The organism is Klebsiella sp. HC6, assembly GCF_022605325.1.
GTDB classification, from domain to species: domain Bacteria; phylum Pseudomonadota; class Gammaproteobacteria; order Enterobacterales; family Enterobacteriaceae; genus Klebsiella; species Klebsiella terrigena.
Window position 1 is genome coordinate 4,319,533 of record NZ_CP093276.1, and the last position, 56,488, is coordinate 4,376,020.

The 56,488-nt window shown below is 58.0% G+C and carries 54 protein-coding genes and 7 tRNA genes (2 of these 61 running past the window's edge); 48 read left to right on the forward strand and 13 right to left on the reverse strand.

The genetic code is table 11. The features are described from left to right. The 10 genes from nagC to MMW58_RS21015 form a co-directional block, all read left to right on the forward strand. Nucleotides 1–221, forward strand: the end of a protein-coding gene (gene nagC, locus MMW58_RS20970; protein ID WP_241722027.1) for a DNA-binding transcriptional regulator NagC. Its footprint begins 1,000 nt before the window's first position; the window shows 221 of its 1,221 coding nt (coding positions 1,001–1,221); its start codon lies beyond the left edge, outside the window; it ends in the stop codon at nt 219–221. A gap of 51 nt (nt 222–272) precedes the next feature. After that, the gene (locus MMW58_RS20975; protein WP_015584887.1) at nt 273–1,025 is read left to right on the forward strand and encodes an HAD-IIA family hydrolase; all 753 of its coding nucleotides are present in this window, start codon (nt 273–275) and stop codon (nt 1,023–1,025) included. Between the two features lie 278 nt (nt 1,026–1,303). Beyond that, a complete protein-coding gene (gene asnB, locus MMW58_RS20980) occupies nt 1,304–2,968 on the forward strand; it encodes an asparagine synthase B (RefSeq protein ID WP_133596828.1) in 1,665 nt (554 codons plus the stop codon). Nucleotides 2,969–3,195: 227 nt separating this feature from the next. Next, nucleotides 3,196–3,272: transfer RNA gene (locus MMW58_RS20985), tRNA-Met, on the forward strand. 9 nt (nt 3,273–3,281) lie between these two features. Beyond that, a tRNA-Leu gene (locus MMW58_RS20990) sits at nt 3,282–3,366 on the forward strand. 22 nt (nt 3,367–3,388) lie between these two features. Further along, nucleotides 3,389–3,463 (forward strand) — tRNA-Gln (locus tag MMW58_RS20995). A 37-nt stretch (nt 3,464–3,500) separates the two neighbouring features. After that, nucleotides 3,501–3,575 (forward strand) — tRNA-Gln (locus MMW58_RS21000). Between the two features lie 21 nt (nt 3,576–3,596). Then, a tRNA-Met gene (locus tag MMW58_RS21005) sits at nt 3,597–3,673 on the forward strand. Nucleotides 3,674–3,717: 44 nt separating this feature from the next. Beyond that, nucleotides 3,718–3,792: transfer RNA gene (locus MMW58_RS21010), tRNA-Gln, on the forward strand. 35 nt (nt 3,793–3,827) lie between these two features. Beyond that, nucleotides 3,828–3,902 (forward strand) — tRNA-Gln (locus tag MMW58_RS21015). 122 nt (nt 3,903–4,024) lie between these two features. Here MMW58_RS21015 and ubiF read toward each other — a convergent pair. Next, complete coding sequence (gene ubiF / locus MMW58_RS21020; RefSeq protein ID WP_241722028.1) at nt 4,025–5,200, reverse strand: 3-demethoxyubiquinol 3-hydroxylase; 1,176 nt, start codon at nt 5,198–5,200, stop codon at nt 4,025–4,027. A 290-nt stretch (nt 5,201–5,490) separates the two neighbouring features. On the opposite strand from ubiF, the gene miaB reads away from it, so the two are divergent. The 9 genes from miaB (at nt 5,491) to MMW58_RS21065 (ending at nt 14,737) form a co-directional block, all read left to right on the forward strand. Beyond that, nucleotides 5,491–6,915 (forward strand): tRNA (N6-isopentenyl adenosine(37)-C2)-methylthiotransferase MiaB, encoded by a 1,425-nt coding sequence (miaB, locus tag MMW58_RS21025; protein ID WP_159236055.1) that lies wholly within the window; start codon nt 5,491–5,493, stop codon nt 6,913–6,915. 180 nt (nt 6,916–7,095) lie between these two features. Then, on the forward strand, nt 7,096–8,142 hold the full coding sequence (locus tag MMW58_RS21030; RefSeq protein WP_095095051.1) for a PhoH family protein: 1,047 nt from the start codon (nt 7,096–7,098) through the stop codon (nt 8,140–8,142). After that, nucleotides 8,139–8,606: an rRNA maturation RNase YbeY gene (gene ybeY / locus MMW58_RS21035; protein ID WP_041144593.1), complete on the forward strand. Its 468-nt coding sequence runs from the start codon at nt 8,139–8,141 to the stop codon at nt 8,604–8,606. The genes MMW58_RS21030 and ybeY overlap by 4 nt, the downstream gene beginning before the upstream one ends. Before the next feature lie 98 nt (nt 8,607–8,704). Next, entirely contained in the window at nt 8,705–9,583 is an 879-nt protein-coding gene (gene corC / locus MMW58_RS21040) for a CNNM family magnesium/cobalt transport protein CorC (RefSeq protein WP_041144592.1), read from the forward strand. Between the two features lie 22 nt (nt 9,584–9,605). Further along, the gene (lnt, locus tag MMW58_RS21045; protein ID WP_241722029.1) at nt 9,606–11,144 is read left to right on the forward strand and encodes an apolipoprotein N-acyltransferase; all 1,539 of its coding nucleotides are present in this window, start codon (nt 9,606–9,608) and stop codon (nt 11,142–11,144) included. A gap of 375 nt (nt 11,145–11,519) precedes the next feature. Continuing rightward, a complete protein-coding gene (locus tag MMW58_RS21050) occupies nt 11,520–12,431 on the forward strand; it encodes an amino acid ABC transporter substrate-binding protein (RefSeq protein ID WP_041144590.1) in 912 nt (303 codons plus the stop codon). A gap of 163 nt (nt 12,432–12,594) precedes the next feature. Continuing rightward, nucleotides 12,595–13,335, forward strand: coding sequence for an amino acid ABC transporter permease (locus MMW58_RS21055; protein WP_133596818.1), 741 nt, complete (start codon nt 12,595–12,597; stop codon nt 13,333–13,335). Nucleotides 13,336–13,337: 2 nt separating this feature from the next. Further along, nucleotides 13,338–14,012, forward strand: a complete 675-nt coding sequence (gene gltK, locus MMW58_RS21060; RefSeq protein ID WP_041144588.1) for a glutamate/aspartate ABC transporter permease GltK — start codon at nt 13,338–13,340, stop codon at nt 14,010–14,012. Further along, complete coding sequence (locus tag MMW58_RS21065; protein WP_045854468.1) at nt 14,012–14,737, forward strand: amino acid ABC transporter ATP-binding protein; 726 nt, start codon at nt 14,012–14,014, stop codon at nt 14,735–14,737. The genes gltK and MMW58_RS21065 overlap by 1 nt, the downstream gene beginning before the upstream one ends. Before the next feature lie 59 nt (nt 14,738–14,796). Here MMW58_RS21065 and MMW58_RS21070 read toward each other — a convergent pair whose 3' ends face one another. Beyond that, on the reverse strand, nt 14,797–15,279 hold the full coding sequence (locus MMW58_RS21070; protein WP_041147547.1) for a zinc ribbon-containing protein: 483 nt from the start codon (nt 15,277–15,279) through the stop codon (nt 14,797–14,799). 225 nt (nt 15,280–15,504) lie between these two features. Here MMW58_RS21070 and leuS point away from each other — a divergent pair, with 225 nt between their 5' ends. The 15 genes from leuS (at nt 15,505) to lipA (ending at nt 30,914) form a co-directional block, all read left to right on the forward strand. Then, nucleotides 15,505–18,087 carry a leucine--tRNA ligase gene (leuS, locus tag MMW58_RS21075; protein ID WP_133596814.1) on the forward strand — a complete coding sequence of 861 codons (2,583 nt, stop codon included), beginning with the start codon at nt 15,505–15,507 and terminating at the stop codon, nt 18,085–18,087. Nucleotides 18,088–18,101: 14 nt separating this feature from the next. Continuing rightward, the gene (lptE, locus tag MMW58_RS21080; RefSeq protein ID WP_237372845.1) at nt 18,102–18,692 is read left to right on the forward strand and encodes an LPS assembly lipoprotein LptE; all 591 of its coding nucleotides are present in this window, start codon (nt 18,102–18,104) and stop codon (nt 18,690–18,692) included. Continuing rightward, nucleotides 18,692–19,723, forward strand: coding sequence for a DNA polymerase III subunit delta (gene holA / locus MMW58_RS21085; RefSeq protein ID WP_133596812.1), 1,032 nt, complete (start codon nt 18,692–18,694; stop codon nt 19,721–19,723). The genes lptE and holA overlap by 1 nt, the downstream gene beginning before the upstream one ends. Continuing rightward, on the forward strand, nt 19,716–20,366 hold the full coding sequence (gene nadD, locus MMW58_RS21090; RefSeq protein ID WP_241722030.1) for a nicotinate-nucleotide adenylyltransferase: 651 nt from the start codon (nt 19,716–19,718) through the stop codon (nt 20,364–20,366). The genes holA and nadD overlap by 8 nt, the downstream gene beginning before the upstream one ends. Before the next feature lie 56 nt (nt 20,367–20,422). Beyond that, nucleotides 20,423–21,052, forward strand: a complete 630-nt coding sequence (locus MMW58_RS21095; protein ID WP_241722031.1) for an adenosylcobalamin/alpha-ribazole phosphatase — start codon at nt 20,423–20,425, stop codon at nt 21,050–21,052. Nucleotides 21,053–21,261: 209 nt separating this feature from the next. Continuing rightward, nucleotides 21,262–21,579, forward strand: a complete 318-nt coding sequence (rsfS, locus tag MMW58_RS21100; protein ID WP_004859547.1) for a ribosome silencing factor — start codon at nt 21,262–21,264, stop codon at nt 21,577–21,579. A 3-nt stretch (nt 21,580–21,582) separates the two neighbouring features. Then, a complete protein-coding gene (gene rlmH / locus MMW58_RS21105; RefSeq protein WP_041144581.1) occupies nt 21,583–22,050 on the forward strand; it encodes a 23S rRNA (pseudouridine(1915)-N(3))-methyltransferase RlmH in 468 nt (155 codons plus the stop codon). A 27-nt stretch (nt 22,051–22,077) separates the two neighbouring features. After that, nucleotides 22,078–23,979, forward strand: a complete 1,902-nt coding sequence (gene mrdA / locus MMW58_RS21110; RefSeq protein WP_241722032.1) for a peptidoglycan DD-transpeptidase MrdA — start codon at nt 22,078–22,080, stop codon at nt 23,977–23,979. Then, nucleotides 23,979–25,091 carry a peptidoglycan glycosyltransferase MrdB gene (mrdB, locus tag MMW58_RS21115; RefSeq protein WP_128878784.1) on the forward strand — a complete coding sequence of 371 codons (1,113 nt, stop codon included), beginning with the start codon at nt 23,979–23,981 and terminating at the stop codon, nt 25,089–25,091. The genes mrdA and mrdB overlap by 1 nt, the downstream gene beginning before the upstream one ends. A 10-nt stretch (nt 25,092–25,101) precedes the next feature. Continuing rightward, nucleotides 25,102–26,223: an endolytic peptidoglycan transglycosylase RlpA gene (gene rlpA / locus MMW58_RS21120; protein WP_241722033.1), complete on the forward strand. Its 1,122-nt coding sequence runs from the start codon at nt 25,102–25,104 to the stop codon at nt 26,221–26,223. A gap of 142 nt (nt 26,224–26,365) precedes the next feature. Beyond that, nucleotides 26,366–27,565, forward strand: a complete 1,200-nt coding sequence (dacA, locus tag MMW58_RS21125) for a D-alanyl-D-alanine carboxypeptidase DacA (RefSeq protein ID WP_045854459.1) — start codon at nt 26,366–26,368, stop codon at nt 27,563–27,565. A gap of 114 nt (nt 27,566–27,679) precedes the next feature. Further along, nucleotides 27,680–27,943 (forward strand): DUF493 family protein YbeD, encoded by a 264-nt coding sequence (gene ybeD, locus MMW58_RS21130; RefSeq protein ID WP_041144576.1) that lies wholly within the window; start codon nt 27,680–27,682, stop codon nt 27,941–27,943. A gap of 94 nt (nt 27,944–28,037) precedes the next feature. Continuing rightward, complete coding sequence (lipB, locus tag MMW58_RS21135) at nt 28,038–28,682, forward strand: lipoyl(octanoyl) transferase LipB (protein WP_133596806.1); 645 nt, start codon at nt 28,038–28,040, stop codon at nt 28,680–28,682. A gap of 136 nt (nt 28,683–28,818) precedes the next feature. Then, nucleotides 28,819–29,763, forward strand: coding sequence for a YbeF family transcriptional regulator (locus MMW58_RS21140; RefSeq protein WP_133596804.1), 945 nt, complete (start codon nt 28,819–28,821; stop codon nt 29,761–29,763). A gap of 185 nt (nt 29,764–29,948) precedes the next feature. Beyond that, complete coding sequence (gene lipA / locus MMW58_RS21145) at nt 29,949–30,914, forward strand: lipoyl synthase (protein WP_045854456.1); 966 nt, start codon at nt 29,949–29,951, stop codon at nt 30,912–30,914. A gap of 239 nt (nt 30,915–31,153) precedes the next feature. Here lipA and tatE read toward each other — a convergent pair whose 3' ends face one another. Both tatE and MMW58_RS21155 read right to left on the reverse strand, forming a co-directional pair. Then, entirely contained in the window at nt 31,154–31,360 is a 207-nt protein-coding gene (gene tatE, locus MMW58_RS21150) for a twin-arginine translocase subunit TatE (protein ID WP_041144572.1), read from the reverse strand. A 127-nt stretch (nt 31,361–31,487) separates the two neighbouring features. Next, complete coding sequence (locus MMW58_RS21155) at nt 31,488–32,276, reverse strand: deaminated glutathione amidase (protein ID WP_045854455.1); 789 nt, start codon at nt 32,274–32,276, stop codon at nt 31,488–31,490. 89 nt (nt 32,277–32,365) lie between these two features. On the opposite strand from MMW58_RS21155, the gene crcB reads away from it, so the two are divergent. Next, a complete protein-coding gene (crcB, locus tag MMW58_RS21160) occupies nt 32,366–32,749 on the forward strand; it encodes a fluoride efflux transporter CrcB (RefSeq protein ID WP_123706997.1) in 384 nt (127 codons plus the stop codon). Between the two features lie 57 nt (nt 32,750–32,806). Here crcB and cspE read toward each other — a convergent pair whose 3' ends face one another. Then, nucleotides 32,807–33,016: a transcription antiterminator/RNA stability regulator CspE gene (gene cspE, locus MMW58_RS21165; RefSeq protein WP_004859511.1), complete on the reverse strand. Its 210-nt coding sequence runs from the start codon at nt 33,014–33,016 to the stop codon at nt 32,807–32,809. A 193-nt stretch (nt 33,017–33,209) separates the two neighbouring features. Further along, complete coding sequence (gene pagP, locus MMW58_RS21170) at nt 33,210–33,785, reverse strand: lipid IV(A) palmitoyltransferase PagP (protein ID WP_133596800.1); 576 nt, start codon at nt 33,783–33,785, stop codon at nt 33,210–33,212. Between the two features lie 293 nt (nt 33,786–34,078). Between pagP and dcuC the strand changes: the two genes are divergently transcribed. Together dcuC and rna are read left to right on the forward strand one after the other, a co-directional pair. Next, nucleotides 34,079–35,452 (forward strand): anaerobic C4-dicarboxylate transporter DcuC, encoded by a 1,374-nt coding sequence (dcuC, locus tag MMW58_RS21175; RefSeq protein ID WP_045854452.1) that lies wholly within the window; start codon nt 34,079–34,081, stop codon nt 35,450–35,452. Between the two features lie 81 nt (nt 35,453–35,533). Next, complete coding sequence (rna, locus tag MMW58_RS21180) at nt 35,534–36,331, forward strand: ribonuclease I (protein WP_133596798.1); 798 nt, start codon at nt 35,534–35,536, stop codon at nt 36,329–36,331. A gap of 31 nt (nt 36,332–36,362) precedes the next feature. Here rna and MMW58_RS21185 read toward each other — a convergent pair whose 3' ends face one another. Further along, a complete protein-coding gene (locus tag MMW58_RS21185) occupies nt 36,363–37,193 on the reverse strand; it encodes an alpha/beta fold hydrolase (RefSeq protein WP_133596796.1) in 831 nt (276 codons plus the stop codon). Between the two features lie 245 nt (nt 37,194–37,438). Between MMW58_RS21185 and rnk the strand changes: the two genes are divergently transcribed. Together rnk and uspG are read left to right on the forward strand one after the other, a co-directional pair. Beyond that, nucleotides 37,439–37,849 carry a nucleoside diphosphate kinase regulator gene (rnk, locus tag MMW58_RS21190; protein ID WP_133596794.1) on the forward strand — a complete coding sequence of 137 codons (411 nt, stop codon included), beginning with the start codon at nt 37,439–37,441 and terminating at the stop codon, nt 37,847–37,849. Nucleotides 37,850–38,034: 185 nt separating this feature from the next. Continuing rightward, nucleotides 38,035–38,463, forward strand: a complete 429-nt coding sequence (gene uspG, locus MMW58_RS21195; protein ID WP_041144564.1) for a universal stress protein UspG — start codon at nt 38,035–38,037, stop codon at nt 38,461–38,463. A 105-nt stretch (nt 38,464–38,568) separates the two neighbouring features. Here the strand turns inward: uspG and ahpF are convergent, their stop codons facing one another. Both ahpF and ahpC read right to left on the reverse strand, forming a co-directional pair. Further along, nucleotides 38,569–40,134, reverse strand: coding sequence for an alkyl hydroperoxide reductase subunit F (gene ahpF / locus MMW58_RS21200; protein ID WP_241722034.1), 1,566 nt, complete (start codon nt 40,132–40,134; stop codon nt 38,569–38,571). 245 nt (nt 40,135–40,379) lie between these two features. Beyond that, nucleotides 40,380–40,943 (reverse strand): alkyl hydroperoxide reductase subunit C, encoded by a 564-nt coding sequence (gene ahpC, locus MMW58_RS21205; protein ID WP_045854446.1) that lies wholly within the window; start codon nt 40,941–40,943, stop codon nt 40,380–40,382. Nucleotides 40,944–41,346: 403 nt separating this feature from the next. Between ahpC and dsbG the strand changes: the two genes are divergently transcribed. Continuing rightward, nucleotides 41,347–42,093: a thiol:disulfide interchange protein DsbG gene (gene dsbG, locus MMW58_RS21210; protein WP_133596790.1), complete on the forward strand. Its 747-nt coding sequence runs from the start codon at nt 41,347–41,349 to the stop codon at nt 42,091–42,093. A 205-nt stretch (nt 42,094–42,298) separates the two neighbouring features. Further along, the gene (gene citR / locus MMW58_RS21215) at nt 42,299–43,198 is read left to right on the forward strand and encodes a DNA-binding transcriptional repressor CitR (protein WP_241722035.1); all 900 of its coding nucleotides are present in this window, start codon (nt 42,299–42,301) and stop codon (nt 43,196–43,198) included. A 148-nt stretch (nt 43,199–43,346) separates the two neighbouring features. Here citR and MMW58_RS21220 read toward each other — a convergent pair whose 3' ends face one another. Beyond that, nucleotides 43,347–44,492 carry a pyridoxal phosphate-dependent aminotransferase gene (locus tag MMW58_RS21220; protein ID WP_241723764.1) on the reverse strand — a complete coding sequence of 382 codons (1,146 nt, stop codon included), beginning with the start codon at nt 44,490–44,492 and terminating at the stop codon, nt 43,347–43,349. A gap of 223 nt (nt 44,493–44,715) precedes the next feature. On the opposite strand from MMW58_RS21220, the gene mtnC reads away from it, so the two are divergent. Together mtnC and MMW58_RS21230 are read left to right on the forward strand one after the other, a co-directional pair. Beyond that, entirely contained in the window at nt 44,716–45,405 is a 690-nt protein-coding gene (gene mtnC / locus MMW58_RS21225; protein ID WP_045854442.1) for an acireductone synthase, read from the forward strand. Continuing rightward, nucleotides 45,402–45,944, forward strand: coding sequence for a 1,2-dihydroxy-3-keto-5-methylthiopentene dioxygenase (locus MMW58_RS21230; protein WP_133596784.1), 543 nt, complete (start codon nt 45,402–45,404; stop codon nt 45,942–45,944). Before mtnC ends, MMW58_RS21230 begins: the two co-directional genes overlap by 4 nt. A 44-nt stretch (nt 45,945–45,988) precedes the next feature. On the opposite strand, the gene MMW58_RS21235 is transcribed toward MMW58_RS21230, so the two are convergent. Beyond that, entirely contained in the window at nt 45,989–48,310 is a 2,322-nt protein-coding gene (locus MMW58_RS21235; RefSeq protein ID WP_241722036.1) for a molybdopterin-dependent oxidoreductase, read from the reverse strand. A gap of 415 nt (nt 48,311–48,725) precedes the next feature. Between MMW58_RS21235 and MMW58_RS21240 the strand changes: the two genes are divergently transcribed. From MMW58_RS21240 to MMW58_RS21260, 5 genes are read left to right on the forward strand one after another with little or no spacing between them, the layout of a single operon-like run. Continuing rightward, nucleotides 48,726–49,706: a sugar ABC transporter substrate-binding protein gene (locus MMW58_RS21240; RefSeq protein ID WP_241722037.1), complete on the forward strand. Its 981-nt coding sequence runs from the start codon at nt 48,726–48,728 to the stop codon at nt 49,704–49,706. 44 nt (nt 49,707–49,750) lie between these two features. After that, nucleotides 49,751–51,256 (forward strand): sugar ABC transporter ATP-binding protein, encoded by a 1,506-nt coding sequence (locus tag MMW58_RS21245; protein ID WP_241723765.1) that lies wholly within the window; start codon nt 49,751–49,753, stop codon nt 51,254–51,256. After that, nucleotides 51,253–52,242, forward strand: coding sequence for an ABC transporter permease (locus MMW58_RS21250; RefSeq protein ID WP_241722038.1), 990 nt, complete (start codon nt 51,253–51,255; stop codon nt 52,240–52,242). The genes MMW58_RS21245 and MMW58_RS21250 overlap by 4 nt, the downstream gene beginning before the upstream one ends. Further along, a complete protein-coding gene (locus MMW58_RS21255) occupies nt 52,239–53,240 on the forward strand; it encodes an ABC transporter permease (protein WP_241722039.1) in 1,002 nt (333 codons plus the stop codon). Before MMW58_RS21250 ends, MMW58_RS21255 begins: the two co-directional genes overlap by 4 nt. 10 nt (nt 53,241–53,250) lie before the next feature. Then, complete coding sequence (locus tag MMW58_RS21260) at nt 53,251–54,195, forward strand: carbohydrate kinase family protein (RefSeq protein WP_241722040.1); 945 nt, start codon at nt 53,251–53,253, stop codon at nt 54,193–54,195. 15 nt (nt 54,196–54,210) lie between these two features. Here MMW58_RS21260 and MMW58_RS21265 read toward each other — a convergent pair whose 3' ends face one another. Beyond that, on the reverse strand, nt 54,211–55,239 hold the full coding sequence (locus MMW58_RS21265; protein WP_241722041.1) for a 2-hydroxyacid dehydrogenase: 1,029 nt from the start codon (nt 55,237–55,239) through the stop codon (nt 54,211–54,213). Further along, nucleotides 55,236–56,488, reverse strand: the 3' portion of a protein-coding gene (locus tag MMW58_RS21270) for an FGGY-family carbohydrate kinase (RefSeq protein WP_241722042.1). Its footprint extends 244 nt past the window's final position; 1,253 of the gene's 1,497 nt are visible here — the last part of the coding sequence; its start codon lies beyond the right edge, outside the window; the stop codon is at nt 55,236–55,238. Before MMW58_RS21270 ends, MMW58_RS21265 begins: the two co-directional genes overlap by 4 nt.

A 56,488-nucleotide genomic window follows, 5' to 3' on the forward strand; every position in this document is an offset into this window, starting at 1 on the left:
ACCCGCAGAAAGTGGTGATCGCCGGTGAAATCATCGAAGCCGAAAAGGTTTTGCTCCCGGCCATCGAAGGCTGTATTAACGCTCAGGCGCTAAAAGCGTTTCGTAAAAATCTGCCGGTGGTGCGTTCCACGCTCGATCATCGTTCGGCGATCGGCGCCTTTGCGCTGGTGAAACGCGCGATGCTCAACGGGATCCTGCTCCAGCGCCTGCTGGAAAGTTAGCGTATTCTGGTTCACGAATTTCTGCTTTTCTTCAACGATGTCGGACTGTCCATGACCATTCAAAACGTAATTTGTGATATTGACGGCGTGCTGATGCACGACAATGTGGCCGTACCGGGCGCTGCTGAATTTATCAAACGCATTCTCGAAAAAGATATGCCGCTGGTGATGTTGACCAACTATCCGTCCCAGACCGGCCAGGATCTGGCAAACCGCTTCGCCACGGCGGGCATTGACGTCCCGGATAGCGCCTTTTATACCTCAGCTATGGCGACCGCCGACTTTCTGCGCCGTCAGGAAGGCAAAAAAGCCTACGTTGTGGGTGAAGGCGCGCTGATCCACGAGCTTTATAAGGCTGGCTTCACCATCACCGACGTCAACCCGGATTTTGTCATCGTCGGCGAGACCCGCTCCTTCAACTGGGAGATGATGCACAAAGCGGCCTTCTTCGTGGCAAACGGCGCGCGCTTTATTGCCACCAATCCGGACACCCACGGCCGCGGCTTCTACCCGGCATGCGGCGCGCTGTGCGCGGGGATTGAGAAGATCTCCGGCCGCAAGCCGTTTTACGTCGGCAAGCCGAGCCCGTGGATTATCCGCTCCGCGCTGAACAAGATGCAGGCGCACTCCGAGCAAACCGTGATTGTCGGCGATAACCTGCGTACCGATATTCTGGCGGGCTTCCAGGCCGGGCTGGAAACGATCCTCGTGCTGTCCGGCGTCTCGACGCTCGACGATATCGACAGCCTGCCGTTCCGACCGTCGTGGATCTATCCGTCGGTCGCCGAAATCGATATTTTCTAAGCCAAACCACGTCCCAGGACGTGGTTTTTCATTTTTCACCCACAATGAAAAGCCTTCATCTAATGAAAGCGGCTTATTTTTGAATATCCGTCAATAAAGTCGCTCAAAACATATTCTTTTTTTAATATTCAACAATCGCCATTGCGTTTTTTCCTGTTGCCCCCGTAAAAGCCTTGCACCGCCCTCTCCTTTGCGGCATTTTCTTAAACACTCACTAAGACCTCGCAACAAGACGACGTCTGCACAACATCAAATACGATAGGGTAACGGAGAAGGCTATGTGTTCAATTTTCGGCGTACTGGATATTAAAACTGACGCGGTAGAACTGCGTAAAAAGGCACTGGAGCTTTCCCGCCTGATGCGCCACCGCGGGCCGGACTGGTCCGGCGTCTACGCCAGCGATAAAGCTATTCTGGTCCATGAACGTCTCTCTATCGTTGACGTTAACGCCGGCGCCCAGCCGCTGTATAACCAACAAAAAACCCACGCCCTGGCGGTGAACGGTGAAATTTATAACCACCAGGCGCTGCGCGCAGAATACGGCGACCGCTATACCTTCCAGACCGGTTCGGACTGCGAAGTCATCCTCGCGCTGTATCAGGAAAAAGGCCCGGCCTTCCTCGACGATCTGCAGGGAATGTTTGCCTTCGCGCTGTACGACAGCGAGAAGGATGCTTATCTGATCGGCCGCGACCATATCGGTATTATTCCGCTGTATATGGGTCACGACGAACACGGTAACTTCTACGTCGCATCAGAAATGAAGGCGCTGGTTCCGGTGTGCCGCACCATTAAAGAGTTCCCGGCGGGCAGCTACCTGTGGAGCAAAGATGGCGAAATCCGTGAATACTACCAGCGCGACTGGTTTGATTACGACGCGGTAAAAGACAACGTGACCGATAAAAACGAGCTGCGTCAGGCGCTGGAAGAGTCGGTGAAAAGCCACCTGATGTCCGACGTTCCTTACGGCGTGCTGCTTTCCGGCGGCCTGGACTCTTCGGTCATCTCCGCAATCACCAAAAAATTTGCCGCCCGTCGCGTTGAAGATCAGGAGCGTAGCGAAGCCTGGTGGCCGCAGCTGCACTCCTTTGCCGTCGGCCTGGTCGGATCGCCGGATCTGAAAGCCGCGCAGGAAGTGGCAAACCATCTGGGCACCGTGCACCACGAGATCCACTTCACCGTGCAGGAAGGCCTCGACGCCATTCGCGACGTGATTTATCACATCGAAACTTACGACGTGACCACCATCCGCGCGTCGACGCCGATGTACCTGATGTCACGTAAAATCAAAGCGATGGGCATCAAAATGGTGCTGTCAGGCGAAGGTTCTGATGAGGTCTTTGGCGGCTATCTCTATTTCCACAAAGCGCCAAACGCCAAAGAGCTGCATGAAGAAACCGTGCGCAAGCTGCAGGCGCTGCATATGTTTGACTGCGCCCGTGCGAACAAAGCGATGTCCGCGTGGGGCGTGGAAGCCCGCGTGCCGTTCCTCGACAAGCAGTTCCTCGACGTCGCCATGCGCATCAACCCGCAGGATAAAATGTGCGGCAACGGCAAAATGGAAAAGCATATCCTGCGCGAATGCTTTGAATCCTACCTGCCGGCAAGCGTGGCGTGGCGCCAGAAGGAGCAGTTCTCAGACGGCGTCGGCTACAGCTGGATTGATACGCTGAAAGAAGTGGCGGCCGGGCAGGTTTCCGACCAGCAGCTGGAAACCGCCGCCTTCCGCTTCCCGTACAACACGCCGTCGTCGAAAGAGGCGTATCTGTACCGTGAAATCTTCGAAGAGCTGTTCCCGCTGCCGAGCGCCGCGGAGTGCGTCCCCGGTGGCCCGTCGGTCGCCTGCTCTTCGGCTAAAGCGATCGAATGGGATGAAACCTTCAAAACCATGAACGATCCGTCAGGACGCGCGGTAGGCGTGCACCAGTCGGCCTATAAATAATCACGCCAGACGACAAACGGACCCCGCGGGGTCCGTTTTTTTATGCCTTTATTTACGGCTTAAAAGCGATAAATAACCAATAATTGCCGATTATTACACCACGCTGCTCGCAACCTAACCAAACAGTCACATTCCAGCGATTTTCCTTGAAAAAGAGGTTGACGCTCGCAGGCCCAATACGCATAATGCGCCCCGCAACGCCGATAAGGTAACGCGAAAAAAAAGATGGCTACGTAGCTCAGCTGGTTAGAGCACATCACTCATAATGATGGGGTCACAGGTTCGAATCCCGTCGTAGCCACCATCTTTTTTTGCGGGAGTGGCGAAATTGGTAGACGCACCAGATTTAGGTTCTGGCGCCGCAAGGTGTGCGAGTTCAAGTCTCGCCTCCCGCACCATTCACCGAAAGCGTTGCACGGATGGGGTATCGCCAAGCGGTAAGGCACCGGTTTTTGATACCGGCATTCCCTGGTTCGAATCCAGGTACCCCAGCCATATTTCTTCGAGGTTAGCGGTTCACCGCGACGGTTATTGGGGTATCGCCAAGCGGTAAGGCACCGGTTTTTGATACCGGCATTCCCTGGTTCGAATCCAGGTACCCCAGCCATAGAAGAATGTGATAAGATTTGGCTACGTAGCTCAGCTGGTTAGAGCACATCACTCATAATGATGGGGTCACAGGTTCGAATCCCGTCGTAGCCACCAGATAGGGAATTATTGATTCAGTTCGATAAATCCAAAAAAATTGTTGGGGTATCGCCAAGCGGTAAGGCTCTGGTTTCTGATACCAGCATTCCGAGGTTCGAATCCTCGTACCCCAGCCAATTTAAAAAAGTCGTTCACTTGTGAGCGCACCCGTTGGGGTATCGCCAAGCGGTAAGGCTCTGGTTTCTGATACCAGCATTCCGAGGTTCGAATCCTCGTACCCCAGCCACTTAGTAACAAAAAAGCTCGCTTCGGCGAGCTTTTTTGTTTTTGTCGTCCGCCGCGTTCAGCGCACGATGATAGCAACGCGGCTCCCCGGCTTTGCATCGCGCAGGCCGGGGAGCCTCTTCGCTACAGCCCCAGCGCGTACTTCAGCGCCTGACGCTTTAAAATACCCGCCCGCGCCGCCGCCATCAGGCCGATATTGCGCAGCGCGCGCACCGGCGCCAGATCGTTGCTGAAGCCAACGTAAAACAGATCCATCCCCGACTGCATAATGAAATTATCGGTTCTGCGCCGCGTCTGATAGCGTTTGAGCACCGGCAGGCTGTCCCACTCCTCACCGCGATCCCGCGCGCGCGTTAAGACATCCAGCATCGCATCGACGTCGCGATAGCCGAGATTCACTCCCTGCCCCGCCAGCGGATGAATGGTGTGCGCCGCGTCGCCCACCAGCGCCAGCCCCGGCTGCACGTACTGCAGCGCGTGGCGGCGGGTCAGCGGAAACGCGCCGGCGCTTAGCGGCGTGACATCGCCACAGCGCGACGGAAAGTGGCGCCCGATCTCCTGCTGGAGCTGCGCCATGCTCATCCCCTGCAGCTGACGAATTCGCGCGGGGGTGTCGTACCAGACCAGCGAGGCCCAGCGATCGAACAGCGGCAGAAACGCGCGCGGCCCGGAGGGCGTAAACTGCTGCCAGGTGCTGTCGCCGGGATCGCCGGCGCACTGGACGCTAATCAACATGCAGGATTGCTGGTACTGCCACGCCTGTACGCCAATCCCGGCCAGCCGACGCACCTCGGAGTTTGCGCCGTCGGCGCCGATAACCAGCCGGGCCGCGCACTCGCTGCCGTCGCTCAGGCGCAACAGCGTATGCGCAGATTCACGCTGCAGCGCCTGCAGCGAAACGCCAACCCGCAGCGTAACCTGATCATGCGCCTCCAGCGCCTGCCACAGAGCCAGCTGCAGCACGTTATTCTCCACCATATAGCCCAGCTCAGAGAGCGCCAGCTCCGCGGCGTCGAAGGAGACGTGAGCCGCTTCCCACTCCCAGGTCTCCAGCCGACGATACGGATGCACGCGCATCGCGCGTATCGTCTCCCAGACGCCGAGGCTTTTTAATAGCCCGACGGAAGAAGAGCCGATCGCCGAAATGCGCACGTCCGGCGGCTGCGTCGGGTCAAAAGCCGCCGGCGCGGCCTTCTCGATGACCGTTACCGTAAAACCGTGCTGTGCCAGCCCTAGCGCCAGGGCGCCGCCGACCATTCCACCGCCAATAATGGCGACATCCGTTGCGTGAGTTGTCATGGCAATTATCCTTAAAACCTCAATCCATTCAGTTTACCGGATTTTCAGGCGCCTGCGGTGATTACGCTCGCGCTGGTCAGGGCCCCCCCAAAGCATTACAATGTGCCCCCTGCAATCCTGGCTATACTCGTCGTTTTTCAAATTGCAGGTGCCCTGGCTGCACCCGCTCGCCCCAGTCGCATAGCGACCTATGATACTGGGACCTCCCGGGCCTGCCGCCTGCAATTCGAAATTCATAGAGCGTCTGTACCCGTCATTTTGGATATCTATAATTGAGCATGAGCATGTCGATGACAAAAAAACTCCATATTAAAACCTGGGGCTGTCAGATGAACGAATACGATTCATCAAAGATGGCCGATCTGCTGGATGCCACGCACGGGTATCAGCTCACTGAAATCGCGGAAGAAGCGGACGTTCTGCTGCTCAATACCTGCTCAATTCGCGAGAAGGCCCAGGAAAAAGTCTTCCACCAGCTGGGCCGCTGGAAATTACTGAAAGAAAAAAATCCCAACCTGATTATCGGCGTCGGCGGCTGCGTCGCCTCGCAGGAGGGCAAGCTCATCCGTCAGCGCGCCCACTATGTCGATATTATTTTTGGTCCGCAGACGCTCCATCGTCTGCCGGAAATGATTAACTCGGTGCGCGGCAACCGCCGGCCGGTGGTTGACGTCAGCTTCCCGGAGATCGAAAAGTTTGACCGCCTGCCGGAACCCCGCGCCGACGGGCCAACCGCGTTCGTCTCGATTATGGAAGGCTGCAACAAATACTGTACCTACTGCGTGGTGCCCTATACCCGCGGTGAAGAGGTCAGCCGTCCTTCGGACGATATCCTGTTCGAGATTGCCCAGCTGGCGGCTCAGGGCGTCCGCGAGGTCAACCTGCTGGGGCAGAACGTTAACGCCTGGCGCGGCGAAAACTACGACGGCACCACCGGCAGCTTTGCCGATCTGCTGCGTCTGGTGGCGGCGATCGACGGGATCGACCGCATTCGCTTCACCACCAGCCACCCGATTGAATTTACCGATGACATTATCGACGTCTATCGCGACACTCCGGAGCTGGTAAGCTTCCTGCATCTGCCGGTACAGAGCGGCTCTGACCGCGTACTGAACCTGATGGGGCGCACCCACACGGCGCTGGAATATAAAGGCATCGTGCGCAAGCTGTACGAAGCGCGGCCGAATATCCAGATCAGCTCCGACTTTATCGTCGGCTTCCCCGGTGAAACCAACGACGATTTCGAGAAGACCATGAAGCTGATTGCCGACGTGAATCTCGACGTCAGCTACAGCTTTGTCTTCTCCGCGCGCCCGGGCACGCCGGCGGCGGATATGGTCGACGATGTCCCGGAAAAAGATAAAAAACAGCGCCTCTATATTCTGCAGGAGCGCATCAACCAGCAGGCGATGGCCTGGAGCCGCCGGATGCTCGGCACCACCCAGCGTATTCTGGTCGAAGGCACCTCCCGCAAGAGCATTATGGAGCTCACCGGGCGCACCGAAAATAACCGGGTCGTCAACTTCGAAGGGACGCCGGATATGGTCGGCAAGTTTGTCGACGTTGAGATCGTCGACGTCTATACCAACTCGCTGCGCGGAAAAATCGTGCGTACCGAAGAGGAGATGGGCCTGCGCATTGTGGAATCACCGCAATCCGTTATCGCGCGGACCCGCAAAGAAAACGATTCGGGCGTCACGCTTTATCAGCCTTAATCCGTTCAGGCCTGCCGGCTCCGGCAGGCCTTGTATTTCCTCTCCCGGACCCAATATTCATAGCAATGCTTGCGCCATATTCCCGTGACGTGAATAATTTCCTTACCCGCCGGGGTATCGCCTGCAAGATGGCGGCTATACCCGTTTATCGCCCGGCAAAACGCAGATAAGAGGAACAGCTTGAACACAGAAACTCGCGAAATCACCCTGGAACCAGCGGACAACGCACGCCTGCTTGGGCTGTGCGGCCCGTTTGACGACAACATCAAACAGCTTGAGCGCCGGTTGGGCATCGAAATCAGCCGCCGTGACAACCACTTTAAGCTGACCGGACGCCCAATATGCGTCAACGCGGCGGCGGATATTCTGCGCAGCCTGTACGTCGATACCGCCCCCATGCGCGGGCAGATTAACGATATCGAGCCGGAGCAGATTCACCTTGCCATCAAAGAGGCCCGCGTGCTCGAGCAGAGCGCCGAGAGCGTCCCGGAGTACGGCAAGGCCATTAATATCAAGACCAAGCGCGGCGTGATTAAGCCCCGCACGCCAAACCAGGCGCAGTACGTCGCCAACATCCTCGACCACGATATCACCTTCGGGGTCGGTCCTGCCGGCACCGGGAAAACCTATCTGGCGGTTGCCGCCGCGGTCGATGCTCTTGAACGTCAGGACGTGCGTCGTATTCTGCTGACCCGCCCCGCCGTTGAGGCCGGTGAGAAGCTGGGCTTCCTGCCGGGGGATCTGAGCCAGAAGGTCGATCCCTACCTGCGCCCGCTGTACGACGCGCTGTTCGAAATGATGGGCTTTGAGAAAGTTGAGAAGCTGATCGAGCGCAACGTGATTGAAGTCGCGCCGCTGGCCTATATGCGCGGCCGTACGCTGAACGACGCCTTTATCATTCTCGATGAGAGCCAGAACACCACCATCGAGCAGATGAAGATGTTCCTGACCCGTATCGGTTTTAACTCTAAAGCGGTGATTACCGGCGACGTCACCCAGATTGACCTGCCGCGCAGCACCAAATCCGGCCTGCGTCACGCTATCGAAGTGCTGGCGGAAGTCGATGAAATCAGCTTCAACTTCTTCAATAGCGAAGACGTCGTGCGCCACCCGGTGGTGGCCCGCATCGTTAACGCCTATGAGGCGTGGGAAGAAGCGGATCAAAAACGTAAAGCAGAACTGGCCGCCGAGCGCAAACGCGAAGCCCAGGAACAGGAGCAAAAATGAGTCAGGTTATTCTCGATTTACAGCTGGCTTGCGAAGAGAACGGCGGGCTGCCGGATGAAGCGCAGTTTCAGCGCTGGCTGGATGCCGTGATCCCTCAGTTCCAGGAAGAGTCGGAGGTGACCGTTCGCCTGGTAGACGAAGCCGAGAGCCACGAGCTAAATCTGACCTATCGCGGCAAGGATAAGCCGACTAACGTGCTGTCATTCCCCTTCGAAGCGCCACCGGGCATCGAACTGCCGCTGCTCGGCGATTTGATCATCTGCCGCCAGGTGGTTGAGCAGGAAGCGAAAGAGCAGGAAAAACCGCTGGAAGCGCACTGGGCGCATATGGTGATTCACGGCAGTCTGCACCTGCTGGGCTATGACCATATCGTTGATGAAGAAGCGGAAGAGATGGAAAGCCTCGAAACAGAGATAATGCTTGCTCTGGGCTATGAGGATCCGTACATTGCCGAGAAGGAATAACCTGCCGCCGGCTTTGCCGGCGACTGGCCGCTATGCCGGGCGCTGAGTATACGCGCGACGGGCGACGATTTAACTAACATGAGAACCCACACGACGCCATGAGCGACGACAACTCACACAGTAGTGACACAGTAAACAGCAAAAAGGGATTCTTCTCCCTGTTACTCAGCCAGCTCTTTCACGGAGAACCCAAAAACCGTGATGAACTGCTGGCGCTGATCCGTGATTCCGGGCAAAACGACCTTATCGACGAAGATACGCGCGATATGCTCGAAGGGGTAATGGATATCGCCGACCAGCGCGTCCGCGATATTATGATCCCCCGCTCGCAGATGATTACCCTGAAACGCAACCAGACCCTGGACGAGTGCCTCGATGTCATCATCGAATCCGCCCACTCGCGTTTCCCGGTGATCAGCGAAGACAAAGATCACATCGAAGGGATTCTGATGGCCAAAGATCTGCTGCCGTTTATGCGCAGCAATTCCGAAGCCTTCAGCATGGAACAAGTGTTACGCCCGGCGGTTGTCGTGCCTGAAAGCAAGCGGGTTGACCGCATGCTGAAAGAGTTCCGCTCCCAGCGTTATCATATGGCTATCGTTATCGATGAGTTTGGCGGCGTCTCCGGTCTGGTGACCATTGAAGACATCCTTGAGCTTATCGTCGGTGAAATCGAAGACGAATACGATGAAGAAGAAGATATCGATTTTCGTCAGCTGAGCCGCCACACCTGGACGGTCCGCGCGCTGGCCTCGATTGAAGACTTCAACGAAGCCTACGGCACCCACTTCAGCGATGAAGAGGTTGATACCATTGGCGGGCTGGTGATGCAGGCCTTTGGCCATCTGCCGGCTCGCGGCGAGTCTATCGACATTGATGGTTACCAATTCAAGGTCGCAATGGCCGATAGCCGACGTATTATCCAGGTACATGTCAAACTTCCTGACGACGCGCCGCAGCCGAAGCTGGAAGACTAATCACACGGGACGATTAACCTAAATGGTATTTGCCTCTCTTCTCGAACGCCAGCGCGTACGTCTGCTGCTGGCGCTGTTATTCGGAGCCAGCGGAACGCTGGCTTTTTCTCCTTATGACATCTGGCCCGCGGCGATTATTTCGCTCATCGGCCTGCAGGGCTTAACCCTTAACCGTCGTCCTTTACAGAGCGCCTGGATTGGTTTCTTCTGGGGCATGGGGCTGTTCGGCTCGGGGATCAACTGGGTCTACGTCAGCATCGCGCAGTTTGGCGGCATGCCTGGCCCGGTCAACGTATTCCTCGTGGTGCTGCTGGCGGCGTATATGTCGCTGTACACCGGGCTGTTCGCTGGCCTGCTCTCCCGCCTGTGGCCTAAAACCAGCTGGCTGCGCGTCGCCATCGCCGCGCCGGTAGTCTGGCAAATCACCGAGTTCCTGCGCGGCTGGGTGCTGACCGGCTTCCCGTGGCTGCAGTTTGGCTACAGCCAGATTGACGGCCCGCTGAAGGGCTTAGCCCCAATCGTGGGCGTCGAGGCGATTAACTTCCTGCTGATGGTGGTCAGCGGCCTGCTGGCGCTGGCCGCCGTCGAGCGTCGCTGGAAACCGCTGATTATCGCCGCGGTGCTCTTCGCCCTGCCCTTCCCGCTGCGCTACATTCAGTGGTATCAGCTGCTGCCCGAGCGCGCGACCGAAGTGTCGCTGGTGCAGGGAGATATTCCGCAGGCCCTGAAGTGGGATGAAAAGCAGCTGTTCAACACGCTGAAGACCTATCTGGATCTGACCCAGCCGCATATGGGCTCATCCCAGCTGATTATCTGGCCCGAATCCGCCATTCCGGATCTGGAGATCAATCAGCAGAATTTCCTCACCATGATGGATGACCTGCTGCGGTCGAAAAACAGTTCGCTGGTCACCGGCATCGTCGATGCCCGACTGAACAAGCAGAACCGATACGACACCTACAACACCATCATTACGCTGGGCAAGGATAACCCTTACAGCTATGACTCCACGGATCGCTATAACAAGAACCATCTGGTTCCGTTTGGTGAATTTGTGCCGCTGGAATCAATTCTGCGCCCGCTGGCGCCGTTCTTCGATCTGCCGATGTCCTCCTTTAGCCGCGGCCCGTACGTTCAGCCGCAGCTGGTGGCGCATAACCTGAAGCTAACGGCCGCAATCTGCTACGAGATAATCCTCGGCGAGCAGGTGCGCGATAATTTCCGCCCGGATACCGACTTCCTGCTGACCATCTCCAACGATGCCTGGTTTGGCAAGTCGATAGGCCCGTGGCAGCACTTCCAGATGGCGCGCATGCGCGCGCTGGAGCTGGCGCGTCCGCTGCTGCGCAGCACCAATAACGGCATTACCGCCGTCATTGGCCCACGGGGTGAAATTCAGGACATGATCCCGCAGTTCACCCGCGCCGTGCTCACCGCTAAGGTCACTCCGACGACGGGCCTGACGCCGTACGCCCGCACCGGCAACTGGCCGCTGTGGGCGCTGACCGCGCTGTTTGGCTTTGGCGCCCTGCTGATGAGCCTGCGTCAGCGCCGCCGCTAATCCCTGCTTAGCGGATACTCTCCGCCTGCCCCGGTGATGCTCGTCACCGGGGAATTCTCCCCTCCCGCCCAATCTGGCACGCTCATTGCTTAATATACTTACGTCGCGCCGCTATGGCTGCTGGTACAACCGGGTTGCACCACAGGCAGACCTGCCGCGCGCCATTTTGGTGCAATGAGCGATTTTTGCCTTTAAATGGTGCGGAGCACTTCGCAAAAATAAACAATATCACAGCAAAATCTTTACATTAAGCCAAACTAAATGCTAACAAACACATACAAACGCTGCACTTAAAGGCGGCAGCGATAATAAAGCTCACACACAATCACAATGGGCATCAATGGCGTCCCTGGCGCTGCGGATAAGGAGTTGGATATGCAATTACGTAAACTGGCCACAGCTATGCTGGTCATGGGTATGACCGCCGGCCTGGCGCACGCGGAAGATGCCGCACCGGCTACAGGCCAGAGCACTCTGGATAAAATTGCCAAAAACGGCGTGATCGTCGTTGGCCATCGCGAATCATCCGTACCGTTCTCCTACTACGATAACCAGCAGCAGGTCGTCGGCTACTCGCAGGATTACTCCAACGCCATCGTCGATGCTATCAAGAAGAAGCTGAACAAACCTGACCTGCAGGTAAAACTGATTCCGGTCACCTCGCAGAACCGTATTCCGCTGCTGCAAAACGGCACCTACGATTTCGAATGCGGCTCCACCACCAACAACCTGGAGCGGCAGAAACAGGCGGCTTTCTCTGACACCATTTTTGTCGTCGGCACTCGCCTGCTGGCGAAAAAGGGCGGCGCGATCAAAGACTTTGCTGACCTGAAAGATAAAGCCGTGGTGGTGACTTCCGGGACCACCTCAGAAATTCTGCTGCACAAGCTGAACGATGAGAAAAAAATGAATATGCGCATCATCAGCGCCAAGGATCACGGCGACTCCTTCCGTACTCTGGAAAGCGGCCGCGCGGTGGCCTTTATGATGGATGACGCGCTGCTGGCCGGCGAACGTGCCAAGGCCAAGAAGCCGGACAACTGGGAAATCATCGGCACGCCGCAGTCCAAAGAGGCCTACGGCTGTATGCTGCGTAAAGATGACCCGCAGTTCAAAACCCTGGTAGACGACACCGTTGCCAAGGCGCAGACCTCTGGCGAAGCGGCAAAATGGTTCGACAAGTGGTTCAAAAACCCAATCCCGCCGAAGAACCTGAATATGAACTTCGAACTCTCTGAAGATATGAAGGCGCTGTTCAAATCACCAAATGACAAGGCTCTTAACTAATTAAAACAACAAGGGGCGGGAAATCCTGCCCTCCCGATTGTTGTCACAGCACGGACAGACTATACGGCGGCTGGTCGTTCCCCAGCCGCCGCGAATACCGAAGTACGCTGGGCAAGGATCTTCGAGGGTAGCGCTGCTACCCTTTTTTTTCCAGGAGTCATTTATGTCAATAGACTGGAACTGGGGGATATTCCTGCAACAGGCCCCGTTCGGCAACACCACCTATCTGGGCTGGCTATGGAGCGGCTTTCAGGTCACCGTCGCCCTGTCGGTTACCGCCTGGATCATCGCTTTTTTCGTCGGCTCGCTATTCGGTATTTTACGTACCGCGCCTAATCGACTGTTATCCAGCATCGGCACCTGCTACGTCGAACTGTTCCGTAACGTTCCGCTGATCGTGCAGTTCTTTACCTGGTACCTGGTGGTGCCGGAGCTGCTGCCGGAAAATATCGGCATGTGGTTCAAGTCCGAGCTGGACCCAAATATTCAGTTCTTTATCTCCTCCATGCTCTGCCTCGGGCTGTTTACCGCCGCACGCGTGTGTGAGCAGGTGCGGGCGGCAATCCAGTCGCTGCCGCGCGGGCAGAAAAACGCCGGGCTGGCAATGGGCCTCACCCTGCCGCAAACCTACCGCTACGTGCTGCTGCCCAACGCCTATCGGGTTATCGTCCCGCCGATGACGTCGGAAATGATGAACCTGGTAAAAAACTCGGCCATCGCCTCCACCATCGGGCTGGCGGACATGGCGGCGCAGGCGGGCAAGCTGCTGGACTACTCCGCCCACGCCTGGGAGTCGTTTACCGCCATTACCCTCGCCTATGTGTTCATTAACGCGGTGATTATGCTGATTATGTATGTGGTTGAGCGCAAAGTTCGCCTGCCGGGCAATTTGGGGGGCAAATAGCTATGTATGATTTTGACTGGAGTTCTATCGTTCCATCCATGCCGTATCTGCTGGCGGGACTGGTTATCACCCTGAAAATCACCGTTATCGCCATCGTTATCGGTATCGTCTGGGGCACCCTGCTGGCGGTCATGCGTCTGTCGAGCTTTTTACCGCTGGCGTGGTTTGCCAAAACCTACGTCAACGTCTTCCGCTCCATTCCGCTGGTGATGGTGCTGCTGTGGTTTTATCTGATTGTTCCCGGCTTTTTACAGAACGTGCTTGGCCTGTCGCCGAAGACCGATATCCGGCTTATCTCAGCCATGATTGCGTTCTCCATGTTTGAAGCAGCGTACTATTCGGAAATTATCCGCGCCGGCATCCAGAGTATCTCCCGCGGCCAGTCCAGCGCCGCGCTGGCGCTGGGGATGACCCACTGGCAGTCGATGAAGCTGATTATCCTGCCGCAGGCCTTTCGCGCGATGGTGCCGCTGCTGTTAACCCAGGGGATCGTCCTGTTCCAGGATACCTCGCTGGTCTATGTTCTGAGCCTGGCAGATTTCTTCCGCACCGCGTCCACTATCGGCGAGCGTGACGGAACCCAGGTCGAAATGATCCTGTTCGCAGGTGCCGTTTATTTTGCAATTAGTCTCAGCGCATCGCTGTTGGTCAGCTGGTTGAAGAAAAGGACTGTGTAATGATTACCCTGAAAAACGTTTCAAAATGGTATGGTCACTTTCAGGTGCTGACCGACTGCTCCACGGAAGTGAAAAAAGGTGAAGTGGTGGTGGTTTGCGGGCCGTCCGGCTCGGGAAAATCAACGCTGATTAAAACCGTTAACGGCCTGGAGCCGATTCAACAGGGCGAGATAACCGTTGACGGCACTCAGGTGAACGATAAAAAGACCAACCTCGCGAAGCTGCGCTCCCGCGTCGGGATGGTATTCCAGCACTTTGAGCTGTTTCCGCATCTGTCGATTATCGACAACCTGACGCTGGCGCAGGTCAAAGTGCTCAACCGCGATAAGGCCGCTTCCCGCGCCAAAGGCCTGAAGCTGCTGGAGCGCGTGGGGCTTTCCGCCCATGCGGAAAAATATCCGGCGCAGCTTTCAGGCGGCCAGCAGCAGCGCGTCGCCATCGCCCGCGCGCTGTGCATGGACCCGATTGCCATGCTGTTTGACGAACCAACGTCGGCGCTGGATCCGGAGATGATCAACGAAGTGCTGGACGTCATGGTCGAACTGGCAAACGAAGGCATGACCATGATGGTCGTCACCCACGAAATGGGCTTCGCGCGCAAGGTGGCCAACCGGGTTATCTTTATGGATGAAGGGAAGATCGTCGAAGATGCTGACAAGGAAGCATTTTTCGCCAACCCGCAGTCCGAGCGCGCCAAGGACTTCCTCGCCAAAATCCTCCACTAACGGTCAGGCGCGCACGGGCTCTCGTGCGCGCTGTTTACGGCTATACTCAACGCGGAATATCAAGGTTCAAACGGCCGGCGCTGGAACTGATCGTGGCCGCACTTCGGGCAGCGCGGCAGCACGTCCGGGGTGTAAACCGCCAGATGGTGGTGGCACTTCTCGCACACCAGATTGCCCAGCCCAACCACCTCGCCGCTCTGGTACACGCCGTGGTGATTCAGGTCCTGAAACACCTCGCGCCACTCAAGCTGGGTTTTATCGGTAATATCGGCCAGCTCCTGCCACAGGCTCTCCTTTATAACCCGCATAAATACGCTGTCCGTTAGCTCATCATGGCTCTCTTCATAGCTGCGGGCGAACTCTTCCAGATCGCGCCTTACCGCCTTAGTCAGCGTCTCAACTTCGCGATGCGTTAACTCACCGGACTGGCTGATTCTCACCCGCGCCTGCTCCACCAGCGCGTCTATATCACGCTCTCCACTGCGTAACCGTTCGCTGAGCGTTGACACCAGCTCGCGGTAGAATTGAGCAACCTTGTTCATCATTTCGCCTCCTGTGTGGTTAACTTATTCTAATAATAGACGTTATCTGCCGGTTGCTTTGCCATTCAGGCCACAGAGTCGCTAAATATTCTGCGCCGCTTTTGCCGATGTTAATGTGCGAAAGGCTGTTTTGACGTGGGCGTTTGGGCTATGCTATGCCGATCTGAGATAACACATCCATTGGCTACATTTGTAGCTGTATTGAAAACAGGACCACTGGCTGCCATGCAAGAGCAATACCGCCCGGAAGAGATAGAATCGAAAGTCCAGCTTCACTGGGACGATAATCGTACATTTGAAGTCACTGAAGACGAGAGCAAAGAGAAGTACTACTGCCTGTCGATGCTACCTTATCCTTCTGGCCGACTACACATGGGCCACGTGCGTAACTACACCATCGGCGATGTGATTGCCCGCTACCAGCGTATGCTCGGTAAAAACGTCCTGCAGCCCATCGGCTGGGATGCGTTCGGCCTGCCTGCAGAAGGCGCGGCGGTGAAAAACAATACGGCGCCGGCGCCGTGGACCTATGACAACATCGCCTACATGAAAAACCAGCTGAAAAAGCTGGGCTTCGGCTACGACTGGAGCCGTGAAGTGGCGACCTGCACCCCGGAATACTACCGCTGGGAGCAGAAGTTCTTCACCGAACTGTATAAAAAAGGCCTGGTATATAAGAAAACCTCCGCGGTGAACTGGTGCCCTAACGACCAGACCGTGCTCGCCAACGAACAGGTTATCGACGGCTGCTGCTGGCGCTGCGATACCAAAGTTGAGCGTAAAGAGATCCCGCAGTGGTTTATCAAAATTACCGCCTACGCCGACGAGCTGCTGAGAGATCTGGATAATCTGGATCACTGGCCGGATACCGTCAAGACCATGCAGCGCAACTGGATCGGCCGTTCTGAAGGGGTCGAAATCTCCTTCAACGTTAACGACTACGCCGACAAGCTGACCGTCTACACCACGCGTCCTGATACCTTTATGGGCTGCTCCTACCTGGCCGTAGCCGCGGGCCACCCGCTGGCGCAGCAGGCGGCGGCCAATAATCCGGCGCTGGCTGCGTTTATCGACGAATGCCGCAACACCAAAGTCGCAGAAGCTGAAATGGCGACGATGGAGAAAAAAGGCGTCGATACCGGCTTTAAAGCCATTCACCCGCTGACCGGCGAAGCTATTCCGGTATGGGCGGCCAACTTCGTGCTGATGGAGTACGGTACCGGCGCGGTGATGGCGGTTCCAGGCCACGACCAGCGCGACTATGAGTTTGCCACAAAATATGGCCTCAACATCAAGCCGGTTATCCTCGCGGCAGACGGCTCTGAGCCAGATCTCTCCGAACAGGCGATGACGGAAAAAGGCGTGCTGTTCAACTCCGGCGAATTCAGCGGGCTGAGCTTTGAAGCGGGCTTCAACGCCATCGCCGACAAGCTGGCGCAGATGGGCGTCGGCGAGCGTAAGGTGAACTACCGTCTGCGCGACTGGGGCGTATCCCGTCAGCGCTACTGGGGCGCACCGATCCCGATGGTTACCCTGGAAGACGGCACCGTAATGCCGACCCCGGAAGATCAGCTGCCGGTTATTCTGCCGGAAGATGTGGTGATGGATGGCATCACCAGCCCGATTAAGGCCGACCCTGAGTGGGCTAAAACCACCGTCAACGGCCAGCCTGCGCTGCGTGAAACCGACACCTTTGATACCTTTATGGAATCCTCCTGGTACTACGCGCGCTACACCTGCCCGCAGTACGACCAGGGCATGCTGGACCCGGAAGCGGCGAACTACTGGCTGCCGGTTGATATCTATATCGGCGGTATTGAACATGCGATCATGCACCTGCTGTACTTCCGCTTCTTCCACAAGCTGATGCGCGACGCGGGCATGGTTAACTCTGACGAGCCGGCTAAGCAGCTGCTGTGTCAGGGGATGGTTCTGGCGGACGCGTTCTACTACGTCGGCGAAAACGGCGAGCGTAACTGGGTCTCCCCGGTTGATGCCACCGTCGAGCGCGACGAGAAAGGCCGTATCGTTAAGGCCTTCGATCCGCAGGGCCGCGAGCTGGTGTATACCGGCATGAGCAAAATGTCCAAGTCGAAGAACAACGGCATCGACCCGCAGGTGATGGTTGAGCGCTACGGCGCGGACACCGTGCGTCTGTTCATGATGTTCGCCTCTCCGGCAGATATGACTCTCGAATGGCAGGAGTCCGGCGTTGAAGGGGCAAACCGCTTCCTCAAGCGCGTCTGGAAGCTGGTCTACGAGCACACGACTCAGGGCCCGGCCATCGCCCTCGACGCTGCCAGCCTGAGCGAAGATCAGCAGGCGCTGCGCCGCGACGTGCACAAAACCATCGCGAAAGTGACCGATGATATCGGCCGCCGTCAGACCTTCAACACCGCGATCGCGGCGATCATGGAGCTGATGAACAAGCTGGCGAAAGCGCCGCAGGAAGGCGAGCAGGATCGCGCGCTGATGCGTGAAGCGCTGCTGGCGGTGGTGCGTATGCTCAACCCGTTCACCCCGCACGCGAGCTTCACCTTATGGCAGGAGCTGGGCGGTGAAGGCGATATCGACAGCGCACCGTGGCCGGTCGCCGACGAGCGCGCCATGGTTGAAAATACTACCCTGGTCGTCGTCCAGGTTAATGGTAAGGTTCGTGGTAAAATTACCGTACCGGTCGATGCCACCGAAGATCAGGTCCGCGCCCGCGCGGGTCAGGAACATCTGGTCGCGAAGTATCTCGACGGCGTCACCGTACGTAAAGTGATCTACGTTCCGGGCAAACTGCTCAATCTGGTCGTTGGCTAAGCGCAGGAGGAAGCGTGCGATATCTGGCAACATTGTTGTTATCTCTGGCGGTGTTAATCACCGCCGGATGCGGCTGGCACCTGCGCAGTACTACCCAGGTCCCAACCGCAATGAAAACCATGATCTTCCAGTCGGGCGATCCGAACGGGCCGCTGAGCCGTTCGGTGCGTAACCAGCTGCGCCTGAACGGGGTTGAACTGATCGATGGCAGCACGCTGCGTAAGGATGTTCCTTCTCTGCGTCTGGAATCATCGTCTATTCAGAAAGATACGGCCTCCATTTTCCAGGACGGACGTACCGCTGAGTACCAGATGGTGATGACGGTTCACGCCAGCGTGCTGATCCCGGGTCATGATATCTATCCGATCACGACGAAAGTCTACCGCTCGTTCTTCGATAACCCGCAGGCGGCGTTAGCGAAGGATGCCGAGCAGGATATGATTATCCAGGAGATGTACGACAAAGCGGCAGAGCAGCTGATTCGTAAGCTGCCAAGCGTTCACGTTGCGGATGTCGAAGCCACCAAAGGCGAGGAGAAGCCGGTTACGACGCCCCCCGCCTCCTCCACCTCCGGTGGTCGCGTCTCCACCACGCTGGGTAACTGATGATTCGGTTGTACCCGGAACAGCTCCGCGCGCAGCTCAATGAAGGGCTGCGCGCGGCCTATTTACTGCTGGGTAGCGATCCTCTGCTGCTGCAGGAGAGTCAGGATGCGATTCGCGAAGCCGCTGCCGTTCAGGGCTTTATCGAACACCATACCGCGACGATTGACGCCAGCACCGACTGGCACGCTCTCTTCTCGCTGAGTCAGGCAATGAGCCTGTTCTCCAGCCGCCAAACGCTGCTCCTGATCCTGCCTGAAAATGGCCCCAATGCGGCCATTAACGAACAGCTGGCAACCCTTATCGGCATGCTGCATGACGATTTGCTGCTGATTGTGCGCGGCAATAAGTTGACCAAAGCGCAGGAGAACGCCGCCTGGGTCACCGCCCTCGCCAGCCGTGCGGTGCAGGTAAGCTGCCAGACGCCGGAATATGCTCAGCTGCCGCGCTGGCTGGCCGCGCGCGCTAAGCACAACAGCCTGCAGCTTGACGACGCGGCCAGCCAGCTGCTGTGCTACTGCTACGAAGGCAACCTGCTGGCGCTATCTCAGGCGCTGGAACGGCTGTCCCTGCTGTGGCCGGACGGCAAGCTCACGCTGCCGCGCGTAGAGCAGGCGGTTAACGATGCCGCCCACTTTACGCCGTACCACTGGGTCGATGCGCTGCTGGCGGGCAAAAGCAAGCGCGTGCTGCATATTCTGCAGCAGCTGCGCCTGGAGGGGAGCGAACCCGCGATCCTCCTGCGCACGCTGCAGCGAGAGCTGCTGCTGCTGGTGAACCTGAAGCGCCAGTCGGCCCATACGCCGCTGCGCTCGCTGTTCGATAAGCATCGCGTGTGGCAAAACCGCCGACCGCTGTTAACCGACGCGCTCACCCGCCTCGGCAGCGATCAGCTGCGTCAGGCCGTTACCCTGCTTACCCGAGCGGAGCTCACCTTCAAGCAGGACTACGGAACCAGCATCTGGCCCGAATTAGAGAGCCTTTCTTTACTGCTCTGCCACAAAGCGCTGGCGGACGTGTTTATCGATGGTTGATATGACTCAGCTGCAGGCCATGTACGGAGGCACCTTCGATCCGGTGCATTACGGTCACCTCAAACCGGTCGAAATTCTGGCGAATCAGATAGGCCTGGGGAAAGTGATTATCGTTCCTAACAACGTGCCGCCGCATCGTCCCCAGCCCGAGGCAACCAGCGCCCAGCGCTGGCATATGCTCGAACTGGCTATTGCTGATAAGCCGCTGTTCGTGCTCGACGATCGCGAGCTGCAGCGCCAGACGCCGTCCTGGTCGGCGCAAACGCTGCAGGAGTGGCGCCAGGAGCAGGGGCCAAAGCCGTCGCTCTCATTTATCATCGGCCAGGACTCTTTGCTCACCTTCCCCACCTGGCACAACTACGCCAGCATTCTGGATAACGTGCATCTGATCGTCTGCCGGCGTCCGGGCTATCCGCTGGTGATGCAGCGCCCGGAGGACCAGCAGTGGCTCGATAAGCATTTGACCCACGATGTCGAGCAGCTGCGCCGCCGCCCCGCCGGGGCTATCTATCTGGCGGAAACGCCGTGGTTTGATATTTCGGCCACCCTCATTCGCCAGCGACTTGAGCGCGGCGAATCCTGTGTCGATATGCTGCCGGCGGCCGTCCTGGACTACATTCATCAGCAAAAGCTTTATTGCTAATCCTCGGCGCTGCCGGGTAATTTAGCGTCTCACCTTTCGGCTCAGTGAGGATAATCATGAAACTATGGTTAGTTCGTCATGGCGAAACCCAGGCTAACGCAGCCGGTCTGTACAGCGGACGCGCCCCCACTCCCCTCACCGAACGCGGCGAGGCCCAGGCCCTCCGGCTTGGTCAGCAGCTGCAGGCGGTGGCGTTTGACCGCGTTCTTTGCAGCGAGCTTGAGCGCACCCAGCGCACCGCCGACCTGCTGCTGGGCGAGCGGGCGATCCCCCGAGAAATTATTCCCGACCTCAACGAGATGTTCTTCGGCGACTGGGAAATGCGCCACCATCGGGATTTGCAGCATGAAGATGCGGAAAACTATGCAGCCTGGTGCGCGGACTGGCAGCACGCGGCGCCCACCAACGGCGAAAGTTTTCAGAGTTTTTCCCGGCGGATCGCGGCATTTAGCAAGGCGCTGGCGCAGTATCAGCATCTTGACCATCTGCTCATCGTCGGCCATCAGGGAGCGCTTAGCCTGTTAATCGCCCTGCTGCTGGAGATGCCTGCGGCGGCGATGTGGCGTTTCCCCATCGAGCACGGCGCGTGGAGCATGCTCGATCTGCGCGCAGATTTCGCCACGCTGCGGGTACTAAATAGCCGGGCCGTCTGGCGGGCGGAAGAAGAATTCAGTCCAGACCATTGACAGGTCGGAGCAGGCTGCTATTCTCCGCAGCCTGAAGGTATCCGCCATACAGATGTTTTACAAAAATGGCGATGCAATCAGCGGCGATGGATGGGATGATAGCCGCCTCCAACGCCGGTTGGCAGACATTTATCCCGACTTTTTTATGAGTTCAGGTATACTGCCGGGCTGTTTATTATTTTCACTCTTCACTCACCCAGGGGGAACTCTTGCAGGGTAAAGCACTCCAGGATTTTGTTATCGACAAAATTGATGACCTGAAAGGTCAGGACATCGTAGCCATTGACGTTCATGGCAAATCCAGCATTACAGATTGCATGATTATCTGCACCGGCACGTCTACGCGCCACGTAATGTCCATCGCCGACCACGTGGTACAAGAGTCTCGCGCCGCCGGCATGCTGCCGCTGGGCGTCGAAGGTGAAAGCGCCGCCGACTGGATTGTTGTCGATCTTGGCGACGTCATGGTTCACGTCATGCAGGAAGAGAGCCGTCGTCTTTACGAGCTGGAAAAACTCTGGAGTTAATGCGTGAAGCTGCAGCTGGTGGCCGTTGGCACCAAAATGCCGGACTGGGTTCAGACCGGCTTTAGTGAATATCTGCGTCGTTTTCCAAAAGATATGCCGTTCGAGCTGTTGGAAATCCCCGCCGGTAAGCGCGGTAAAAATGCCGATATCAAGCGTATCCTCGAAAAAGAAGGGGAGATGATGCTGGCAGCCGCGGGTAAAAACCGCATCGTGACCCTGGATATTCCGGGGAAACCCTGGGATACGCCGCAGGTAGCGCGTGAGCTGGAGCGCTGGAAGCAAGATGGCCGCGACGTCAGCCTGCTGATCGGCGGCCCCGAGGGGCTTTCTCCGGCGTGTAAAGCCGCGGCGGAACAGAGCTGGTCGCTCTCCACCCTGACCTTGCCTCACCCGCTGGTTCGCGTACTGGTTGCGGAGAGTCTGTATCGGGCGTGGAGCATTACAACCAACCACCCTTACCACCGTGAATGATGATGACCAGGGTAGACTAAGCAGCGAATGAAATTACAGAATTCTTTCCGCGACTATACGGCTGAATCCTCGCTGTTTGTGCGCCGGGCGCTGGTCGCTTTTTTGGGGATTTTGCTGCTTACCGGCATACTGGTTGCCAATCTTTATAACGTACAGATAGTCCGTTACACGGACTACCAGACGCGCTCGAACGAAAACCGCATCAAGCTGGTTCCCATCCCGCCAAGCCGCGGCATTATCTATGACCGTAACGGCACGCCGCTGGCGCTGAACCGCACCATCTATCAGCTGGAAATGATGCCGGAGAAGGTCGATAACGTGCAGCAGACGCTGGACGCGCTGCGTGACGTCATTGACCTCACGGATGATGATATTGCCGGTTTTAAAAAGGAGCGCTCGCGTTCCCACCGCTTCACCTCTATTCCGGTCAAGGTTAACCTGACCGAAGTGCAGGTTGCCCGCTTCGCGGTCAATCAGTACCGCTTTCCCGGCGTCGAAGTGAAAGGCTATAAGCGCCGCTATTATCCCTACAACTCCGCCCTCACCCACGTTATCGGCTATGTCTCAAAAATTAACGATAAAGACGTCGATCGCCTGGATAAAGAGGGCAAGCTGGCTAACTACGCTTCAACCCACGATATCGGCAAGCTGGGTATCGAACGCTACTATGAAGACGTCCTGCATGGGCAGACCGGCTACGAAGAGGTCGAGGTCAACAACCGCGGCCGCGTCATTCGCCAGCTCAAAGAGGTGCCGCCGCAGGCCGGGCGCGATATCTATTTAACCCTCGATCTCAAGCTGCAGCAGTATATTGAAACGCTGCTGGCCGGCAGCCGCGCCGCGGTAGTGGTCACCGACCCGCGCACCGGCAGCGTTCTGGCGCTGGTTTCCACCCCGAGCTACGATCCAAACCTGTTCGTGGACGGGATCTCCAGCAAGGACTACTCCGGGCTGCTCAACGATCCGAATACGCCGCTGGTCAACCGCGCCACGCAGGGGGTCTATCCGCCGGCCTCGACGGTGAAACCTTACGTTGCCGTCTCGGCGCTGAGCGCCAACGTCATCACCCGCAATACCAGCCTGTTCGATCCCGGCTGGTGGCAGCTGCCCGGTTCGGACAAACGCTATCGCGACTGGAAAAAATGGGGCCACGGGCACCTGAACGTGACCAAAGCGCTGGAAGAGTCTGCAGATACCTATTTCTATCAGGTTGCCTATGATATGGGCATCGACCGCCTGTCGGAATGGATGAATAAATTCGGCTACGGCCACTATACCGGCATCGATCTGTCAGAAGAGCGCTCCGGGAATATGCCCACTCGTGAATGGAAGCTGAAGCGCTTTAAAAAGCCCTGGTATCAGGGGGACACCATTCCGGTCGGTATCGGCCAGGGCTACTGGACCGCCACGCCGATTCAGATGAACAAGGCGCTGATGATCCTGATTAACGACGGCGTGGTAAAAGTGCCCCATCTGCTGCAAAGCACCGTCGAAGACGGCAAGCAGGTACCCTGGGTTCAGCCGCACGAGCCGCCGGTGGGCGATATTCACTCCGGCTTCTGGGAGATAGCCAAAGACGGAATGTTCGGCGTGGCCAACCGCGGCAACGGCACCGCGCATAAGTACTTCGCCAGCGCGCCTTACAAAATCGCGGCGAAATCCGGTACGGCCCAGGTATTCGGCCTGAAGGCCAATGAAACCTATAACGCGCACAGAATCGCTGAGCGCCTGCGTGACCATAAGCTCATGACGGCGTTTGCTCCTTACAACAACCCCCAGGTTGCCGTGGCGATCATTCTCGAGAACGGCGGCGCAGGCCCGGCGGTCGGGACGATTATGCGCCAGATTCTCGATCACATAATGCTGGGTGATAACAATACGAATCTGCCGACTGAAAATCCGGCGGTGACGGCGGGGGAGGATCAATAATGACCGATAATCCAAACAAAAAATCGCTGTGGGATAAAATCCATCTCGATCCCACCATGGTGCTGATACTGCTGGCGCTGCTGACCTATAGCGCGCTGGTTATCTGGAGCGCAAGCGGCCAGGATATCGGGATGATGGAACGTAAAATTGGCCAGATCGCGATGGGTATCGTGATTATGATCGTCATGGCGCAAATCCCGCCGCGCGTGTATGAAGGCTGGGCGCCCTATCTCTATATCTTCTGTATTATTTTACTGGTGGCGGTGGATGCCTTCGGCGCTATCTCGAAAGGCGCCCAGCGCTGGCTGGATCTCGGCGTCGTCCGTTTTCAGCCCTCGGAAATTGCCAAAATCGCCGTTCCGCTGATGGTGGCGCGCTTTATTAACCGCGACGTCTGCCCGCCCTCGCTGAAAAATACCGCCATTGCGCTGGTGCTGATTTTCCTGCCGACCCTGCTGGTTGCGGCGCAGCCTGACCTTGGGACCTCAATCCTTATCGCCCTGTCCGGCCTGTTTGTGCTGTTCCTTTCCGGGCTGAGCTGGCGCCTGATCGGCGTTGCGGTGGTGCTGGTCGCCGCGTTTATCCCGATTCTGTGGTTCTTCCTGATGCACGACTACCAGCGTCAGCGCGTTATGATGCTGCTCGATCCGGAAACTGACCCGCTGGGCGCCGGCTATCACATTATCCAGTCTAAAATTGCTATTGGCTCCGGCGGACTGCGCGGGAAAGGCTGGCTACACGGCACCCAGTCGCAGCTGGAGTTTCTGCCGGAGCGCCACACCGACTTTATCTTCGCGGTCCTGGCCGAAGAGCTTGGGCTGATTGGCGTGCTGGTTCTGCTGGCGCTCTATATCCTGCTCATAATGCGCGGGCTGTGGATCGCCGCCCAGGCGCAAACCACCTTTGGCCGGGTCATGGCCGGTGGTTTAATGTTGATTTTATTCGTTTATGTCTTCGTAAATATTGGTATGGTGAGTGGTATTTTGCCAGTGGTGGGGGTACCGTTGCCGCTGGTCAGCTACGGGGGCTCAGCCCTGATCGTATTGATGGCCGGGTTTGGTATCGTAATGTCGATCCACACCCACAGAAAAATGTTGTCGAAAAGCGTTTAAGGGGTTCGCAATGCGTAAGCAATGGCTGGGGATCTGCATAGCAGCAGGGCTGCTGGCGGCATGTTCGGGTGAAGACGTTCAACAAAAAACCGTCAGCACACCGCAGCCGGCGGTTTGTAATGGCCCAAGCGTAGAAATCAGCGGCGCCGATCCGCACTATGAAGCGCCGAATCCGACGGCAAATCAGGATTACGAACGCGACGGTAAAAGCTATAAAATCGTGCAGGACCCGTCTAATTTTACCCAGACTGGCCTGGCGGCGATTTATGACGCTGAGCCCAACAGCAACCTGACCGCATCCGGTGAGGCCTTCGATCCTACCCAGCTCACCGCCGCGCACCCTACGCTGCCGATCCCCAGCTACGCGCGTATTACCAACGTCGCAAACGGCCGCATGATCGTGGTGCGTATCAACGATCGCGGCCCGTACGGCAACGATCGCGTGATATCGCTTTCGCGCGCCTCCGCCGACCGGCTGAACACCTCGAATAATACCAAGGTGCGCATCGATCCTATTATCGTCGCGCAGGACGGTTCGCTCTCGGGTCCGGGAATGGCCTGTACCACCGTGGCGAAACAAACTTATGCCTTGCCGGCCCGTCCGGACCTGGACGGCGGCAGCGGCGCCTCGACCGATCAGCCGGTGCAAACCGACGTGCGTGCTATCAGTAACTCAACGCTGAAATCCGACGATAGCGTCGGCGCGCCGGTCAACAGCAGCGGCTTCCTCGGCGCCCCAACGCCGTTGAATAACGGCGTGCTGGAGGGCAGTGAGCCCGTCGCTCAGGCCGCCGCATCAATCGCACCGGTCACCGCGCCGGGATCCATCCAGGGCAGCGTTGCTCCGGCCGCCGCCGCGACGACTGCGGTTGCCGCCGCCTCTACCTCGACCCGCGCTGCTGCCAGCGGCGACTATGTGGTACAGGTTGGCGCCGTTAGCGACCAGGCCCGCGCTCAGCAGTACCAGCAGCGCCTGAGCCAGCAGTTCTCCGTTCCCGGCCGCGTGGTGCAAAACGGCGCGGTGTGGCGTATTCAGCTGGGCCCGTTCGCCAGCAAACCGCAGGCCAGCACCGTACAGCAGCGCCTGCAGAGCGAAGCTCAGCTGCAGTCATTTATTACTCACGCCAACTAAACGCGTCGGACCGCCGTCCGTATCGCATTGCGCATGACAAAATCGTTAACAAAGTCATGCGCAATGTCGGATGCCGGTCCGTAGAGCATTTGTTATAGTAAGGCACTTTTTTAACTCCATCACGGATGCCGTTGTTCAGACCATGAAGATCTCTTTCACCGCACGTTTACTCGTTACGGCTCTCTCCGTTGCCGCGCTCTCCTCCGCAGCCCACGCCGATGACCTGAATCTTAAAACCATGATCCCAGGCGCGCCGCAGATTGACGCCGAATCCTGGATACTTATCGATTACAATTCAGGCAAAGTGCTGGCGGAAAATAACGCCGATTCCCGCCGCGACCCGGCGAGTCTGACCAAAATGATGACCAGCTACGTCATTGGTCAGGCCATGAAAGCGGGTAAATTCAAAGAGTCCGATCTGGTCACCGTGGGCAACGACGCGTGGGCAACCGGTAACCCGGTATTTAAAGGCTCCTCCCTGATGTTCCTCAAGCCAGGCATGCAGGTGCCGGTTTCTCAGCTGATTCGCGGTATCAACCTGCAGTCAGGCAACGACGCCTGCGTCGCGATGGCGGACTTCGTTGCCGGTAGCCAGGACGCTTTCGTCAGCCTGATGAACAGCTACGTCAACGCCCTCGGCCTGAAAAACAGCCACTTCCAGACCGTTCACGGCCTGGATGCCGAAGGTCAGTTCAGCTCCGCGCGCGATATGGCGCTGATTGGCCAGGCGCTGATCCGCGACGTGCCGAACGAATACACCATCTACAAAGAAAAAGAGTTCACCTTTAACGGCATCCGCCAGCTCAACCGTAACGGGCTGCTGTGGGATAATAGCCTCAACGTCGACGGCATAAAAACCGGCCACACGGATAAAGCGGGCTATAACCTCGTCGCCTCGGCAACCGAAGGCCAGATGCGCCTGATCTCCGCCGTGATGGGGGGTCGCACCTATAAAGGTCGTGAATCCGAAAGCAAAAAGCTGCTGACCTGGGGCTTCCGCTTCTTTGAAACCGTCAATCCGCTGAAAGCGGGCAAAGAGTTCTCCTCCGAGCCGGCCTGGTTTGGCGATAGCGATCGCGCATCGCTGGGCGTCGATAAAGACGTGTATCTGACTATTCCGCGCGGCCGCATGAAAGATCTGAAGGCCAGCTACGTACTGAACAATACCGAACTGCACGCACCGCTGCAGAAAAACCAGGTTGTCGGCACCATTAACTTCCAGCTGGACGGCAAAACTATCGATCAGCGCCCGCTGGTGGTGCTGCAGGAAATCCCGGAAGGTAATTTCTTCGGCAAAATGATTGATTACATTAAGTTAATGTTCCACCACTGGTTTGGTTAAAAATCGAACGCTTGAAAGTGTGATTTACATCCCCATATACTAACTATCAAAGTAACCTGATAACTCCCGCATCTTGTGGGAGTTATTATTTTTTGTCGTAACACCGGAGCTGACATGAAAACCAAACTTAACGAACTGCTTGAATTCCCTACTCCATTTACTTACAAAGTAATGGGGCAGGCGTTGCCTGAGCTGGTTGATCAGGTGGTGGAAGTGGTACAGCGCCATGCGCCTGGTGATTACTCTCCGCAGGTAAAGCCGAGCAGCAAAGGTAACTACCATTCGGTTTCTATCACCATCAACGCTACCCATATCGAGCAGGTAGAAACCCTGTACGAAGAGCTGGGTAATATTGAGATCGTCCGGATGGTGCTGTAACCCATTCTGCTACCCGGCCTCGCGCCGGGTCATCCCCTCCCCCCCTGTGATATACTCGCTGCCTTAAATCACTTCTCTGTGCGGAGACGTTGTTTTGCAGCACAATAAAATCCTCATTCGGCAACTCGGCCTGCAGCCTTACGCCCCTGTCTCGCAGGCAATGCACGACTTTACCGACTCGCGCGATGAAACAACCCTCGATGAAATCTGGCTGGTTGAACATCATCCGGTCTTTACCCAGGGCCAGGCGGGAAAAGCGGAACACGTTCTGGTGGCGGGCGATATTCCGGTCATTCAAAGCGATCGCGGCGGCCAGGTGACCTACCACGGGCCGGGGCAGCAGGTGATGTACGTCCTGCTCAATCTCAAACGCCGCAAGCTTGGCGTACGCGAACTGGTGACGCTGCTCGAGCAGACCGTGGTTAATACCCTGGCGGAGTACGCTATTGAGTCGCACCCGCGCGCCGATGCGCCCGGCGTTTACGTCGGTGAGCAAAAGATCTGCTCCCTGGGCCTGCGCATTCGCAAAGGGTGCTCGTTCCACGGCCTGGCGCTCAATATCGCGATGGACCTTTCGCCGTTCCTGCGGATTAATCCCTGCGGCTACGCCGGGATGGAGATGGCGCAAATGCGCCAGTGGCAGCCCGAAGCGGCGCCGCAAATCGTCGCACCACGACTGGTTGCCAACCTGCTGGCGCTGCTCGACAACCCGCCGCACGAGTTCATTTCCGCAAAGTAAATCCGAGCGTCCCGGCTTCCCGGGGCGCGTTTTGCGCCTGACTTCTGTTAAGCCATTCTATTTGCAATTAATTGCCACAAACGGCGGCGTCGCTGACCGCTATACTTGCGCTATTCGCTATGACAGGAGGCGCAGAGTGGAAAAAAATCATCCGCAACCGGAGCCCACCGAACGGCTCGACGATCGCCAGGTATTCCGCATTCTGCGTAATATTGACCTCAACTTACTGACCATTTTCGAAGCCGTGTACGTACACAAGGGCATCGTGAATGCGGCTAAGGTGCTGAATATCACCCCCTCGGCCATTAGCCAGTCGATTAACAAACTCCGCGCGCTTTTTCCCGACCCGCTGTTTATTCGCAAGGGCCAGGGCGTGACGCCGACCGCCTACGCGACGCACCTCCATCAGTACATCAGTCAGGGAATGGAAGCCTTCCTCAGCGCGCTGGATTTAACCGGCAGCCCGCATCAGCAGCGGGTCATGACCATCGCCACCTCGCCCACCGTCGGCGCGCTGGTCATGCCGACGATTGCGCAGGCGCTGAAGCCTCGCTTCCCGCAGGTGCTGCTGCACAATATCGCCATTACCGATGCCCCCAGCCAGCTTAACCAGCGCCAGGTGGATCTGCTGATCGACAGCTACGCGCACAGCGGCCAGTCTATCGTGCACCATGTTCTGTTCCAGGATCGGGTGATGATGTACTGCCGTGAAGCGCATCCGGCGCTGGCTATGCCGCACAGCGAAGAGCATCTTCGTCAGTACGAGTTTGCCCTGCTACTGCCCGAGGGCCAGCGCTATCCGGCGCTGCACCGCCGGCTGCAAGAGCAGCTAGGGGAGCGGCGCTGCGGCTTTAGCAGCTACAACCTGTTAACTCAGGCAGCGCTGGTAAGCGCCAGCGATATGCTTGGGCTGATGCCGAACCGGATGTTTTCGCTGTTGGCCAAAACCTGGCCGCTGGCGGCGCTGGACTACCCGCCTCTCGCCGATGAAACCATCGACATTTCGCTGCATTACAACAAGCTCAGCGCCCAGGAACCGCTGCTCCATGAGGTGATTGAGGCGGTTCGTCAGGCTTTTTAAGCCATACCGCACGTGAGGGAAAGCATAAAACAACAACTATTTTACAATTTGCCGAACAGGCAGGCTGCTTTCTGGTCCGTATCAATGGTATACTGCCTATCCTTGATTCAAAAATAGTTGATAAATACAACATTTACTTGAATTAATTCGTTTTCCTTCGTACTCGCAACTGGAACACGCACGCTATGAGTAAACCCATTGTGATGGAACGCGGTGTTAAATATCGCGACGCCGATAAAATGGCCCTTATCCCGGTGAAAAACGTGGCAACTGAGCGTGAAGCTCTGCTCAGAAAACCGGAATGGATGAAAATCAAACTTCCGGCTGACTCGTCCCGTATCCAGGGTATCAAAGCAGCGATGCGTAAGAACGGTTTGCACTCCGTGTGCGAAGAAGCTTCTTGCCCGAATCTTGCGGAATGCTTCAACCACGGAACGGCAACCTTTATGATCCTCGGTGCTATCTGCACCCGCCGCTGCCCGTTCTGCGATGTCGCCCACGGTCGTCCGGTGACGCCGGATGCTAATGAACCGCAGAAGCTCGCGCAAACCATCGCCGACATGGGTCTGAAGTACGTCGTTGTCACCTCCGTCGACCGCGATGACCTTCGCGACGGCGGTGCTCAGCATTTCGCCGACTGCATCAGCGCCATCCGTGAGAAAAACCCGTCGATTAAGATTGAAACCCTGGTTCCGGACTTCCGCGGCCGTATGGATCGCGCCCTGGATATCCTCAAGGTGACGCCGCCGGACGTCTTTAACCACAACCTGGAAAACGTGCCGCGTCTCTATCGCCAGGTACGCCCAGGCGCCGATTACAACTGGTCGTTAAAGCTGCTGGAAAGCTTCAAAGAAGCGCATCCGGAGATCCCAACCAAATCGGGTCTGATGGTCGGCCTCGGTGAAACCAACGCTGAAATCGTTGAAGTTATGCGCGACCTGCGTCGCCACGGCGTCACGATGCTGACCCTCGGTCAGTATCTGCAGCCGAGCCGTCACCACCTGCCGGTACAGCGCTACGTTAGCCCGGACGAGTTCGAAGAGATGAAAGCCGAAGCGATGGCCATGGGCTTCACCCATGCTGCCTGCGGCCCGTTCGTCCGCTCGTCCTATCATGCCGACCTGCAGGCCAAAGGGATGGAAGTGAAGTAGTTCACGCCGTCCTCGACCGCTGCGCGTTTCCCGCGTGCAGCGGTCAGCTCTCCTTGCGCTACCTCATCTTTTTCCCCTCAATAAATCCGCCGGCGCGGTTACAGTCGGTTGCATTTTTTCAGCCAATGACCTTGCAGGATACAAAAAGAGGCCGCAACGATAATCGCTGCGGCCTCTTATCCGTGCAGGCGGATAGCCTGCCGGCAGCCTGCTCCCGCTGTCGGGGAGCAGGCGTTTAATTACTCTTTATGAGAGAGCTTCTGTGCCGGAGTTTCTTCTTCCGCACTGGTTTTCTTCGCGCTATCGTCGTCGTCGTTCATGGCCTTCTTAAAGCCTTTGATAGCCGAACCCAGGTCTCCACCCAGCGTACGTAGTTTTTTGGTACCAAACACTAAAATAATCAGTGCTGCGACAACCAGCAGTTTGGTAATACTAATCTCACCCATAGCTAACCTTCTTCTCTAAAACAATCTGCGAATACGCCATCATACACGCGAACAATTAACGGCTATTTGACGCGCGGACAAAATAGCAATCTGTAACAAGGTGAATCAAGCTCTGTTTAAAAAAACGTCACAATAATTGCGGTGGCGCAAAGCGGCGGTTCTGCAGCACCGGCAAACGCTCGCGCACCTGGCGTAGATAATCCACGGAAACGTCGGCAAAAATCATCTGCGGCCGATCCGCCGCGCCGGCCAGCGTCGTGCCGAGGGGATCGATAATTCGACTCTGGCCAATATTACGGTTGCCGCACTCTCCCGCCGCCACGATATAGCAGGTCGTGTCCAGCGCGCGGGCGGCCAGCAGCGTCGCCCAGTGATGCTCCTTCATCGGCCCTCTCACCCACGCGGTCGGGAGAACGAGGATCTCAGCGCCGCTCAGCGCGAGGCTTAACGCCAGCTCCGGGAAGCGCAAATCATAGCAGGTCATCAGGCCAACCCGAACCCCGTCGACGTCAATCAGCGCCGGGATCTGCAGGCCGGCATCAACGCGCCGTGACTCCTGTATATTAAACGCATCGTATAAGTGTAGCTTCTGGTATTGTGCGATAACCTCGCCGCGGCGTATCGCCACCAGCGTATTAGCCGCGCGTCCCTCGCCGGAAGGCACGTGAATCGTCAGCACGGTGGTTAAGCCGTTATTACGGCTCTCCTCACGCAGCAGCCGCAGGAAGCCGCCGTCTATCTCCTGCGCCGATTTAACCGAGAGATCCGGGTCACTATCGTCGCGCGCCAGCAGCGCCTCGGGCAGCACCAGCAGCGACGCGCCCTGCTCAGCGGCCTGGGCCATCAGCGCTACGCAGGTCCGCGCATTCGCCCGCCAGTCAGGGGTGACGGCAAATTGTCCAGCAGCAACTAGCATCTTAATCTCCCGTTCGCGAATTCATAGCCAGCGATGCATTTTGCGCGCTACACTCATTCCCAGTATTAACCAAATAGCAGGGAATGAGAGTGTCACAACTACTTTTAGCCGTTTTTCTTGGCGGCGGTACCGGCAGCGTATTGCGCTGGTGGCTAGGAATGAAGTTTAACCCCATGCACCATGCCATTCCCATTGGCACGCTAACGGCCAACCTGCTGGGCGCATTTATCATTGGCGCCGGCCTGGCCTGGTTTAACCGCCTGACCGATATCGACCCAATGTGGAAGCTGCTCATCACCACCGGCTTTTGCGGCGGATTGACGACCTTCTCCACCTTCTCAGCGGAAGTGGTGTTTCTGCTGCAGCAGGGGCGCTTCAGCTGGGCGCTGCTCAATATTCTGGTCAACCTGCTGGGCTCATTCGCCATGACGGCGGCAGCGTTCTGGCTCTTCTCTCATGCCGCCAGCCGTTAAAAACAGGCAAAAAAAAACCCGCAAATTGCGGGTTTTTATATTCTACTGACGCGTTGCTTAGATAGCGTTTACGTTTGCAGCAGAAGGGCCTTTGGCACCGTTAGTGATTTCGAACTCTACACGCTGACCTTCAGCCAGAGTTTTGAAACCGTTGGACTGGATTGCAGAGAAATGTACGAATACATCTTTGCTGCCATCTTCCGGAGTAATGAAACCGAATCCTTTGGACTCATTAAACCACTTAACGTTACCTTTAATCTTAGACATCAAAATTACCTTTATATGAAAAAAAGACACTGATACTGTGTCGCGATCCAGTACATCAATTGTGGTGCCTTTTGTCCAGTCGAACTTTGCTAAAAAGTGACAAAAGTCGCTATCTTTTTTAGTGGTTGCGCTTTAGTTATTGTTTTTCCACATAACATAATGCTCAGCTCTTTTATCACTAAGCTAGTGCGGATTAAAACTGAAAGCGGGCCCAGGCAAAGTAAACGTTACCGTTGTTATAGGTACCGGGGATGTAGGTCATCTGGAACGTCGCCGGACCGTAGCCGATAGACGCCATCGGCAGTACCACCGGCAGCGGAATATAGTTCCAGTTATCGCGCGCGGTTACCCCGAGCGTATAGCCGAGCCCAAGATGAAAGTTATCGTCGGCCAGCGGACGCCAGGTTTTCTCCCAGCCGTAGCCGGCGATAGGTTCCCACTTGTTAAATGAGTCCTTAAACGCCATCAGGTAGAGACCGTGCCAGTTACCTTTATCATCCCAGCGCGACACGCCGAAACCGGCCCCCCAGGGACGCTCGTTATACGCATCGGTTTTTTCTTTGTCATAGGCAAATCGGGCGTGCCAGGTGATCGCGGGAACATACAGGTCGTAGTGTTCTGGCTCCTGCCAGGTCTCAGCAACGTTATCGCTTAAGGTGTTATAGCCGTCGCGAATCGTCGAGCTGAATGACGCATTTGCTATCCCGCTGGAGAGCAGCAGCCCGGAAAAACTGAGCAAAAACAGTACAACATAACGTAGTCTTAACACTTCTCAATTACCAACATCTATTTTAATAGCGTAATAAAGTAGCAAATATAATCTTAATATTACCTTAACGAAATACGGCAAAGTCTTGATTTTCCGCCCACCAAATCGCAACAACCCTGCCTGTCGACTTTGTGATAGCGCCCGCGCGCCGGGCGCTGATTAGGCAATTCTCATCGGTTTATTGATTTGCATCAGCATGTTTCGTCGATTTATTCGGCACATTCCCTCCCTTAATTTTTGCACAACCTTATTTATCAGCAGATTCTTTGGGTTAATGGTTCAGGGGTAAAATAATGCTTACGCTAGTTGAGATACTTATTGGGGTCGTGGTCATTGTGGGCGTCGCCCGCTATATCATCAAAGGGTACTCCGCCACCGGCGTGCTCTTTGTTGGCGGTCTGACGCTGCTTATCGTCAGCGCGCTGATGGGACATAAAATTTTACCCGGCGAGGCGAAAAGCACGGGCTATTCCGCAACCGACATCATCGAATACATCAAAATTCTGCTGATGAGCCGCGGCGGCGACCTCGGCATGATGATCATGATGCTCTGCGGATTTGCCACCTACATGACGCATATCGGCGCCAACGATATGGTGGTCAAACTGGCCTCGAAGCCCCTGCGCTACATTAACTCCCCCTACCTGCTGATGATCGCCGCCTATTTTGTCGCCTGCCTGATGTCGCTGGCCGTCTCTTCGGCGACCGGACTCGGCGTCCTGCTGATGGCAACGCTGTTCCCGGTGATGGTCAACGTCGGGATCAGCCGCGGCGCGGCGGCGGCCATTTGCGCCTCCCCGGCGGCGATTATCCTCTCCCCGACCTCCGGCGATGTCGTTCTCGCGGCGAAGGCCGCCGAAATGCCGCTCATCGATTTTGCCTTTAAAACCACGCTGCCGATCTCCATCGCGGCGATTATCGCCATGGCGATCGCCCACTTTTTCTGGCAGCGCTATCTGGATAAGAAAGAGAACGTCGCCCACGAAATGCTCGACGTCAACGAGATAACCACCACCGCCCCTTCCTTCTATGCCATTCTGCCCTTCACGCCCATTATCGGCGTGCTTATCTTCGACGGGAAATGGGGCCCGGAGCTGCATATTATTGCCATCCTGGTGATGTGCATGCTGCTGGCGGCGGTGCTGGAATTCTGCCGCGGCTTTAACACCAAAAACGTCTTCAGCGGGCTGGAAGCCGCCTATCGCGGGATGGCCGACGCCTTTGCCGGCGTGGTCATGCTGCTGGTCGCCGCCGGCGTGTTTGCCCAGGGCCTGAGCACCATCGGCTTTATCAATAGCCTGATTTCGATTGCGACCTCGTTTGGCTCCGCCAGCATCATTCTGATGCTGGTGCTGGTCGTGCTGACGATGCTGGCAGCCATGACGACCGGTTCAGGTAACGCCCCGTTTTACGCCTTCGTTGAGATGATCCCCAAGCTGGCGCACTCGTCGGGTATTAACCCGGCCTATCTGTCGATCCCGATGCTGCAGGCATCCAACCTTGGCCGGACCATTTCCCCGGTATCGGGCGTGGTGGTTGCCGTGGCCGGGATGGCAAAAATCTCGCCGTTTGAGGTGGTGAAAAGGACCTCGGTACCGGTTCTTGTCGGCCTGCTGGTGGTGATTATCGCCACCGAAATTCTGGTGCCCGGAACCACCGTTCAATAAACGTGAAAAGGCGCCAGCAGGCGCCTTTTTTATGCTTTAATAATTCGAGGAACTCATGACCATCCACTATCAGGAATAAAAATGTTCAGGAAGGATTTCGTCGCCATTGCCCTCTTGCTAACGGCAACTCAGGTCGGCGCTGAACCGCTCACCGCAACACAATACGGCGATTTCGACCGCTACGTACTGGCCTTATCCTGGCAAACCGGTTTCTGCCAGAGCATGCATGACCGGAACCGCGGCGAACCGGAAGAGTGCCGCCTGCAGCAGGAAACGGCCAACAAAACCGATTATCTCACCGTGCACGGCCTGTGGCCGGGTCTGCCGAAATCCATCGCCGCTCGCGGCGTGGACGATCGCCGCTGGATGCGTTTTGGCTGCGCCACGCGCCCGGTACCCAATATGCCGGAGGTCAAAGCCGGGCGGAAATGCCAGGCTGCGGAAACCGGCCTGTCGCTGGAGATGGCCAATAAGCTCAACAGCGTGATGCCCGGCTCCGGCGGCAACTCCTGCCTTGAGCGCTACGAATACGCAAAACACGGCGTCTGTTTTGGCTTCGATCCTGACAGCTACTTCGGCACCATGGTCCGCCTCGGCGGCGAAGTAAAGCATAGCGCCATCGGGACATTCCTCGCGAAGCACTACGGACAGAGCGTCAGCCGCGACGACTTCGATGCGGCCATCGCCGAGGCCTGGGGAAAACAGAGCGTTAAGGCGTTCAAGCTGACCTGCAGCGGCAATCCGGCCTATTTAACCGAAATACAAATAGCCATCAAGGCCGCGGCCATCAATACGCCGCTCTCCGCCGACGCCTTCCTGCCCCAGCCCCATCCGGGCAACTGCGCTAAGCAGTTTGTTCTCGATAAGGTCGGCAGTTAATCATGCGGCGGCGCCAGCCGCCGCAGGGGCTTCATTCGCGAATAAACGCCAGTAAATCCTGATTAATCTGATGCTTGTGGGTCGTGCAAATCCCGTGCGACCCGCCTTTGTAGACGGTTAATCTGGCGTCAGGCAATATTTGCGCCGCCGCTTTACCGCAGGTTTCGAAAGGCACGATCTGGTCGTCATCGCCGTGGATAACCAGGGTTGGGATAGTCATCTTGCGCAAATCCTCGCGCAGATCGGTTTCCGAGAAGGCTTTGATACAGTCATAAAGCGCCTTAATCGACCCCTGCAGCCCCTGCTCGACGAACCCTTCGCGCACCGCTTTTGACTCTTTGGCCCCATCGCGGTTATAGCCGTAGAACGCGGCGGTCAGCTCATAGAAGAACGCCCCTCGGTCCTCGATAACGCCCTCTCTGATGCCGTCAAATACCTCTTTGGGCACGCCGTCCGGGTTGAAATCCGTGCGGATCATTATCGGCGTCACGGCGCTGATAAGCACCGCTTTGGCCACCCTTTCGGTCCCGTGGCGCCCGATATAGCGCGCCACCTCGCCACCGCCGGTGGAGTGGCCCACGTGCACCGCATCGCGCAGGTCGAGGTGCGCCGTCAGCTGAGCCAGGTCATCAGCATAGGTATCCATGTTGTGGCCGTCCCAGGGCTGGGCCGACCGGCCATGGCCACGGCGATCGTGGGCTATCGCCCGAAATCCGTTATCGGCCAGAAACAGCATCTGGTCTTCGAAAGCGTCAGCCGTTAGCGGCCAGCCGTGGCTAAATACAACCGGCTGCCCGCTCCCCCAGTCTTTGAAATAGAGATAGCTGCCGTCATCGAGAGTAAGTTTGTCAAAACCGCTCATAGAGTCCTCCTGCATGTATTGGAAAGGACGTGCCTGATACCGCCTAAAAAGGATAAGACAATTTTTCTGGCTGTGACGGCAGCAGTATAAATTTCATCTGGCTCCTTTGGCGATCGTTGCTGAATGTGCGTTTAATCACTTCAAACCACCGACAAGTCTCAGTATGATGGGAAGACATTAACCCTTGCCCTTTTCGGTGAGGGTTTTCTTTTACGGACAGGTTCCTGGATAACATGGAGTATGCAATGACCAGACCCACAATCATCATTAACGAGTTCGATGCCGAACGCATCGACAGGCTGCTCGAGCAGCCGGCGTTCGCCAGTTCTCCGGTCGCCGATGCGCTGAACGACGAGCTGGATCGCGCGCAAATGCTGGCACCGGAAGCGATGCCACATGATGTTGTCAGCATGAACAGCACCGTCAGATTCCGTGATTTATCCAACGGCGAAGAGCGCGTGCGCACCCTGGTTTTCCCCTCCCAGGTCACCGATAGCGCCACTCAGCTTTCGGTACTCGCCCCCGTCGGTGCCGCACTGCTCGGCCTGAAGGTCGGCAGCGCCATTCACTGGGAATTACCGGGCGGCGCCTCTGCGCACCTCGAAGTCCTCGAGCTGCTGTACCAGCCGGAAGCCGCGGGTGAATTTCACCGCTAACTCTCCCGCCGCCTGAGGCGTTCTGCGCTTTATCAGAGGGTGTCTTTGCATCCTCTTTCTGCCCTCCCCGCCCTGACAAACTTTTACGCCTCCCTGAACCCGATCTGATAGTTTTGCGACCTGAATGGCACAATGTATTTGTATAATATGTTGATATAGAAACAGTCGAACAAGGAGGAATGCATATGTATAAAACAATCATTATGCCGGTTGACGTTTTTGAGATGGAGTTAAGCGACAAAGCCGTCCGCCACGCGGAGTTTTTGGCCCAGCAGGACGGAATTATTCACCTGCTCCACGTATTGCCAGGCTCATCCAGCTTCACCATGAGCCGATTCACCGCCGACCTGCGCCGCTTTGAAGAGCATCTGCAGCATGAAGCGGAAACGCGGCTAACCACCATGGCCGGGCACTTCAGCATCGATCCCTCACGCATTAAAAAGCACGTACGCTTCGGCAACGTGCGGGATATGGTTAACGAGCTGGCCAACGAAATTAAAGCCGACGTGGTGGTCATTGGCTCACGCAATCCGTCTATCAGCACCCATCTGCTCGGTTCTAACGCTTCGAGCGTTATTCGCCACGCGCATATTCCGGTAATGGTTGTCCGATAAGCGGGAGACGCAGCTTCGCCTACGACGACGTGTAGAAAGGCGATAAAAAAAGAGGCTACCCAAGGGTAGCCTCTTTGCTGTGCAGGTCGCTCTTACTTTCTTTTATTATGCGGTTTTGGTACGAATCAGATAATCGAACGAGCTCAGAGACGCTTTTGCCCCTTCGCCGGCGGCGATAATAATCTGCTTGTACGGTACGGTGGTGCAGTCGCCCGCGGCAAACACGCCCTTGACGTTAGTTTCGCACTTCGCATCGATGATAATTTCACCCATCCGGTTACGCTCAATCGCGCCTTCCAGCCAGGTGGTATTAGGCAGCAGGCCAATCTGTACGAAGATTCCCGCCAGCTCGACGTGATGCTCATCACCGCTCAGCCGATCGCGATACTGCAGTCCGGTCACCTTGCTGCCATCGCCGACCACTTCCGTCGTCTGCGCGTTAAGAATAATGTCGACGTTTTTCAGGCTGCGAACTTTGTCCTGCAGCACCTGGTCCGCCTTCATTTCAGGGGCGAATTCCAGCAGCGTCACGTGTTCAACCACGCCCGCCAGATCGATTGCCGCCTCGACGCCGGAGTTGCCGCCGCCGATCACCGCCACGCGCTTGCCTTTAAACAGCGGGCCGTCGCAGTGAGGGCAATAGGTCACCCCTTTCGTCCGGTACTGGTCTTCACCCGGCACGTTCATGTTGCGCCATTTAGCACCGGTAGCGATGATGATACTGCGCGCCTTCAGCACCGCGCCGGAGGCGGTTTCAATCTGATGCAGGCCGCCTTCTACCGCCGCCGGAACCAGTTTCGACGCGCTCTGGGAGTCAATGACGTCCACATCATATTCATTGACGTGAGCCTTCAGCGCCCCGGCCAGCTTCTGACCTTCGGTTTTCGGTACCGAAATGTAGTTTTCGATATCTACGGTATCCAGCACCTGGCCGCCGAAGCGTTCGCCCATCAGGCCGGTACGAATCCCTTTACGCGCCGAGTAAACCGCCGCCGCCGCGCCGGACGGGCCGGAGCCGACGATCAGCACGTCGTAAGCGTCGCGCTTGTTCAGCTCTTCCGCGGCACGTTTCTCCGCGCCGGTGTCAACCTTCGCGACGATCTCCGCCAGCGTCATGCGCCCCTGGCCAAACTCCTTGCCGTTGACAAAGACCGCCGGAACGCCCATCACGTTACGATCGGTAATCTCATTCTGGAACGTCCCGCCGTCAATCGCCGTATGCTTAATACGCGGGTTCAGCACCGCCATCAGGTTCAGCGCCTGCACCACGTCCGGGCAGTTATGGCAGGTGAGCGAGTAGTAGGTTTCAAACTCAAAATCACCGTCAAGGTCGCGGATCTGTTCCAGCAGGGCCTGGGCCTCTTTCGACGGATGACCGCCGGTCCACAGCAGCGCCAGAACCAGAGAGGTAAACTCGTGCCCCAGCGGAGAGCCGGCAAAGCGCGGCCCCTGGTTAGATCCTGGATTCGTAATCAGGAAAGACGGTTTGCGCACGGCGAGCGTGTTGTCTTCTTTAAACGTCACTTTCTCAGACAGCTCGGCGATTTCTGCCAGCAGCTCTTTGATTTCTGCCGATTTAGCGCTGTCGTCCAGCGTAGCAATCAGCTCAACGGGCTTAGTCAGTTTCTCAAGGTAGGCCCTGAGCTGGGTTTTCATGTTTGCTTCGAGCATCTCGTATCCCTCTCTTAAAACGTCATCATGCAAGCGGCCTCGCGGCTGCCTGAATGCGGCTTGCATCATGGGGTTTGGAAGAAAAACGGGCGTAATAAAACACCCGTTATTCGGTATCAATTTCCCTTTGGATTTCGCGTCAGGGCAAGACGGCTAGCCTGGGAATCTCCGGGAGCTTACATAAGCAAGTGACCGGGGTGAGCAGGTGTCGCCAACGCCGCCATGGCGTGAAAAACATGGAAATTTTAGATTTTACCGACCAGATCTAAGGACGGAGCCAGAGTCGCATCGCCTTCTTTCCATTTCGCCGGGCAAACTTCGCCTGGGTGGGAAGCAACGTACTGCGCCGCTTTGATTTTACGCAGCAGGTCAGACGCATCGCGGCCGATACCTTCAGCGGTAACTTCGATAGCCTGAATGATGCCCTGCGGGTCAACGATAAAGGTGCCGCGGTCGGCCAGGCCTTCGTCTTCACGCATGTTTTCGAAGTTACGGGTCAGGGCGCCAGTCGGGTCACCAATCATCGCATACTTGATTTTAGCGATGGTGTCAGAGCTGCTGTGCCATGCTTTGTGAGTAAAGTGGGTATCGGTGGAAACAGAGTAGACGTCTACGCCCAGCTTCTGCAGCTCTTCGTGATGGTCAGCAACGTCGCCCAGTTCAGTCGGGCATACGAAGGTGAAGTCAGCCGGATAGAAGAAGAAAACGCTCCAGCGGCCTTCGGTGTCTTTCTCGGTAACTTCGATGAACTCACCGTTTTTGAACGCCTGGTTTTTGAAAGGTTTGATTTTAGTGTTAATTAAGGACATCTATACTTCCTCCGTGTTTTCGTTGAGGTCTAAGGTAACGAATTTTTCCTGACCCGACCAATGCGTTTGCATTATCAAATCAATAAGCAATATCTAACAACCGCAACAAGACAGCTTTGTGAACCCGTCGAGACAAGTCGCGCAATCGGCCGTACTCGCCTGGCCGATAAAGTAAAAAGGCCGCCCTTTCAGGCGGCCCTATTACCTGAAATACCCGAGGGTAGATTCAGGGCCAGGCAGGCTGGCTATGCGTTGCGCTCTACATTACCTTAATGTAACAGCATGGGCGATTACACCATCCGCCCTGGCAAAGGGCAATCTGTCCGGGCGCAGGTCTTGCCTATAGCTGCGATAGGTTCCATCATCTGCCGTACCTTCTCCATTGATTTTACAAGGAATAATCATGTTAAAACGTCTGCTTTTCCTGGGTCTTTTACCCTTATGCAGTTACGCAGAAGAGCTCCCTGCCCCCGTAAAAGCGATAGAAAAACAGGGTATTACCATCATTAAACCCTTCGAAGCGCCGGGCGGAGTGAAAGGCTGGCTGGGTAAATATCAGGACATGGGCGTCGCTATCTATCTCACCCCCGACGGCAAGCACGCCATTTCCGGCTACATGTATGACGAAAACGGCGCCAACCTTAGCGAACAGCTGTTCCAGAAGGAGCTCTATACGCCGGCAGGCCAGCAGATGTGGAAGCAGATGGAGGCCGCCAGCTGGCTGCTTGACGGGAAAAAAGAAGCGCCGATCATTCTCTACGTCTTCGCCGACCCCTTCTGCCCGTACTGCAAGCAGTTCTGGCAGCAGGCTCGGCCCTGGGTAGAGTCGGGGAAAGTGCAGATTCGCACGCTGCTGGTCGGGGTTATCAAACCGGAGAGTACGCCGGTGGCCGCCGCCATTCTCGCCAGCCGCGACCCGGCAAAAACCTGGCACGATTACGAAAAATCGGCCGGAAAAATGGACATTGCAATCCCGGCGAACCTCCCCGAGGACAAAATACGCACCCTCAACCAGAACCAGCAGCTGATGGACCAGCTGGGGGCGAACGCCACGCCGGCTATTTACTATATGAATAAAGAAAATATGCTGCAGCAGGTTGTCGGCCTGCCGGAAGCGGATAAGCTGCAGGTGATGATGGGCGAAAAATAAAGCGTCCCGTCATATTTCGCATAGCCAGACTATTCGCCACAAAAGGGTCTGGCTAAATCACTTTTGGTCATATACATTCAGAGTCACCAATAAACCCGACCTTAAATAATTCAGCCCATCAATCACCACGCAAATTAAATACAATAGACAAATAAAATAAAAATAATAATTCGCACCGGACACAGCAACGGAAAGGATGCTAGCCATGGCTAAACTTTACGAACTCAAAAAGTTCGATCTTAACCTACTGGTTATTTTTGAATGTATTTACCAGCATTTAAGTATCAGCCAGGCCGCGGGAACCTTATTTATTACCCCTTCCGCCGTCAGCCAGTCGCTGCAGCGCCTGCGCAATCAGCTCAACGATCCGCTGTTTATCCGCTCCGGTAAAGGGATGAGCCCCACCACCCTGGCGGTGAATCTTCATCGCCATCTCGAGCAAAACCTCAACCAGCTGGAGCAGACGATTAATATCGTCCACGGCGCCGAGCTAAGTAAACGCTTTGTTATTTACAGCCCGCAGTTTTTCCTCTCGCCCTGCTCGGCAACGCTTATCAGCGCGCTCTACGGCGACCCCAACCTGCAGGTGGAGCACCACGACCTTCAGCTCGCCTCGGAGTCGGCGGAGAGCCTGCTCGCCTACCGCAAAGCCGACCTGATTTTTAGCCTCTCGCCGCTTGCCACTCCCACTACCCTGTGCCTGCCGTTTGCGGAAATAGAGATGGTGCTGGTCTGCCGGCGCAATCATCCGCGCATAGCCGACCTCACCTCTGCGAAAGCCATTGCTCGCGAGCGCTTTACCGACTATCTGACCAAAGAAGCCGGAATGCAGGCGGTTGACTACCGGCTTGAAAAACTGTTCCCCGAGCGGAATATCGCCTTCAGCAGCGACTCACACATTGCCATCCTCAATATTATTAGCCAGACTGATTTTATCGGTTTTATTCCCAAAGTCGCCTCAGGCCCACCGCTATTTGACCACCGGCTGAAAGTGCTCCCTGCGCCGGCGGAGATTCCCCGGGCGATGATTCATATGATTTATAATCGGGTGCAAATGGCCCACCCGGTTTTAGCTTCGCTGATTGAAAAGGCGGCATTGCGATAATAGCGGCCGCCGTTAATTATCGGCCATGTGAATATCTGCCAATAAAGCGGAAAAATTAAAATAACGAAAGCGGTAATAAGCGAGAATTAACGATCGGCCTATCACGCCCGGCGATCGTTAATTCTCTCAGCGACCTGATTTCCGCGCGCTACAGCTGGCGCAGACGCTCCGCGGCGGCCAGCAGGGTTGCCGGCTGCTTGGCAAAGCACAGCCGAATCAGCCTGTGCGGGAACGGATCGGCGCAGAATACCGACAGCGGGATCGCCGCCACGCCGATTTCCGTCGTCAGCCAGCGGCAAAAGCTGACGTCGTCGAGATCGGAAACCGCGCTGTAGTCTGCCAGCAGGAAGTAGGTGCCCTCGCAGGGTAATATCTCCAGGCGGCTGGCGCGCAGGGCCTCGATAAACAGGTCGCGGCGCTGCTGGTAAAACTCAGGCAGCTGGCGATAGTGCTCCGGCTCGTGGCGCAGCATATCGGCGATGGCCAGCTGCGCCGGCGTATTCACCGAGAACGTCAGATACTGATGCACTTTGCGCAGCTCGGCGCTGATTACCGCAGGCGCGACGCAGTAGCCGACCTTCCAGCCGGTCATATGGAAAGTTTTACCAAACGAAGAGACCGCTACCGCCCGCTGCCGCAGCTGCGGATGGGCCAGCACGCTGGCGTGTCCCTGCGCCGCAAAGCAGATATGCTCGTAAACCTCGTCGCTGACCACGTAAATCTCGCGCTCGGCAATCGCCTGCCACAGCGCGGCGAAATCCTCGGTCTGCCAGACCGTCGCCGACGGGTTGTGCGGAGTATTGAGGATCACCAGCCGGGTACGCTCGCTCAGCGCGGCGGCAAACTGCTGCCAGTCCACGCGAAAATGCGGCGGCTGCAGGGCAATGCGCTTCAGCACGCCGCCGGAGAGCTCAACCGCCGGAGCATAGCTGTCGTAGCTCGGATCAAAGCAGATAACCTCATCCCCGGCGCGCACCAGGGCGGTAATGGCCGCATACAGGGCCTCGGTGGCACCCGCCGTCACGGTCACATCGCTGTCGGCATCCGGTCGGTAGCCGTAAAGCTCGGCGGTTTTATCGGCGATGGCCTCGCGCAGCGCCGGTACGCCGGTCATCGGGGCGTACTGGTTGGCGCCCTGGGCGACATGAAAAGCCAGTCGCTCCTGCAGGTAGCGCGGCCCGTCAAAATCCGGGAAGCCCTGCGAAAGATTTATCGCCTGATGCTGCTGCGCAAGCGCGCTCATCTGGCTAAAAATAGTGGTGCCCAGTGAAGGGAGTTTACTCTCAGGAATCAGTGGCTTATTGCTCATTTTGTTATTACCGATTGTAATGCCGTTGTTGAAGCCACTATAACACGATGTTAATATTTGGCAATCGAGACGCTTAGACGTCTATATGCGCCGTTATGCAAAAAAGCCGCAGCGCGCATTGCGCAATGCCGTGTATAAATAATGAGGTCTGGCCGGCTACCGTCTGCCGCCACCGTCAATGCGGCGTAACGCCCACTCTGGAGAAACCATGATCCGCGCCATCGTGACCGATATTGAAGGTACCACCAGCGACATTCGCTTCGTACACAACATTTTGTTTCCGTACGCCCGTGAACGGTTAGCAGGCTTCGTGACCGCCCAGCAGTACGCTGAGCCGGTCAAAACGATCCTTGATAACCTGCGTCACGAAATCGCCGCTCCCGCTGCCAGCACCGCCGAGCTTATCGAGACGCTGTTTGCCTTTATGCAGGAGGATCGCAAATCCACCGCGCTGAAGGCGCTGCAGGGGATTATCTGGCGCGATGGCTACCTGAACGGCGACTTTACCGGCCATCTGTACCCTGATGTTCTGCCGGCGCTGGAAAAGTGGAAGTCACAAGGGATTGATTTATATGTATATTCCTCAGGCTCGGTCGCTGCGCAGAAATTGTTATTTGGCTACAGCGACGAAGGTGATATTACTCATCTGTTCAGCGGCTATTTCGATACCCTGGTAGGGGCGAAGCGCGAAGCGCAGTCCTACCGCAACATTGCTGAACAGCTGGGTCATCACCCCGCCGCCATCCTGTTCCTTTCCGATATCCATCAGGAGCTGGATGCCGCCGAGGAGGCCGGTTTTCGCACCCTGCAGCTGGTACGCGGCGATCGCGACCCCGCCAGCCATCATCCGCAGATTCAGCGTTTTGACGACATTCACCCGGAGCAGATACCTGCATGAGCGCATTAACGATTTTTTCTGACCACGACGCCGCAACCGCCATCTGGCACAGCACCGACGGCGAAGAGATTCAGCAGCAGCTAAACGCCAAAGGCGTCCGCTTTGAACGCTGGCAGGCCGACCGCGACCTGGGCATCGCGCCAGCGCCGGAAACGGTGATTGAAGCCTACCAGCACGCCATTGACAGGCTGGTTGCCGAAAAGGGCTACCAGAGCTGGGACGTCATCAGCCTGCGCGCGGACAACCCGCAGAAAGAGGCGCTGCGCGCGAAGTTTCTCAACGAACATACCCACGGTGAAGACGAAGTGCGTTTCTTCGTCGAGGGCGCCGGGCTGTTTTGCCTGCATATCGGCAATGAGGTGTTCCAGGTACTGTGCGAGAAGAACGATTTAATCTCCGTCCCCGCCGACACGCCGCACTGGTTTGATATGGGCTCGGAACCGAACTTCACCGCCATCCGCATTTTCGATAATCCGGAAGGCTGGGTGGCGAAGTTTACCGGGGATGATATTGCCGACGCCTACCCGCGCCTGGCGTAGTCGTCTTCGTCCAGCCCGGCGGCTCTGCGCCGCCGGGCTGCCGTTCAGGACAGCGCGTCCGCGCTGATAAACGCCGGCGGATCGAAGGCGGTAATCGCCGGCAGCGCCTCACGCCACGGGACAATCTCAACCCAGCAGCTCTGCGCGCTACAGCCCTGACCCAGCCGCGAGCTGCCGCGATCTTCGGTCAGCACGTTCGGATTACCGTGCTTGTCCAGCGAACCTTTTTCGCTCGGATCCAGCGGATCGTACCAGGCGCCGGTGGCCATCTGCACTACCCCCTGGCGGATCCCTTCGCTGAGATGCACCCCGGCCAGAATCGCTCCGCGGGCGTTATGCACCTTCACCACGCTGCCTTCGGTTACTCCCCGCGCCTGCGCATCCTGGGGATGCATCCACAGCGGCTCGCGCCCCTGAATTTTGGTCGCCCGGCTGACGCTGCCATGATCGTACTGGCTGTGCAGACGCGTGCGCGGCTGGCTGGACAGCAGATGCAGCGGCCAGCAGCTGGCCTCTTCCCGCTGCCAGCTCGCTTCCTCTTCATCCCACCACGGATGGCCCGGGCACTCGCGGTAGCCGAAGTCGGCGACGGTCTGCGAGAAGAGCTCAATCTTGCCGGACGGCGTGGAGAGCGGCGAGCCCAGCGGGTCGGCGCGAAAATCGGCCAGGAAGACCTGCGGCTGCTCCGGCGCGCTGTACTCCAGCACGCCCTGCTGCCAGAAATCATCAAACGACGGCAGCTCAATGCCCTCTTCCCGGGCCCGCGGGCGCGACTCATCATAAATATGCCGCAGCCACTGCCCGACGCTGCGCCCTTCGCTGAAGCGCTCGCCGCAGCCTAGCCGGGCGGCAAGATCGCAGAAAATCGCGTAGTCGTCGCGGGCCTCGGCAACCGGCGGGATCTGCGCGCTCATGGCAATCATAAATCCGTCATGCCCGCCGCTGCCGATATCCTCCCGCTCCAGGGAGGTGGTCACCGGCAGCACAATGTCGGAAAACTTGGCCTGCGCGGTCCAGTACTGCTCATGCACCACCACCGTTTCCGGCCGTCGCCACGCCTCGCAGAGCTGGTTAAGGTCCTGATGGTGGTGAAAGGCGTTGCCTCCCGCCCAGTAGACCAGGCGGATATCGGGGTAGCGCAGATGCTGGCCGTCAAACTCATATTCGCCGCCGGGGTGCAGTAGCATATCCGCCAGCCGGGCCACCGGGATCGCGCCGTTAACCGCATTTTTCCCCGCCGGCAGACGGGGGCCGGAAAAGGCTTTGCGCGCCGCGCCCGCCAGGTTGGTACAGGCGTAGCCGAAGCCCAACCCGCCGCCCGGGGTGCCAATCTGCCCCAGCAGCGCGGTCAGGGCCACCGTTGCCCAGTAGGCCTGCTCCCCCTGGCGGGCGCGCTGAATGGACCAGGAGATATTGACCATCGTGTGCTGGCTGGCCATCTCGCGCGCCAGAGAGACGATCTGCTGCTCGGAAATCCCCACGATCGCCGCCGCCCAGCGCGGCGTTTTTGCCACCCCGTCACGCTCTCCCAGCAGATAGGCGCGGTAGGGAGCAAAGCCCACCGTGTGGCTGGCCACAAAGTCACTGTCGTAGAGGGATTCGGTAATCAGGACGTAGCACAGCGCCAGCAGCAGCGCGGTATCGGTCCCCGGACGCACCGGCAGCCACTGCGCCGAGCTCACGGCGCTCAGATCGTTGCTGACCGGGCTGATATTGACGAAGCGCGTGCCGTTGGCCTGCATCTTCTCCAGCCAGTGCTTCAGCATATGATCGTTGGCGCCGCCGCCGCTCACCTGAGAGTTGCGCAGCGGCAGGCCGCCAATCGCCACGAACAGCTGACACTCCCGCGCCAGCTCGGAGAAGTGCGTGTGCTGGCGATGCAGCGGGCTAAGCGGCCCCAGCACGTGCGGCAAAATACGCTCGCCGGCGGCGCTGCTGTAGGTATTGGTACTGGCGGTGTAGCCGCCGAAAGATTTCAGGAAGCGGTGCAGCTGGCTCTGGGCGTGATGAAAACGCCCGGCGCTGGCCCAGCCGTAGGAGCCGCCGTAGATGGCTTCGTTCCCGCAGCGCGCCTTCACCGAAGTGAGTTCACGGGCCAGCAGGTCGAGGGCGATCTCCCAGCTCACCTCGACAAAGGGCTCTTTGCCGCGACCTTCTCGCGACGCGGGACCATTTTTCAGATAGCCGGCCCGCACCGCCGGACGACGAATGCGCGTATTGCCGGTGACCGCATCGGTGAGGGACTGACCGATGCGCGAGGGATTTTTATCCCAGGCGACCGGCACGACGGCGTCAATGGCGCCATCGCGGGTTTGCACCTGCCAGGTCCCCCAGTGCATCACCGCCAGATTATGTTGTTTATTCATGTTGCCCGTTTTGTTGTCACCCGATAAAGGCCGCTATAATAAGTCGGGAGTTGGCTGAAGATAAAATGCCGGCAGCGCTATAATATCCTGCCACTCAGGCCAACAGCCGCCCGCATTACGTGCCCCCTGGAATATATTCACCACATCCCACCAGAAATATGGCCATCATTAAGCAGCAATTACCGTTTGCAATAAAAGTCGGCGCTTTTACCTTATACCCACAATATAAACATGGCTTAATTTCAGCATCATGAAATATTTTCAGGTTATAGCGGGTAAAATTAAGTTTTCCTGCCCTATTCCGTCGATATACCATTATTGGTATAACTTAGACATATTTTGTATTTGAGGTTGCGTGGTCGTTATTGTCATGCTACGAATCCGCAAACACCTTCATCACAGGACTATAATAAGAATGTCGCAGAGAAAAAAATTACTGCCCGCCGCCCTGGGTCTGATGACGCTCGTCTCCGTCAGCGCCTCCGCCGCAGAACCCTTGTCGCTAAAGGGGAAAACCATCGGCGTCGCCGTTGTCGGTACCCAGCACTTCTGGGATCGTGAAGCCTATAAAGGCGCCACCGAAGAGGTTGAAAAACTGGGCGGTAAAGTCATCGGCGTTGACGGCGGTCGTGATAATCAGGTACACGCCAATAACCACGATATTTTATTATCACGCAAGGTTGATGCCGTAATTAGTATTCTCGGCGACAGCGCCGTTGAACCTAAATTTAAAGCGCTGCGCGATGCCGGCATCCCGGTATTTACCGTGGACCACGTTTCTAAATACTCCGTCAATAACACGACCTCCGACAACTACACCCTGGGTTCAACCATTGGCCGCTATATGGCCGATGAATTAGGCGGCAAAGGTAACGTTGCGGTATTTAATGCATTCTCCAGCTCGCTGCGAATTTGCGGCATCCGCTACGACCAGTGGAAATATGTCCTTAAGGATTATCCGGATATTCATATTATTCAGCCGGAGCTGGCCGAACAGTTTGCCAACTCCCCGGAAGATGCGCGTAAGAAAACCCTCGAACTGCTCAGCCAGTATCCGAAAGGCAAACTGGACGCTATCCACGTCGCCTGCTGGGATCAGCCGGCCATCGGGATCGTGCAGGCACTGGAAGAGACCGGCCGCGATAAAGACGTGAAGGTCACCGCCATCGACGCCGGTCCGGAAACGCTGGAGATTATGGCCGAACCCGGCAGCCCGTTCGTCGCTAACGTCGCTCAGCAGCCGCACCTGATTGGCCAGACGTCGGCCGACAACGTCGCGCACTACTTCGCTAAGCAGGCTCTGCCGCTGCAAACCTTTATTCCTGTGGTGCCGGTGAAGGGTCCGCAGGAAGCGAAAGCGGTCTACAAACAGCTGGGATATGGCGAACTGCAGTGATTAATCAACCCCTCGGCGGGGAGCGCCCCGCCGCTGGTCTGGTCATGAGCCAGATCGGCAAAAGCTTTGCCAACGTGACTGCATTAAATGCGGTCACGCTGCTTCTTAACCCCGGTGAAATTCACGGTCTGATCGGCGAAAACGGGGCCGGAAAATCCACCCTGATCAAGATCCTTGCCGGCGTGTACCAGGCCGATAGCGGCAGCGCCACCCTCGACGGCGCGCCGATCCCGTTCGGCAACCCTGCGGCTATCGAAGCGATGGGCATCCGGGTTATCCACCAGGAGCTCAACCTGATCGCCCATTTCACCGTGGCGGAGTCCGTTTTTCTCGGCCAGGAGTATCGCCACCGCTGGGGCGCGCTGGACAGAAAGCGCATGAACGCCGCCACCGAGGCCTTTTTCCGCGATAGCTGGCAGCTGAGCATTAACCCGCGGCGGCTGATTCGCGATCTCAGCCTTGCCGAACGTAAGCTGGTGCAAATCGCCCGGGCGCTGATCGACGGCGCCGCGAAGCTGGTGGTGTTTGACGAGCCTACCGCGCCGCTGGAAGCGCAGGAGGCCAGCCTGGTCTCCTCGGCGATCCTGCGCCTGCGCGAGCAGGGGATCGCCATTCTCTATATTTCCCACTATCTGAACGAAATCGCCGCCCTCTGCGATCGCGGAACCGTGCTGCGCAACGGCGAGGTGGTGGGCTACCCTGACCGCTCGCTGCTGCAGGATACCGATGCGCTGATCAAAATGATGGTCGGCCGGGAAATCGAGCAGCTCTATACCCCGCGCCAGTCCGCGCCGCCTGAAGCCGACGCCAGCGCGCCGCTGCTGTCGGTGCGCGGGCTCGGCGACGGCCATCAGCTGCGCGATATTACCTTTGATATTCAGCCCGGCGAAATCGTCGGTATCGCCGGGCTGCTGGGCGCCGGGCGCGACGTGCTGGTTGACCTTCTCTATGGACTCAAGCGCGTGGACGGCGGCGTCATTAGCATCGACGGCCAGCCGCGTCGCATCCGCACGCCGAAGCAGGCGATTCGCGCCGGCATGGCGCTGGTGCCCCGCGACCGCCGCCATCAGGGGCTGATCCTCCCCTTCTCCACCGCCGATAACATTAACCTGGCCTCCCTGTCGGACACCGCCACCCTCGGCTGGGAGCACCGGGGCCGGGCGCTGGAGAAAGCCCGCAGCTGGATTGAGCAGCTCTCTATCCGCCCCGGCCGCCCGGAGCTGCCGGTGCGCTTGATGAGCGGCGGCAACCAGCAAAAGGCGATTCTGGCCCGCTGGCTGGGCACCGATGCGCGGCTCTTTATTCTCGATGAACCGACCCTCGGGGTCGATATCGGAGCCCGCAGCGATATCTATCAGCGTACCCGCCAGCTGGCGGATCGCGGACGCGCGGTGCTGGTCTCCTCCAGCGATGCGCCGGAGCTGCTGGGATTATGCGATCGGATCCTCGTGATGTGGCGCGGCGAGCTGGTGGCCAATCTCGCCACCCAGGGGCTGACGCTCGACGCCCTGCTGGCAACGATTAACGGTGGACAGGAACAACAGCTATGAGTACGGGTATCCAGCGCCGCGGCCTGCCGGGCATGACGACGCTTATTGAAAAATTTCCGCTGATCCTCTTCTTTGCCCTGCTGGTCTGGCTCAGCCTCCAGTCGCCCTTCTTTTTAAGCTGGCAGAATATCAGCATGATGCTGGTGCAGAGCGTGCCGCTGGCCATTCTCTGCTTCGGACTGGTTTGCGTGATTGCCGTCGGCGGCGATGACGTGGTCACCGGCGGGATCGACCTCTCGCTTCCCGCCATCGCGGTGCTCGGGGTCGCGCTTCTGAGCCTCGGCATGGTGGAGTGGCAGATCTCCTATCTGTGGCTGCTGCTCCTGCCGCTCGTGGTCTGCCTCGCCTGCGGGGCGATCAACGCCGGGCTGGTGCTGGTCGCCGGGCTGCCGCCGCTGCTGGCAACGCTCTCAACCTCCGTGGCCTTTACCGGCCTGACCGATTTACTCACCGGCCAGCGGCGCATTGCGGTCAGCGATCCGCTGATGGTGGCTTTTCGCGACCAGACGCTGCTCGGCATCCCCTGGCCGCTGATCTATCTGCTGGCGGTCTTCGTCCTGTTCCAGCTGCTGGTGCACCACTCGCGTTTCGGCCAGCATCTGCAGGCGGTCGGCGGCAACCGCGATATGGCGCAAATGAGCGGGCTTAACGTGCGCCGGCTGACGATTTACGTCTGGCTGCTGGCCGGCATCGCCGCCGGCCTGGCGATCCTGCCGCTCTTAAGCCAGGGCTCGGGCAGCTCCAGCGGCACCGCCACGCCGCTGCTGCTGGAGACCGTGCTGGCAACCTTTATCGGCGCCGCCTTCTCGCGCCGGCGCGTCGTCACCATCTGGGGCGCGCTGCTTGGCGCGGTGCTGGTCAACGCCCTCTCCAACGGCCTCGGGCTGCTGGGGGTCAATATTTTCTGGATGGGCGCCATCAAAGGCACCCTGATCCTTATCGTGCTGGCGGCTTCTGCGGTCAGACATCACGGAGGCAATCAATGAGCCAGCTGACGCTCAAATCCTCATCGCCGCAGCAGACCGCCGGCGGCCCGCTGGCCTATCTGTCGCGGGCGGGCTTCGGCGTTATCACCCTGCTGGCCATTGCCCTGTTCGGCTGGGCCAACCCGGTATTTCTCACCGTTGATAACTGGGCCAACCTGCTGCAGGGCAGCGCGATTCTGCTAATTGTGGCGATGGCGATGACCCTTATCGTCAGCGCCGGGGCCATCGATCTCTCGGTGGGCGTCGCGCTCGACTTTGGCGCCGCCTTTGCGCTGGTGGCCCTGAAAACCTGGCACCTGCCGTGGCAGGCCGCGGTGGGCTACGCCCTGCTTGGCGGGACGATCATCGGTCTGCTGAACGCCTTTCTGATCCTGATTTGCCAGATCCGCCCGTTCCTTGCCACCCTCGGGACCTGGTTTATTGCCAGCAGCGTCGAGCGGATCTACACCGACGGCGGCGGCTCGATCGCCTATCGCCGGATGGCGCCGGAGTACCACGATCTGGCAGTGGGCAATATCGCCGGCATTCCGACGCCGGTGGTTATCGTGCTGGCGCTGTGGCTGGTGGCGTGGCTGATTACCGAACGCACGCTCTTCGGCAAGTACGTTCGCGCCATTGGCCAGAACGGGGAAGCGGCGCGGATCGCCGGGATCCGCGATCGGCTGACCATGCTGTGGGTGCTGGTGGCGGCTTCCGCCATGTGCGCCATCGGCGGCGTGATCCTCTCCGCTAATCTGCGGCAGTTTGCGCCGCTGGCCGGCCAGTCCTATCTGATGGATGCGATTGCCGCCGTCTTTATCGGCACCGCCTTTAACCGCCAGGGCCGGGCCAGCATCGCCGGTACCCTCGGCGGGGTGCTGTTCCTCGCCATCATTGATAACGGCCTGAACCTGATGGGTCTTAACTACCTGGTCAAAGACGCGCTGGTCGGCGTCATTCTGGTGGTCGCGCTGGCCCTCTCTTTCTGGCAGGCGCGTCTGCGTCAGCAGCATCGTTAACGGAGTATCTATGGCAGCCTTTGACGCCGTTTTTGTCGGCCTGACGATCCTTGATATCGCCGGCCGTCCGGTTCTCGACATCCCGCCCCGCGGCGGGGTGGCCTTTATCGAACAAATTCGTCTTAACCCGGCGGGCACCGCCGCGGGGGCGAATATCAACGCCGCGAAGCTCGGCGTTCGCACCGCCGCCGTCGCCTGCCTTGGCCACGATGAAAAGGCCGATTTTATTCTCGCCAGCTACGCGCGCCTGGGAATTGACTGCTCGCTGATCCAGCGCACGACGCAAAAGGAAACCTCGGCAACCATCCTGCCTATCCGCCCGAACGGCGAGCGGCCCGCGCTGCACTGTCGCGGCGCCTCGGATGCACTGTTTGTCAGCGAAGAGGCCTTTGCCTCGATTCTCGACTGTCGCTTCCTGCATCACGGCGGCACGGGTCTGCTGGCGGCGATGGACCAGGGTCAGAGCGCGCGGCTGCTGGCGGCGGCTAAAGCGCGCGGCGTCACCACCAGCTTCGACCTGATCGCCCCCGATGAGCTAACCCTGGATCTGCTGCGCCCGCTGCTGCCGTCGGTAGACTACTTTATGCCCTCGCTGGAGGAGGCCGCCTATCTGTCGGGACGCAGCGAGCCCGCCGAAATCGCCCGTTTCTTCTTCGACCTCGGCGTCGGGACCTGTATTTTGAAAGACGGCGCCAACGGCTCCTGGCTGCTGACTCGTGACGGTCGCGTCGAGCATATCGCCCCCTGGCGCGTAGAGGCGGTGGATACCACCGGCTGCGGCGATAGCTACTGCGGCGGCTTTATTGCCGCCCTGGCCCGCGGGTTGAACGAAAAAGAGGCCTGCGAAGTGGCGTCGGCCGTGGCGGCGCTGGTCGCCACCGGCCTGGGATCGGATGCGGGCGTGATCGACTGGGACCACACCCTGGCATTTATGGCCGCGAATCGGGCCGCATAGCCTGCGGCCCCGCGCTTAGCGCCACTGGTATAACAGCGGCTCGCCGGCGGCGTAGCGCTGGAGATCGGCGGCAATCATCGCCGTATGCTTGCTGATGCTTTCGCGGGTCGCGCCGGCAATATGCGGGGTGATAATCACGTTAGCAAACTCGGTGACAAACGGGTGATCGCGCCACAGCGGTTCGCGATGATAAACGTCCAGCGCCGCGCCGCCCAGCGGCCCGTGGCGCAGGGCGTGAATGAGCGCCTCCTCGTCAACCACCGCCGCGCGGGAAGTGTTAATCAGCAGCGCGCCGGGCTTCATGCTGTTCAGCAGCGGCGCGTTTACCAGGCCGTCGCTGCCGGCACCGCTGCTCAGATGCAGGCTGACGATATCCGCCTCGCGGAACAGCGCTTCGAGAGTGGTTTTGCGCAGCCCCGGCTCGTTGATATCCTCGCCCGCCACGAACGGGTCCACCACCAGCACCGCCATACCGAACGCGCGGGCGATACGCGCCACCCGGCGACCAATATTCCCGTAGCCAATCAGCCCCAGCGTTTTATTGCGCAGCTCGCTGCCTTTAAACACCTCGTAAGGGCTCTGCGGGCTCACGTCCCACACCACGTCGCGGCGCAGCCCGGCCTGAGTGACCGCCGCCGCATTGTCGGCGTTGGTAAACTCGCCGCGCTTCAGCGCCGCGTGCGCCTGCGGGATATGCCGCGCCAGGCTCAGCATCAGCCCAAGCGTGAGCTCCGCCGCGGCGTCAGCGTTGCGGCCCGGCGTGTAGAGCACGCGAATGTCGCGCGCCGCCGCGGCTTTAACGTCGATATTCACCGGATTGGCGCGGGTACAGGCAATCACCTTCAGGCGCGGGCAGGCGGCGATCACCTCTTCCGTGACGTCGTCGTAGCTGGTCACCAGCACGTCGGCATCGTGGGCCAGGTCGATCAGCTGGCCGGCGCTGAGCTTCGGCTTACCCAGCGCCCATCCCTCCACCCGCAGCTCGCCCAGCTGCTGGAACGCGGTGAGATCGCCGGAGTGTTCGGCGGTAAATACAATTTTCATTGGTCTGATTCCTGAGAAATACGTTGAAGCGCCTCCTGCCGAGCCTGCCAGACGGGCAGCAGCTGTTCGCGCAGCAGGCGATAAACCGGATAGAGCACGGCGTAGCGGGCGTGCGCCCGCGGATGTGGCTGATAGCACGTCTGCTCCAGCTGCGGGTAGTGCGAGAGTCCGTTAACGCTGCGGGCTGCCAGAATCGCCGCCCCGCGGGCGCTGAGTTCGTTAAAGGTGCTGGAGACCACCGTTCTGCCGCTGCAGTCGGCAATAATCTGTAGCCAGGTCGCGGAGGCCGCGCCGCCGCCGGTCAGGTACAGTTCACCGCCCTGCGGATAGCCCTGCAGCGAGTCGACAATAGCGTATGCCAGCCCTTCAAACACCGCCCGCTGCAGCTCGGCGCGGGTGGTGTGCTGGCTGATGCCAAAATAGCCGGCCCGCGCGTCCGGGCTATAAAACGGCGCGCGCTCGCCGTTAAGATAGGGCTGCCAGAACACGCCCCCGCTGCCCGGCTCGACGTCGGCAATCGCCCGCTCAAGCTGCTGGAGGTCCGGGCTCAGGGAGATATGCTGCTGCAGCCAGTCGATATTCGGCGTTCCGGCCTGCATCGGGAAGAGGTTAATAAAGCTCCCCGCTTCGGTATGGGTGACGTAGCGCGTTCCCTCGTTCACCGTCTGACGACCGTGGCACACGATGCCGGTACAGCAGGTGGTGCCGAGGATCGTATAGATATCGCCGTCGTTCACCGCGCCGCAGCCGAGCGCCGCGCTGCACACGTCGAGCGCGCCGGCGGCCACCGGCGTGCCGGCCGCCAGTCCGGTCAGCGCCGCCACCTCGTCGCGCAGGGTGCCGGCCTGCGCATCCGGCGCCAGCAGCGGCGGGAAGAGGTGCTGCAGATCGGCAAGCCCCATTTCATTCAGCACCACCGCCGACAGCTCCCCGCTCTGCTGATTGAGCAGCGAGGTGCTGGCATCGGTGATATCCAGCGCCGCGACGCCGGTCAGGCGAAAGCGGATCCAGTCTTTGGCAAAAAACAGATAGCGCGCCGCCGCCAGCCGCTCCGGCTGATAGTGCCGCAGCCAGCATAGCTGCATGCTGGTATTGCACGGCTGCAGGTGGGTGCCGGTCTCGGCAAAGAAGCGGCGATCGAAGTCCGGACGGCGCAGCAGAACGCTCATCAGCTCCCGGCTGCGGGTATCGCTCCACAGGATCCCCGGCCCGACCGGCTCGCCCTCGGCATCGCTTAGCCACACCCCTT

Coding starts and splice junctions, on each gene's coding strand:
- MMW58_RS20975 (WP_015584887.1), top strand. CDS start 273: ATGACCATTCAAAACGTAATTTGTGATATTGACGGCGTGCTGATGCAC.
- asnB (WP_133596828.1), top strand. CDS start 1,304: ATGTGTTCAATTTTCGGCGTACTGGATATTAAAACTGACGCGGTAGAA.
- ubiF (WP_241722028.1), bottom strand. CDS start 5,200: ATGACAACTCACGCAACGGATGTCGCCATTATTGGCGGTGGAATGGTC.
- miaB (WP_159236055.1), top strand. CDS start 5,491: ATGACAAAAAAACTCCATATTAAAACCTGGGGCTGTCAGATGAACGAA.
- ybeY (WP_041144593.1), top strand. CDS start 8,139: ATGAGTCAGGTTATTCTCGATTTACAGCTGGCTTGCGAAGAGAACGGC.
- corC (WP_041144592.1), top strand. CDS start 8,705: ATGAGCGACGACAACTCACACAGTAGTGACACAGTAAACAGCAAAAAG.
- lnt (WP_241722029.1), top strand. CDS start 9,606: ATGGTATTTGCCTCTCTTCTCGAACGCCAGCGCGTACGTCTGCTGCTG.
- MMW58_RS21050 (WP_041144590.1), top strand. CDS start 11,520: ATGCAATTACGTAAACTGGCCACAGCTATGCTGGTCATGGGTATGACC.
- MMW58_RS21055 (WP_133596818.1), top strand. CDS start 12,595: ATGTCAATAGACTGGAACTGGGGGATATTCCTGCAACAGGCCCCGTTC.
- gltK (WP_041144588.1), top strand. CDS start 13,338: ATGTATGATTTTGACTGGAGTTCTATCGTTCCATCCATGCCGTATCTG.
- MMW58_RS21065 (WP_045854468.1), top strand. CDS start 14,012: ATGATTACCCTGAAAAACGTTTCAAAATGGTATGGTCACTTTCAGGTG.
- MMW58_RS21070 (WP_041147547.1), bottom strand. CDS start 15,279: ATGAACAAGGTTGCTCAATTCTACCGCGAGCTGGTGTCAACGCTCAGC.
- leuS (WP_133596814.1), top strand. CDS start 15,505: ATGCAAGAGCAATACCGCCCGGAAGAGATAGAATCGAAAGTCCAGCTT.
- holA (WP_133596812.1), top strand. CDS start 18,692: ATGATTCGGTTGTACCCGGAACAGCTCCGCGCGCAGCTCAATGAAGGG.
- nadD (WP_241722030.1), top strand. CDS start 19,716: ATGGTTGATATGACTCAGCTGCAGGCCATGTACGGAGGCACCTTCGAT.
- MMW58_RS21095 (WP_241722031.1), top strand. CDS start 20,423: ATGAAACTATGGTTAGTTCGTCATGGCGAAACCCAGGCTAACGCAGCC.
- mrdA (WP_241722032.1), top strand. CDS start 22,078: ATGAAATTACAGAATTCTTTCCGCGACTATACGGCTGAATCCTCGCTG.
- mrdB (WP_128878784.1), top strand. CDS start 23,979: ATGACCGATAATCCAAACAAAAAATCGCTGTGGGATAAAATCCATCTC.
- rlpA (WP_241722033.1), top strand. CDS start 25,102: ATGCGTAAGCAATGGCTGGGGATCTGCATAGCAGCAGGGCTGCTGGCG.
- dacA (WP_045854459.1), top strand. CDS start 26,366: ATGAAGATCTCTTTCACCGCACGTTTACTCGTTACGGCTCTCTCCGTT.
- ybeD (WP_041144576.1), top strand. CDS start 27,680: ATGAAAACCAAACTTAACGAACTGCTTGAATTCCCTACTCCATTTACT.
- lipA (WP_045854456.1), top strand. CDS start 29,949: ATGAGTAAACCCATTGTGATGGAACGCGGTGTTAAATATCGCGACGCC.
- tatE (WP_041144572.1), bottom strand. CDS start 31,360: ATGGGTGAGATTAGTATTACCAAACTGCTGGTTGTCGCAGCACTGATT.
- MMW58_RS21155 (WP_045854455.1), bottom strand. CDS start 32,276: ATGCTAGTTGCTGCTGGACAATTTGCCGTCACCCCTGACTGGCGGGCG.
- cspE (WP_004859511.1), bottom strand. CDS start 33,016: ATGTCTAAGATTAAAGGTAACGTTAAGTGGTTTAATGAGTCCAAAGGA.
- dcuC (WP_045854452.1), top strand. CDS start 34,079: ATGCTTACGCTAGTTGAGATACTTATTGGGGTCGTGGTCATTGTGGGC.
- rna (WP_133596798.1), top strand. CDS start 35,534: ATGTTCAGGAAGGATTTCGTCGCCATTGCCCTCTTGCTAACGGCAACT.
- MMW58_RS21185 (WP_133596796.1), bottom strand. CDS start 37,193: ATGAGCGGTTTTGACAAACTTACTCTCGATGACGGCAGCTATCTCTAT.
- rnk (WP_133596794.1), top strand. CDS start 37,439: ATGACCAGACCCACAATCATCATTAACGAGTTCGATGCCGAACGCATC.
- uspG (WP_041144564.1), top strand. CDS start 38,035: ATGTATAAAACAATCATTATGCCGGTTGACGTTTTTGAGATGGAGTTA.
- ahpF (WP_241722034.1), bottom strand. CDS start 40,134: ATGCTCGAAGCAAACATGAAAACCCAGCTCAGGGCCTACCTTGAGAAA.
- ahpC (WP_045854446.1), bottom strand. CDS start 40,943: ATGTCCTTAATTAACACTAAAATCAAACCTTTCAAAAACCAGGCGTTC.
- dsbG (WP_133596790.1), top strand. CDS start 41,347: ATGTTAAAACGTCTGCTTTTCCTGGGTCTTTTACCCTTATGCAGTTAC.
- citR (WP_241722035.1), top strand. CDS start 42,299: ATGGCTAAACTTTACGAACTCAAAAAGTTCGATCTTAACCTACTGGTT.
- mtnC (WP_045854442.1), top strand. CDS start 44,716: ATGATCCGCGCCATCGTGACCGATATTGAAGGTACCACCAGCGACATT.
- MMW58_RS21230 (WP_133596784.1), top strand. CDS start 45,402: ATGAGCGCATTAACGATTTTTTCTGACCACGACGCCGCAACCGCCATC.
- MMW58_RS21235 (WP_241722036.1), bottom strand. CDS start 48,310: ATGAATAAACAACATAATCTGGCGGTGATGCACTGGGGGACCTGGCAG.
- MMW58_RS21240 (WP_241722037.1), top strand. CDS start 48,726: ATGTCGCAGAGAAAAAAATTACTGCCCGCCGCCCTGGGTCTGATGACG.
- MMW58_RS21245 (WP_241723765.1), top strand. CDS start 49,751: ATGAGCCAGATCGGCAAAAGCTTTGCCAACGTGACTGCATTAAATGCG.
- MMW58_RS21250 (WP_241722038.1), top strand. CDS start 51,253: ATGAGTACGGGTATCCAGCGCCGCGGCCTGCCGGGCATGACGACGCTT.
- MMW58_RS21255 (WP_241722039.1), top strand. CDS start 52,239: ATGAGCCAGCTGACGCTCAAATCCTCATCGCCGCAGCAGACCGCCGGC.
- MMW58_RS21260 (WP_241722040.1), top strand. CDS start 53,251: ATGGCAGCCTTTGACGCCGTTTTTGTCGGCCTGACGATCCTTGATATC.
- MMW58_RS21265 (WP_241722041.1), bottom strand. CDS start 55,239: ATGAAAATTGTATTTACCGCCGAACACTCCGGCGATCTCACCGCGTTC.